This window comes from Nocardia aobensis NBRC 100429 (assembly GCF_000308375.1).
Lineage (GTDB): Bacteria > Actinomycetota > Actinomycetes > Mycobacteriales > Mycobacteriaceae > Nocardia > Nocardia aobensis.
Genome location: NZ_BAFQ01000178.1, coordinates 1 through 57,671, shown reverse-complemented (window position 1 = coordinate 57,671; position 57,671 = coordinate 1). Strand labels below are relative to the sequence as shown.

At 69.7% G+C, this 57,671-nt stretch carries 15 protein-coding genes (1 of these 15 running past the window's edge); 12 read left to right on the top strand and 3 right to left on the bottom strand.

Annotation, left to right across the window (positions count from 1 at the left end; all coding sequences use genetic code 11):
• The 4 genes in view from RJ03_RS23255 to RJ03_RS23240 are tightly spaced (at most 8 nt apart) and all read left to right on the top strand, a layout consistent with a single transcriptional unit that may run on beyond the window.
• Positions 1-255: the final stretch of an acyl-CoA dehydrogenase family protein gene (locus tag RJ03_RS23255; RefSeq protein WP_036505721.1), read on the top strand. The gene continues 906 nt to the left of window position 1, outside the view; 255 of the gene's 1,161 nt are visible here — the last part of the coding sequence; its start codon lies off the left edge, out of view; its stop codon occupies positions 253-255.
• Between the two features lie 8 nt (positions 256-263).
• Positions 264-749 (top strand): MaoC family dehydratase, encoded by a 486-nt coding sequence (locus RJ03_RS23250; RefSeq protein ID WP_036505734.1) that lies wholly within the window; start codon positions 264-266, stop codon positions 747-749.
• 8 nt (positions 750-757) lie between these two features.
• Positions 758-1,576 carry an HpcH/HpaI aldolase/citrate lyase family protein gene (locus RJ03_RS23245; RefSeq protein WP_036505720.1) on the top strand — a complete coding sequence of 273 codons (819 nt, stop codon included), beginning with the start codon at positions 758-760 and terminating at the stop codon, positions 1,574-1,576.
• Between the two features lie 7 nt (positions 1,577-1,583).
• On the top strand, positions 1,584-3,530 hold the full coding sequence (locus RJ03_RS23240; protein WP_036505719.1) for an acetoacetate--CoA ligase: 1,947 nt from the start codon (positions 1,584-1,586) through the stop codon (positions 3,528-3,530).
• Positions 3,531-3,608: 78 nt separating this feature from the next.
• Here RJ03_RS23240 and RJ03_RS23235 read toward each other — a convergent pair whose 3' ends face one another.
• Positions 3,609-4,337 (bottom strand): ABC transporter ATP-binding protein, encoded by a 729-nt coding sequence (locus RJ03_RS23235; protein ID WP_036505718.1) that lies wholly within the window; start codon positions 4,335-4,337, stop codon positions 3,609-3,611.
• 25 nt (positions 4,338-4,362) lie between these two features.
• A complete protein-coding gene (locus tag RJ03_RS23230; protein WP_036505717.1) occupies positions 4,363-5,412 on the bottom strand; it encodes an FtsX-like permease family protein in 1,050 nt (349 codons plus the stop codon).
• 129 nt (positions 5,413-5,541) lie between these two features.
• Here RJ03_RS23230 and RJ03_RS23225 point away from each other — a divergent pair, with 129 nt between their 5' ends.
• From RJ03_RS23225 to RJ03_RS23215, 3 genes are all read left to right on the top strand, one after another.
• Positions 5,542-6,741 (top strand): sensor histidine kinase, encoded by a 1,200-nt coding sequence (locus tag RJ03_RS23225; RefSeq protein ID WP_051025149.1) that lies wholly within the window; start codon positions 5,542-5,544, stop codon positions 6,739-6,741.
• Entirely contained in the window at positions 6,738-7,355 is a 618-nt protein-coding gene (locus tag RJ03_RS23220) for a response regulator (protein WP_036505716.1), read from the top strand. The genes RJ03_RS23225 and RJ03_RS23220 overlap by 4 nt, the downstream gene beginning before the upstream one ends.
• Positions 7,356-7,453: 98 nt before the next feature.
• Positions 7,454-7,879: a PPOX class F420-dependent oxidoreductase gene (locus tag RJ03_RS23215; RefSeq protein ID WP_036505732.1), complete on the top strand. Its 426-nt coding sequence runs from the start codon at positions 7,454-7,456 to the stop codon at positions 7,877-7,879.
• Positions 7,880-7,909: 30 nt separating this feature from the next.
• Here RJ03_RS23215 and RJ03_RS38505 read toward each other — a convergent pair whose 3' ends face one another.
• Positions 7,910-8,584 (bottom strand): cupin domain-containing protein, encoded by a 675-nt coding sequence (locus tag RJ03_RS38505; protein WP_232329502.1) that lies wholly within the window; start codon positions 8,582-8,584, stop codon positions 7,910-7,912.
• 163 nt (positions 8,585-8,747) lie between these two features.
• On the opposite strand from RJ03_RS38505, the gene cobM reads away from it, so the two are divergent.
• From cobM to RJ03_RS23185, 5 genes are all read left to right on the top strand, one after another.
• A complete protein-coding gene (gene cobM, locus RJ03_RS23205) occupies positions 8,748-9,515 on the top strand; it encodes a precorrin-4 C(11)-methyltransferase (protein WP_036505715.1) in 768 nt (255 codons plus the stop codon).
• Between the two features lie 393 nt (positions 9,516-9,908).
• The gene (locus RJ03_RS23200; RefSeq protein ID WP_036505730.1) at positions 9,909-53,957 is read left to right on the top strand and encodes a non-ribosomal peptide synthase/polyketide synthase; all 44,049 of its coding nucleotides are present in this window, start codon (positions 9,909-9,911) and stop codon (positions 53,955-53,957) included.
• A gap of 206 nt (positions 53,958-54,163) precedes the next feature.
• Positions 54,164-54,931 carry an ABC transporter ATP-binding protein gene (locus RJ03_RS23195; RefSeq protein WP_036505714.1) on the top strand — a complete coding sequence of 256 codons (768 nt, stop codon included), beginning with the start codon at positions 54,164-54,166 and terminating at the stop codon, positions 54,929-54,931.
• On the top strand, positions 54,916-56,493 hold the full coding sequence (locus RJ03_RS23190) for a hypothetical protein (protein ID WP_036505713.1): 1,578 nt from the start codon (positions 54,916-54,918) through the stop codon (positions 56,491-56,493). The genes RJ03_RS23195 and RJ03_RS23190 overlap by 16 nt, the downstream gene beginning before the upstream one ends.
• A gap of 129 nt (positions 56,494-56,622) precedes the next feature.
• On the top strand, positions 56,623-57,507 hold the full coding sequence (locus tag RJ03_RS23185) for an alpha/beta fold hydrolase (protein ID WP_245552365.1): 885 nt from the start codon (positions 56,623-56,625) through the stop codon (positions 57,505-57,507).
• Positions 57,508-57,671 lie beyond the last annotated feature (164 nt).

Sequence of the window (57,671 nt, the reverse complement as noted above, 5' to 3'; positions counted from 1 at the left end):
CGCACCGCCTACTACGACGCGGCGGCCTTGATGCTGGCGGGCAAACCGTTCAAGAAGCAGGCCGCGATCGCGAAGCTGGTCGCCAGCGAGGCCGCGATGGACAACGCCCGCGATGCCACCCAGATTTTCGGCGGCTACGGCTTCATGAACGAATATGCTGTGGCCCGGCACTATCGCGATTCCAAGATTCTGGAAATCGGCGAGGGCACGACCGAGGTGCAGTTGATGCTGATCGGACGGGAGCTGGGACTGTGAGCGAGCCGATGGAGCCGGTGCGCCGGGTGGTGCAGCGCGGACTGTGGTTCGAGGAGCTGGAAGTCGGTGTGCTGTACGAACACCGGCCCGGGCGCACCATCACCGAAGCGGACAACGTCGCGTTCACCACGCAGACGATGAATACGCAGGCGCTGCATCTGGACGCGGCCTTCGCCGACGGTCTGCCGCCGTTCAATCAGCGGCTGGTCAATTCCATGCTCACGTTGTCGACGCTGGTCGGCTTGTCGGTGGCGCAGCTGACGCAGGGCACCATCGTGGGCAATCTGGGCTTCTCGGAGGTCGCCTTCCCGAAGCCGATGTTCCACGGCGACACCCTGTACGCCGAAACCCTGGTCACCGCCAAGCGCGAGTCGAAAAGCCGCCCGGGCGAGGGGATCGCGACCTTCGCGCACACCGGACGCAACCAGCACGGCGACGTGGTGGCCACCGCGGTCCGTCAAACCCTGATGCGGATGCGCCCGAACGGCAAGTAGGAGAGCGGATGAACTGGGAAATTCCGGGTCCGGCCTGGCTGTTCTGCCCCGCCGACCGGGGTGAACGCTACGAGAAGGCCGCCGCCGCGGCCGACGTCGTGATCATCGATCTGGAAGACGGCGTCGCGGCCGGAGACAAGGAGGCCGCGCGCGAGGTGCTGATGGCCACGCCACTCGATCCGGAGCGGACGGTGGTCCGGGTCAACGCGGCCGGCACCCACGATTTCGACGCCGACCTGACCGCGCTGGCCTCGACCGCCTACCGTCGCGTCATGCTGCCGAAATGTGAATCGGCGCAACAGGTCTCGTTGCTGTCGGACTACGAGGTGCTCGCGCTGTTCGAATCGCCGCTGGGCGCGTTGCGCACCGAAGAGGTCATGGCCGCGCCGAATGTGATCGCCTCGATGGCCGGGGCGGAGGATCTGGTCGCCGGGCTCGGTGGCAATTCCAGCCGCCGCGCCGACGGCGGTTATCACGATGTGGCACGGCAGCTGCGCTCGACCGCCCTGCTGGCGGCGAAGGCGTACGGCAAGATCGCGCTGGACTCGGTGTATCTCGATATCGCCGACCTCGACGGACTGCGCGCGGAATCCGACGAGGCGGTCGCGGTCGGCTACGACGTCAAGGTCGCCATCCATCCGAAGCAGCTCGCGGTGATCCGGGCCGCCTACGCACCGGCGGACGAGGAAGTGGACTGGGCCCGCCGGGTGCTGGCGGAGGTGCCCGACAATCGCGGCGTGTTCAGTTTCGAGGGACGCATGGTGGACGGCCCGGTGATCCGGCACGCCGAGCGCATTCTGCAGCGCGCCGGGACCCGGCAGAGCTAGGAGAGTCATGACGCAACCACAGTGGGAACCCGATGCCGGGGATGTGGAAACGGCGCGTGTCACCGACTTCGCACGATTCGTCGGGGCCCGCACCGGACGAGAATTCGACGACTACCACTCGCTGTGGGAGTGGTCGATCACCGACCTCGCCGGGTTCTGGGGAGCGCTGTGGGAGTACTTCGAACTCGGCGACGCGCCGGACACGGTGCTGGCGAGTTCCGATATGCCGGGGGCGCAATGGTTTCCGGGGCAGCTGCTGAACTACGTCGATCAGATCGCACGCCATGCCCGCACCGATCGGCCCGCGATCGTCTACGCCGGCGAACAGGGCGGCCTGACCGAGATCTCCTGGGCGGAACTGCTGGGCCGCGCCGCCTCCTTCGCGGCGACGCTGCGCGAACTCGGCGTGGGCCCCGGCGATCGGGTCGTCGGTTACCTGCCCAACATCCCCGAGGCCGTGATCGCCTTCCTCGGTACGGCCGGAATCGGCGCGGTGTGGAGTGCCTGCGGCCAGGACTATTCGGCCAAGGCGGCGCTCGACCGGCTGGGGCAGTTGGAGCCGGCCGTGCTGGTCACCGCCGACGGTTACCACTTCGGCGGGAAGCAGCACGACAAACGTGACGATATCGCCGCCCTGCGGGCCGGACTGCCGACCGTCCGAGCCACCGTCGTGGTGCCGCGTCTGGGCGGTGCGGTGCCCGACGCCCGGGATTGGAATGCGGTCGCCGCGCCCGAGGGTGCCGAATTGTCCACCGAGCCCGTCGGTTTCGCGCATCCGCTCTGGGTTCTGTTCTCCTCCGGAACCACCGGTCTGCCGAAGGGGATCGTGCACGGACACGGTGGCGTGCTGCTCGAACATCTGAAAGCCGCTGCGCTGCAGTCGGATATCGGACGCGGCGACGTCTTCTTCTGGTACACCAGCCCCAGCTGGATGATGTGGAACTTCCAGGTCGCCGGTCTGCTGGTGGGCGCGACGATCGTCTGCTACGACGGCAGTCCCACCTTCCCGCACGCCGATTCGCTGTTCGACCTGGCGGCGCGTACCGGCACCACCGTGCTCGGGACCAGCCCGGGTTATGTGCTCGCCTGCATCAAGGCCGGTGTGGTGCCGCGGCGCGACCACGATCTCTCGGCGCTGCGTACGGTCGGTATCACCGGATCGTCGCTGCCGCCGTCGTCGGCACTGTGGTTGCGCGACAACGTCGGCGAGCGGGTGCAGGTCAACTCCATCAGCGGTGGCACCGATGTGGTGTCCGCCTTCCTCGGCGGTGTGCGCACGGTGCCGGTGTGGCCGGGCGAGCTGTCGGTACCGTTCCTGGGCGCCGCGGTGGATGCCTGGGACGAATCGGGCCGGCCGGTGCGCGGCGAGGTCGGGGAATTGGTGATCACCGCCCCGATGCCCTCCATGCCGGTGTCGTTCTGGAACGATCCCGACGGAAGCCGGTATCGCGCAGCGTATTTCGAGATGTTCCCCGGCGTCTGGCGGCACGGCGACTGGATCACCGTCACCGACCACGGCAGCATCGTCGTGCACGGCCGCTCCGATTCGACGCTGAACCGGCACGGCATCCGGATGGGCTCGGCCGATATCTACCAAGCGGTGGAACAACTTCCGGAGATCGCCGAGGCCCTGGTGATCGGCGCCGAACAGCCCGACGGCGGCTACTGGATGCCGCTGTTCGTCACCCTCGCCCCGGGCGCCGAACTGACCGACGAGCTGAAACAGCGCATCAACGCGACGATCCGCAGCGAGGTCTCGCCGCGTCACGTCCCCGACGACATCATCGCCGCCCCGGGCATTCCGCATACCCGCACCGGCAAGAAACTCGAGGTGCCGATCAAGAAACTGTTCCAGGGCGCGGACCCGGATCGCGTGGTCGAACGCAGCGCGGTCGACAATGCGGATCTGCTCACCTGGTACGCCGAGGTGCCGGCCCGGAAACGGGCGACGTAGGCCGAGCCGCGGAAGCGGTGCGCTGCCGCTCGGTGGCCGCCGAGTACGCGCGGCGCGCCGCATCCGGGCCGCGGGTGATCAGGCGGCGAGCTCTCCGGCCTCGTCCATCGACAACCGGCCGTCGACCATGCGGTAGACCGCGTTCATGCGGTGCAGGTGGGTGCGATCGTGGGTCACCAGCAGGGTGGCGGCGGAGTGGGTATGCACGACCCCGAGGATCAGGTCGATGACGGCGGCCCCGCGTTCCTGGTCGAGGGCGCTGGTCGGCTCGTCGACGACCAACAGCGCGGGGTCGTGCATGAGAGCGCGGGCGATGTCGACGCGCTGTCGTTGACCGCCGGACAGCTGGGCCGGGCGCTTCTTCTCGTGACCGCGCAGCCCGACGGCATCGAGGAGATCCATGGCCTTGTCCCGGGTTCGACGTCGCAGGCGCGGTGAGACGACGGTGTGGCCGCCCAGATGCCGCATCACCTCGAGTTGTTCGACCGCGGTCAGCGCCGGAATGAGATTGGGCTGCTGGAACACGATCCCGATGCGTTCCCGGCGCAGGGTCGCGGCCTCGCGCCGGGACGCTCGGGCGAGGTCGACACCGCCGTCGTCGGTGTCGAGCAGAATCCGGCCCGAATCCGGGCGCACGAGCGTCGACACCGTCGCCAGCAGACTGGATTTGCCCGACCCCGAGGGGCCGGTGATGGCCGCGATCTCGCCGCCGCGCACGGTCAGTGCGACCCGGTCGAGGGCGGTGACGCGGCCGGCGCCGTCGGGGAACGTGAGGGTGAGATCGGAGACGGTCAGGGTGGTGGTCATCGAAAGCTCCTGTGCGGTAATCGAATCAACGAGAGTTGTTGAGCGCGGTGAGCGGATCGGTGGTGACGAGGAAGCGCAGGGCGAACACCGCACCGAGCAGCCCGAGCCCGATCAGGGCCAGCGCGGGCACCACGGTCGTGGCGGCGCTGAGCACGAACGGCACCGCCCCGCCGAGGAACGCCCCGGCCAGTGCGGTCACTCCGACCCCGACGCCGACACCGAGTAGGAGCACGATCAGGGCCTGCCCCAGTGCGTCGCGAACCAGTGCGGTCGTGGTGGCGCCCAGCGCTTTCAGCGTCGCGATATCCGGCGTGCGCTGGATGGTCCAGACGGTGAAGAACGCACCGATCACCAGAGCGGAGATCACGAACAGCATCACGGTCATCAGCGTGAGCGAACCGTTCTCGGCCCGATAGGACCCGATCGCCTGCAGTGCGCCGTCGACGCTCGTCGTGCGGGTGTGCGCGGCGCTGTTCACCGCACCGGTATCGGTCACCCCGGAGGCGACCAGAATCGTGGCCGCCCCGCCACGCGGATCGAGTTGCTGCCAGTCGGACAGCGTCGTCCAGACCACCGGGGTGTGCGCATACCAGTCGTCGCCGCCGATCCCCGCGACCGTGAAGGTCCGGTCGCCGATCGACACGCGCTCACCGGCGGTGGCCGAGAGATCCTCGGCGGCGGCTTTACTCAGCACAACGGTGCCGGGGCGGGTAACCACCTCATTGCCGAACGCCGTGCCGTCGACGCCGAATATCGCCACCTGGGTCGGCGCGGACCCGTCCCGGACGGCCTGGCTACGGCTGATGCCCACCGGATCGACGGTTCCCCCGGCTCGCTGCCAGCGCTGCACCTGTTCGCCGGTCAACGCCGAGGAATCGAACGACGGGTCGGCGCCGGTATCGGCGAAGACGACGCTGCCGCCGGACAGCCGCTCGAGGGCGGAAATATTCTGATGGGCGAGTCCGGCCGTGAGTCCACTCAGAAAGCTCACCAGCAGGGCCACCATGGTGACGACCAGGGTGATGAGGAGGAATCGGCCGCGGGCGGCCCGCAGATCTCGCAGTGCGACGAACATATCTCCACCCTCGCGGTGAATCCGCCGGTCGGCATCGCCTTCGCGGACACTTCGCGACCGCCCGACGGTGGGGTGCCGATTCCACCTTTCGATGGATGCCGCCCCGATAACCGCGCATAAGCTGGCAGCGTGCACCGCTCTCCACTCACCCCCGTTTTCGCCGCACTGCAGGTAGGACTGCATGTGTTGATGACGGCGCTGGTGGTCGTGGTGATGGTGCGGGCGGCCGTTCCCGGTGACGACGGCACCCGGCCCACCGCCGCGGTGATCGTGCTCGCGGCGCTGTTCCTGGTCGTCTACTTCGCGGGCGGGCTGCTGCGCGGGCGTCCGGTCGCGGCCCGGGTGTGGCTGGGCGGGCTCACGGTGCTGTGGCTGGCGCTGATCGTGCTGGTTCCGGAGGCCGTCTACCTGGTGTTCGGACTGTTCTTCCTCTATCTGCATCTGCTGCCGCGACTGTGGGGACTGGCCGCGGTCGTCGCCGCCACGATCGTCTCGGTGGTCGGGTGGGGATTACACGAGGGGTGGACGGTTCCCGGGATCGCCGGGCCGGTCCTGGGCGCGATCGTCGCCATCGCGATCGGCCTGGGTTATCGGGCGCTGTTCCGCGAGGCGGCCGACCGCCAGCAGCTGATCGACGAATTGCTCTCCACCCGCGCCACTCTCGCCGAACGCGAACGCACCGCCGGCAAACTCGCCGAACGGGAACGACTGGCCCAGGAGATCCACGACACCGTCGCCCAGGGACTGTCCAGCATCCAGATGCTGCTGCATGCCGCCGAGCGCGACGCGCCGGATCATCCCGCGCTGCAACAGATCCGGCTCGCCCGTGAGACCGCCGCGGACAACCTGGTAGAGACCCGGCAGTTGATCGGCGACCTGACCCCGGCGGTGCTCGAGGGGCAATCGCTGAGTGATGCGCTCGAACGGATCGCCCGGCGTGCCGAGGGCCCCGGGCTGAGCGCCCGCACGGTGGTCGAGGGGACCCCGATGCGGTTGCCGATGCCCGTCGAGGCCGCGCTGGTGCGGGTGGCGCAGGGCGCGGTGTCGAACGTGGTGCGGCACGCCCGCGCCGCCCGGATGCGGATCACGCTCACCTACGGTGACGACGCCGTCCATCTCGACGTGGTCGACGACGGTGTCGGTATCGATCCCGCGGTCTTCGGGGGCGGCACCTTCGGCCTCAACGCCATGCGCAGCCGCGTCGAACAGCAGGGCGGTGTCATGGACGTCGAATCCGAACCGGGACATACCGCCGTCACCGTCTCGTTTCCGCTGCACGACTCGGAAACCGCAGGCGCCGAGCTCATCTCGCGGGAGGACCTGCCGTGATACGTCTCCTGCTGGCCGACGACCACGCCATCGTCCGCGCCGGGCTACGGGCCCTGCTGGATTCCGGCGAGGACATCACGGTGGTCGGGGAGGCCGCCACCGCCGAGGAGGCCGTAGCCTTCTGCACCACCACACACCTCGATCTGGTGCTGATGGACCTGCGCTTCGGCCCCGGCAAATCCGGCGTGGACGCGACCCTGGCCCTGCGCGCCCTGCCCGATCCGCCGAACGTCCTGGTGGTGACCAACTACGACACCGACGCCGATATCCTCGGCGCCATCGAGGCGGGTGCCTGTGGTTACATCCTCAAGGACACGCCGCCACCGGAACTCCTCGCCGCCGTGCGCGCGGCGGCGGCGGGGGAAAGCGTGCTGTCGCCCTCGGTCGCCTCCAAACTGATGACCCGCGTCCGCAAACCGGACACCACCCTGAGTGCCCGCGAGATCGAGGTGCTGCGCCTGGTCGCCGACGGCCATTCCAACCGCGATATCGGCAAACACCTGTTCCTCAGCGAGACGACGGTGAAATCCCATCTGGTGCATATCTATTCGAAGCTGGGCGTGAGATCGAGGACCTCGGCGGTGGCGCGGGCGCGCGAGCGCGGGGCCATCTGAACGGCGGCCGGCGCATCCGGCGCCGACGTCGAGCGCGGCCGGGGCCGTCGGCGCGTGTCGGGGCCCGCCCACCGGCCGCCGCTTCCTAGGGTGTGCTCATGCCTTCCATCACCGATCCCGAAGTGCGGGAATTCCTCGCCGGCGGCACCCGTACCGGCAAATTGGCTCTGGTCGCCTCCGACGGCCGCCCGATCGTCAATCCGGTGTGGTTCATCCTCGACGGTGACGACCTGGTCTTCAACACCGGCAAGACCACCGCTAAGGGCAAGGCGCTGGCGCGCGACCCCCGCGTCGCCCTCTGCGTGGACCTCGACGAACCGCCGTACGCCTATTTCCAGGTGCAAGGCGTCGCCACCCTCTCCGAGGACCCCGCCGAACTCCTGCGCACCGCCACCGCCATCGCCGCGCGGTACATGGGTCCGGACCGCGCCGAGGAATTCGGCCGCCGCAACGCCGTCCCCGGCGAACTGGTCGTGCGGGTGCGCCCGGACAAGATCCTCGGTGGGCTGAATATGACCGGATAGCCGGAAGAACACCGGGTAGCCGGAGGAAACTCAGCGGCGCCGGGCGTACTCGCCGGCCGCGGCCCAGTCGATCATCACGCAGGCTTGTTCGCCTACGGTCCAGGCATCGTGGCCGGGCGGGCACTGCATGAAATCTCCGGGGCCGACCTCACATTCGGTGCCGTCGTCCATCCGGATGTGCAGCCGCCCCGACACGCAGTACCCGATATGCGCGGCCTGGCAGCTGTCGGTTCCCGCGATCGGCTTGACGTGGGTGGACCAGCGCCAGCCCGGCTCGAAGACGGCCCGGCCGACCGCGCCGGAGGGCGCCTGCACGACCTCGAGGCGCCCGCTGCCGGATTCGAATTCCCGCGTCTCGTCGGCGGCATCGAAATTCCGCACCAGCAACGACGTCGCCGCCGCCCCGTCCATATCGTCCTCACGCACCAGGTCGAGATTGCGGAAGACCGCCGGCTCGTCGCACAGGGCGGCGAGGGTTTCGGCGAAGCCGGTCGTCTCGGGCAGCGCGGAATTCGCCATGGCCTGCTCGTAGGAGGGAAATTCCACGATCTGCAGATAGGTGTCCGGGTGGTCGCGGTCCCTGGTTTCCATGCTGTGCGTCGCCGAACGCGATCCCTCGGTGGCGGTCAGCCACCGATCCAGCGTGCGATTGAACTCGTCGAGCTGCGAGGTCTTGAACTCGATGGTCTGAACGAATTTCGTCATCGTGGTCACCTTCGAAGTTGTGGATGACCCCGGGCATGATTTTACGCCGCGCGGCCCCGGGTGAAGCTGCGCTGCAACGAGATCGCCACCCTGCCCGCTCGGCATCGAGCGCGGGCGGCCGGGCTGAACTTTTCGGGATCGGCCGGGCACCTAGAATCCGGGCATGACCGTGCATTTCATCGGAGCGGGGCCCGGGGCGGCCGATCTGCTGACGCTGCGGGCGGTGGCGTTGCTGCGGGAATCTCCGGTGTGCCTGTATGCGGGGACGTATCTGGATCCCGAGGTGCTGGCGCATTGCGCGCCGGAGGCGGAACTGATCGATACCCAGGGACTGGACCTGGACGAGATCGTCGCGCACTGTGCGCGGGCCGATGCCGCGGGCAAGGATGTGGCTCGGCTGTGTTCGGGGGATCCGTCGATCTATTCGGCGCTGACCGAACAGACGCGGCGGCTCGACGCACTGGGCATCTCCTGGGATGTGACGCCGGGGGTGCCGGCGTACGCGGCGGCGGCCGCGGTCCTGGGCAGTGAGCTGACCGTGCCGGAGGTGGTGCAGTCGGTGGTGCTGACGCGGACGCAGGCACGCTCGACCGCGATGCCCGGGTCGGAGGCGCTGGGGAACTTCGCGCGGACACGGGCCAGTCTGGTGCTGCATCTGGCGATCACGCGGATCCGGGAACTGGCCGCGGAACTGGCGGACGAGTACGGCGCGGACTGTCCGGCCGTGGTGGTCTACCGGGCCAGCCAGCCCCAGCAGCGAATTCTGCGCGGGACACTCGCCGATATCGCCGGCCGGGTGGAGGCGGCGGGGTTGCGGCAGGCCGCGGTGATACTGGTCGGGCAAGCGCTCACCCCCGCGCTCGACTGTGCGCAGTCGCATCTCTACGACCCCGGGCGGGAGCGGCACCCCGTGTCCGGGCCCGGCGCGTGACCCACCGCGCGGACCGCGATTTCCGTCACTCGGAACCGATGATTCCCAGCGGGTTCCCAGTGCCGGACCGAACCGCGAGGTGGCCGGGACAACGTAGTCCAGTGCTGATGTCGGAGCGCTATCGCCCTTCTTGGCTCATTGTCGGTACCTGGCGGTAGATTGGTTCGGTGTTCATCAGCGAATCTCGAAACGAGGCCGATCCGTGGCCGGTGGGTGTGGTCGGGCCCATGTAACAAGATCGGCCCGACGGACGGATAGGTCCTATGAACATTTTTGTCTGATTGCAATCGAAGTGAGCCCCGAATGCCGGACGCCACGCTCGGATGAGGTGAGCGTCGGCATCGGTGTGCCATCGGGGAGCGCTGCGTGGCGTTCCGGAAGCGAGGTTACGGGTTGGACCGGCTGGATTTCGGCGGAAACGGCGAAGCTGGCGGCGAGGTAACGCCCGCGGCAGTATCGGGGGATCAACTGTTCCCGCTGTCGCCGGCGCAGCTCGGAATCTGGTACGCCCAGCACCTGGATCCGCAGGTGCCGATCACCATCGCCCAGTACGTCGACCTGCGCGGCGACATCGACGTCGAGGTGCTCTCGCGCGCGAGTCTGGACGCCTCGCACGAGCTGGGTTCCGGCTTCGTGCGCATCGTCGAACGTGACGGTCAGCCACTGCAGTACGTCGACCACACCCTCGCCGACAGCGACGGCGTCGACCACGTCGATCTGCGTGACGCCGAGGATCCGGAGGCCGCCGCGCACGAGTGGATGCGCGCCGACATCGCCCACCCGTTGAATATGGTCACCGACCGCCTGGTGCGTTCGGTGGCATTGCAGCTCGCCGACGACCATTGGTTCTGGTACTCCCGCGCCCACCACATCGCACTCGACGGTTTCGGCGCGGTGAACCAGGTGAACCGGATCGCCGAGCGCTACACGGCCTACCGCAACGGGGTCGAACCGAAGCCGCTCAAGGCCTCCGACCTGCGCGATCTCGTCGAATCCGAGCTGGCCTACCGCGACAGCACCCGCTTTCAGACCGATAAGGAACACTGGGCGCAGCGGGTCGCCGGACTCGAGGAGGGCACCAGCCTCGCCGGCCGCAATGCCCCGCCCGCACCGCTGAACACCGTGGTCGGCGCGGCACTGTCGAACGAGCGCAACGATCTGCTCGCCGCGGCCGTGCGAGCTCACGACTCCACCCCGTCCGTCCTGCTGATCGCCGGTTTCGCCGCCTACCTGGCGCAGTGGACCGATGCCGAGGACGTGATCCTCAGCCTGCCGGTCACCGCGCGCACCACCGCGGTGATGCGGCGTTCGGGCGGCGCCACCTCGAATATCGTTCCGCTGCGCTTGCACGTCGGCCACGACACCACGGTCGCCGAACTGCTCAGGTCCGTGCAGACGGAGGTTTCCGGCGCGCTGCGGCACCAGCGGTACCGGCACGAGGACATCCGCCGCGACGCGGCCGCCGCGAGCCGCGAAGCGGGCGTCGGCGACGGTGTGGTGACGACGGAGTTCTTCGGCCCCTGGGTCAACATCATGTTGTTCCAGGACGAGCTGAAACTCGGCAACACGCCGGGCCGCTTGCATGTGCTCTCCACCGGTTCCATCGAGGATCTCGGCGTCAACTTCTATCAGACCGAGGGCGGTGCGCGGTCCCGGATCGACTTCGAGACCAACCCGAATCTCTACACCGAAGACGAAGCACGCCACCATCATTCGCGCTTCCTCGAGTTCTTCGACCGGTTCCTGCAGGCGGGTGAACAGGACCGGCTGTGGGGTCTGCCGATCACCACGGCCGTCGAGCGGGACGCCACCGTCACCGGCTGGAACCGCTCCGCTCACGACGTGCCGACCACCACGCTCTCGGCCCTGCTGGACGCCGCGATCGCGCGCACGCCCGACCGGATCGCGATCGACTTCCAGGGCAGCACGCTGACCTACGCCGAATTCGGCGCCCGGGTCAACCGCCTGGCGCGGATCCTCATCGCCGACGGTGTGGGCCCGGAATCGCTGGTGGCACTGGGGATGCGGCGGTCGCTGGATCTGGTCGTCGGCATGCACGCCGTGCTGAAGGCCGGTGGCGCCTATGTGCCGATCGACCCGGATCACCCGGCCGAACGCACCGCCTACATCCTCGACAGCGCCGGGCCCGTCTGTGTGCTCACCAGTTCCGCCGACGAGGTCGACCTGCCGGATTCGGTGCGGCAGATGCAGATCGACACGCTCGACACCACAGGTGTGTCCGATGCGCCGATCACCGATGCCGACCGGCTCGCCCCGCTGCGCCCGGACAACACCGCCTACGTCATCTACACCTCCGGTTCGACCGGGCGGCCCAAGGGCGTCGCGGTCACCCACCACGCGATCGTCAACCAGCAGCTGTGGATGCTGCACGAATACGGCCTGACCGAGGCCGACGTCTATCTGCAGAAGACCGCCACCACCTTCGACGTCTCGCTGTGGGGCTACTTCCTGCCGCTGATGGTCGGCGCGAAACTGGTGGTCGCCGATCCGGACGGCCATCGCGACCCGGTCTACGTCGCGCAGATGATCGAGCGGCACGCGGTGACCGTCACCGACTTCGTGCCGTCGATGCTGACGGTTTTCGCCTCGCACGCCACCGCGGGCCAATGTGATTCGCTGCGTGCGGTTTTCGTCATCGGTGAGGCACTGCCGCCGGAGACCGCCGCGATGTTCCGGGCGATCAACCCGGATGCCGGTCTGCACAACCTGTACGGCCCCACCGAGGCCGCGGTCTCGGTGACCTACTGGGAGGCCACCGCCGCCGACACCACGACGGTTCCGATCGGTATTCCGGAGTGGAATGTCGATGTCTACGTGCTGGACTCGCGGTTGCGTCCGGCCGCGATCGGCGCCCCGGGTGAGCTGTATCTGGGTGGGCGGCAGCTGGCGCGCGGTTACCGCGGCCGGCCCGATCTGACCTCGGACCGGTTCGTCGCCAACCCCTTCGGGACCACCGGCGAACGGATGTACCGCACCGGTGACCTGGTGCGCTGGGGCCGCCGCAGTGTGGAAGGCGACCTCCGCGGGCCCTCCGTGGTTACGCAGGCTGCCGCCTCCGGGCCTGACGCTGCGGTCGCGGACGGAACCGGCGTCCTGGAGTACATCGGCCGCACCGACTTCCAGGTCAAGTTCCGTGGCCAGCGCATCGAGCTCGGCGAGATCGAAACCGATCTGCTCGCCCATCCGGCGGTCAGCCAGGCCGTCGTGCTGGTGGTCGACACCGCGACCGGTCAGCAGCTGGTCGCGTATGTCGTTCCGGCGCCGGGATATTCGATCGACGGGTCGGATCTCACCCGGTTCGTGGCCGAGAAGCTGCCCAGCTACATGGTGCCCGCCGCGATCATGGTGCTGGACGCGTTCCCGCTCAACACCTCCGGCAAGCTGGATCGCAAAGCGCTGCCCGAACCGGTGTTCAGCGCCGACGCGACCGGATATCGCGCCCCGCGCACCCAGGCCGAGGAGATCGTCGCCGGCGTCTTCGCCGACGTGCTGAGCCAGCCTCGGGTCGGTGTGGACGACAACTTCTTCGACCTCGGCGGTAACTCGCTGGTCGCGACCCAGGTCGTCGCGCGCATCTCCGCCGCGTTCGGCGTGCAGCTGGGTGTGCGGGCGCTGTTCGAGACGCCCACCGTGGCCGGTATCGCGGCCCGGGCCGACGCCGCGGCCGAACACGGCGGCGACGGCGACTTCGCTGCGCGCCCGCCGCTGGTCGCGCAGCATCGCCCGGACCGGGTGCCGCTGTCGCTGGCGCAGCAGCGGATGTGGTTCATCAACCAGTTCGACCCCGCCGCGCCCACCTACAACCTGCCGTTCGTGGTGCGGCTGCGCGGCACCGTCGACATCGACGCGCTGCGCAAGGCGCTGCTGGACGTGATGCAGCGCCAGGAATCGCTGCACACCGTGTTCCCGGAATCCGGTGACGGCGGCTACCAGCTGGTGGTGCCGATCGACGAGGTCGACTTCGTCATTCCGGTCGCGCCCATCGCCAGCGGCGAATTGCCCGGCGTGCTGGCCGAATTCGCCTCCACGGGTTTCGACGTCTCGCGCGAACTGCCGATCCGGGTGCGCATCTACCGCGTGACCGACACCGACGGCGTGGACGACGACTACGCGGTGGCGTTCGTGGTGCACCACATCGCGGCGGACGGCTTCTCCTTCGGCCCGCTGGCCCGCGATGTCGCCGCCGCCTATCTGGCGCGCGCGCAGGGCGACGCTCCGCAGTGGGCGCCGCTGCCGGTGCAGTACATCGACTACACGCTGTGGCAGCGTCAGGTGCTCGGCGCCGAGGACGATCCGGAATCGGTCGCCGCTCGCGAAATCGCCTACTGGCGTGAGGCTTTGGCGGGACTGCCGGATCAGCTCGAGTTGCCGGCCGACCGGCCGCGCCCGCCGCTGCAGAGCTTCCACGGCAGCCGCGTCACCTTCGACATCGATCCCGACCTGCACGCCCGGCTGTCGGATCTGGCTCGGGCGCAGGGTGTTTCGCTGTTCATGGTGCTGCACGGCGCCCTGGCGACGTTGCTCGCCCGGCTGTCCGGTACCAGGGACATCGCGATCGGCACGCCGGTCGCCGGCCGCGGTGAACAGGCCCTCGACGATCTGATCGGCATGTTCGTCAACACGCTGGTGTTGCGGTCGGAGGTCGACGGCGCCGAGCGCTTCAGCGAATTCCTCACCCGCACGCGGGAATCCGATCTGTCGGCCTTCGCCCACGCCGACGTGCCGTTCGAGCGACTGGTCGAGGTGCTGAACCCGGCCCGTTCGCAGGCCCGGCATCCGCTGTTCCAGGTGATGCTGTCGTTCCAGGAGATGTCGCACGCCGCCCTGGAACTGCCCGGGCTCTCGGTCACCGCCGACGAACTCGATGTCGACATCGCCAAATTCGATCTGCTGTGGACGCTGACCGAACAGCGCGGCGGCCGCGGCGAACCCGCCGGAATCGCGGCGGCGCTGTCGTATGCCACCGACCTGTTCGACGCCGCGACCGTCGCCGAATTCAATCGGCGCTATCTGCGGGTACTGGAAGCCGTGGTGGCCCGGCCGGACACGCTGGTCCGCGATATCGAGGTCTTCGATCCGGCCGAGCGCGACCGCGTGCTGGTGGACTGGAACGACACCGCCCACGAGGTGCCCGCGCTCGCCACGGTGCTGGATCTGTTCTACGAACAGGTGCGCATCCGGCCGCACGCGACCGCGCTGCTGTTCGACCCGGGCGAGCGCTCGATCGGGGCGGTCGAACCGGCCGGGGAGATCACCTACGGTGAGTTCGCCGAGCGGGTGAACCGCTTGGCGCGCAAGCTGATCGAGTCCGGCGTCGGCCCGGACGAACTCGTCGCCGTCGGCATCCGCCGCTCGATCGACATGTTCGTGGCGATCTACGCCGTGCTCGCCGCCGGCGGCGGGTATGTGCCGATCGATCCCGACCACCCGGCCGAGCGCACCGAATACGTCCTCGCCAATTCGCGCCCGGTGGTGCTGCTGACCACCTCCCGCGACGAGGTGTCGACCACCGAATGCCCGGTGCTCGAGATCGACACCGTCGATCTCGCGGGCTTCGAGGCCGGCCCGGGCGCCGCCGCCGAGCGTCGTGCGGCGCTGCGGCCCGGCAACCTCGCGTACGTGCTGTACACCTCCGGCTCCACCGGCCGGCCCAAGGGTGTGGCGGTCGACCACGCCGCGATGGTCAACCAGATCTCCTGGAAGATCAGCGAGAGCGGCATCAGCGACGTCGACGTCGTGCTGCACAAGACGCCGTTCACCTTCGACGCCTCGCTGTGGGAACTGTTCGCGACGCTGGCCGTCGGCGCCAAGGTGATCGTCGCCGCGCCGGACGGGCATCGCGATCCGCTGTACCAGTCCGAGGTCATCTGGCGGCATCAGGTCACCATGACCTCGTTCGTGCCGTCGCTGCTGGCCGTGTTCGCGGCCACCGCGCCCGCATCCGAATGCACCTCGCTGCGAGCCATTTTCGTGGGTGGTGAGGCGCTCGCGCCGGCCACGGTGGCGCTGTTCCGGCGCTTCAGCGGCGCGGCGGTCTACAACCTGTACGGCCCCACCGAATTCACCGTCAACGCCACGGCGTGGCCGGTCGGCGCGGTGAACGGTGGTGCGGTGCCGATCGGCCGCCCGGTGTGGAACGCCCGGGCCTACGTGCTGGACGAGGGGCTGCAGCCGGTACCGGCCGGAGTGGCCGGTGAGCTGTATCTGGGTGGCGCGCAGATCGCGCGCGGCTACCGCCACCGTCCGGATCTGACCGCGGAGCGGTTCGTCGCCGATCCGTTCGGGGAGCCCGGAGCACGCCTGTACCGCACCGGTGACCTGGTGCGCTGGAAGGAACGTCCCGGCGGCGAGCCCGGCGTTCTCGAATACATCGGCCGCACCGACTTCCAAGTCAAATTCCGCGGCCAGCGCATCGAACTCGGTGAGATCGAATCGGCGCTGACCGAACTGCCGGACGTGAACCAGGCCGCCGTGCTGGTGATCGACACCGTCACCGGTGACCAGCTGGTCGCCTATGTGGTGGCCGCCGACGAGTCGGTCGAGACCGCCGACATCCAGGCCGCACTGCGCGAGCGCCTGCCGAGCTACATGGTGCCCTCGGCGGTCGTGGCGCTGGACGAGTTCCCGCTCAACGCCTCCGGGAAGCTGGATCGCAAGGCGCTGCCCGCCCCGGTGTTCGAGGTGCGCGAATTCCGTACGCCCGCAACGCCGATCGAGGAGATTGTCGCCCAGATCTTCGGCGAGGTGCTGGGGCTGGCGCGCGTCGGCGCCGACGACGACTTCTTCGATCTGGGCGGCAACTCGCTGATCGCCACCCAGGTCGCCTCGCGGCTCGGCAGCGCACTCGACACCCGGGTGCCGGTGCGCATGCTGTTCGAGGCCAGTACCGTCACCGCGCTGGCCGCCCGGGTGGAATCGCATGCCGGTGACGGCGCGCGCAAATCCCTGGTCGCGCGCGAGCGGCCCGAGCAGGTGCCGCTCTCGCTCGCCCAGCAGCGGATGTGGTTCCTCAACCGCTACGACACCTCCTCGGCGGTCAACAACATCCCGGTCGCCATGCGGCTCTCGGGTGAATTGGACGTGGCCGCCCTGCAGGTCGCCGTCATCGACGTGATCGACCGCCACGAGTCGCTGCGCACGGTGTTCCCGGAGACCGGCAGTGCGCCGGTGCAGGTCGTGCTCGACGCCGCGCAGATCGTGCCGGACCTGACCCCGGTGCCGGTGACCGAGCACAATCTGATCGACCACCTCGTCGAACTGGCCTCCATGTCGTTCGACGTGACCAACGAAGTGCCGTTGCACGCCCGGCTTTTCGAGATCAGCGAAACCGAGTACGTGCTCGGTATGGTGGTGCACCACATCTCCGCCGACGGCTGGTCGATGCATCCGCTGGCCCGCGACGTGATGGTCGCCTACGCCGCGCGCACCAACTGGGAGCAGCCGGCCTGGACCGAACTGCCGGTGCAGTACGCCGACTACGCGCTGTGGCAGCGCGAGGTACTGGGTTCGGAGGACGATCCGAACTCGTTGATCTCCAACCAGATTCGGTACTGGACCCGCGAACTCGCCGACCTGCCCGACGAACTGGTGCTGCCGGCCGACCGGCCGCGCCCGGCGGTGGCGTCGTATCGCGGTGGCACCTATTCGTTCGTCATCTCGCCGGAAACCCAGCGGCGCCTGGCCGACCTCGGCCGCACCCACAACGCCTCGCCGTTCATGGTGGTGCACGGCGCGCTGGCGATCCTGCTGGCGCGGCTGTCGGGTACCTCCGATATCGCGATCGGCACGCCGGTCGCCGGTCGTGGTGAGGCCGCGCTCGACGATCTGATCGGCATGTTCGTCAACACGCTGGTGTTGCGCACGAACGTCGACGGCGGCATGACCTTCGCCGAACTGCTGGCCCAGGCCCGCAACACCGATCTGCAGGCCTTCGCACACGCCGACGTGCCGTTCGAGCGGCTGGTCGAGGTGCTCAACCCGGCCCGTTCGCAGGCGCGGCATCCGCTGTTCCAGGTGATGCTGGCCTTCCAGAACATCCGCCACGCCAGCCTGGAGCTGCCGGGCCTGTCGGTCAACGGAATCGACTACGACGCCCGGCTGGCGAAGTTCGATCTCCAGCTGACCCTGCAGGAGGCACCGGACGCCGAGGGTGTGGCGGCGGGTATGTCCGCCGAATTCTCTTATGCGCTCGACCTTTTCGACGAGCCGACGATCGCCGGATTCGCCAAGCGCCTGGACCGGGTGCTGGCCGCGGTGGTGGCCGATCCGGACCGCCCCATCGGCGACATCGCGCTGATCGATGCGCTCGAGGCCGATCGGGAACTGCGTGAGTGGAACTACACCTCGCGCGAGATCGGTTCCGCGACACTGCTTCCCGAGCTGTTCGCCGAGGCCGCCCGCACCCACGCGGAGGCGGTCGCGGTGGTGGATCGCGAGGCCGGCGAGAGCCTGACCTACGCCGAATTCGGCGCCCGCGTGCGCCGGTTGGCGCGGCGGCTGGTCGAGGCGGGCGTGGGTCCCGAGGCGCGGGTGGCGCTGGCACTGCGGCGCTCGACGGACCTGGTGGTCGCCATGTACGCGGTGCTCGAGGCCGGCGGCGGCTATGTGCCGCTGGACCTGGACCAGCCCGCCGACCGCATCGGCTACGTACTCGACACCGCCGAACCGGTCTGCGTGCTGACCACCGCGGCGAACGCGGGTGACCTGGAGGCCGGTGACCGCCCGGTTCTGCGCCTGGACGAGCTGGATCTCGCGGACTACTCCGACGAGCCGCTGACCGACGCGGATCGCCTCGCCCCGCTGCGCCCGTCGAATCCGGCGTACACGATCTTCACCTCCGGTTCGACCGGCCGCCCGAAGGGCGTGTCCGTCCCGCATTCCGCGGTGGTGAACCAGATTCGCTGGATCACCGGCGAATACGGCATCGGCGCCGACGATGTGGTGTTGTTCAAGACGCCCGCCACCTTCGACGTCTCGGTATGGGAGTTGTTCGCGCCGCTGTCGGTCGGTGGCCGGATGGTCGTGGCCACCCCCGACGGGCACCGCGATCCGCGCTATCTCGCCTATGTGATCGCCGCCGAGCAGGTCACCATGACCTCGTTCGTGCCCTCGATGCTGACCGTCTTCTCCGGCGCCGTCGACAGTTCCGCGCTCAACTCGCTGCGCGCGCTGTTCGTCGCCGGCGAGGCCTTCACCTCCGATGCGGTCGAGGCGTTCCGCCGGGTCGGCACGGCAGGGCTGTACAACCTGTACGGTCCCACCGAATTCACCGTGCACGCCACCCATGCCGCGGTGGCCGACGATGTGCGCGGTGCGGTCCCGATCGGTCTGCCGGTGTGGAACGCGCAGGCCTATGTGCTGGACGCGCGGCTGCATCCGGTGCCGCCGGGTGTCGCGGGTGAGCTGTATCTCGCGGGCGATCAGCTGGCCCGCGGCTATCTGGGCCGGGCCGATCTGACCGCGGACCGCTTCGTCGCGAATCCGTTCGCCGACTACGGCTCCCGGATGTACCGCACCGGTGACCTGGTGCGCCGCGGCGCCGACGGTGCGATCGTGTACCTGGGCCGCACCGACTTCCAGGTGAAGGTGCGCGGTCTGCGCATCGAGCTCGGGGAGATCGAATCCGCCCTCACCGCACACGAATCCGTGGCCCAGGCGGTCGCGGTGGTGCGTTCGGACGCGCGTCTGGGCGATCAGCTCGTCGCCTACGTGGTGCCGGCCGGCGGCGTGGTGGACCTGGAGGTGCTGCGCGCACATCTGTCGCAGCTGCTGCCGTCGTACATGGTTCCGGCCGCGATCGTCACGCTGGACGCGATGCCGCTGAATCCCAACGGCAAACTGGACCGGCGCGCGCTGCCGGAGCCGGTGTTCGCGGCCCGCGAATTCCGGGCGCCGTCGACGCCGGTCGAGGAGATCGTCGCGGCGACCTTCGCCGACGTACTCGGCCTCGATACCGGTGAGCGGCCGGTCGGTGTGGACGACGACTTCTTCGATCTGGGCGGCAACTCGCTGATCGCCACCCAGGTGGTGGCGCGGCTGAGTGCGGCGCTGGACGCCGAGGTCGGCGTGCGCACCGTCTTCGAGGCGCCGACCGTGGCCGGTTTGGCCGCGCGCGTCGAATCCCAGGTGGGATCCGGTGTGCGCCAGGCCCTTACGCCGCGCACTCGCCCGGAATTCCCGCCGCTGTCGCTGGCGCAGCAGCGGATGTGGTTCCTCAACCGCTTCGACACCGATTCGGCGACCAACAACATTCCGGCCGCGGTGCGGCTGACCGGTGAACTCGATGTCGACGCGCTGCGTACCGCGATCGCGGACGTGGTGGCCCGGCACGAATCGCTGCGCACGATCTACCCCTCGCACGAGGGCCTGGCCTACCAGCAGATCCTGCCCGCGACCCGGGCCGTACCCGAGCTGGACGTGGTCGATACCACCGAGGCGGACCTGCCGGCCGCGCTGACCGAATTCGTCGGCCGCGGTTTCGATGTCACCGCCGTGCCGCCGACCCGGTTGCGGCTGTACCGCCTCGGCGACGCCGACCATGTGCTGGTCGTGGTGGTCCACCACATCGCCACCGACGGTTTCTCGATGACCCCGCTGGTGCGCGATCTGATCACCGCCTACCTGGCCCGCACCGCGGGATCGGAGCCCGGCTGGGCGCCGCTGCCCGTGCAGTACGCGGATTACGCACTGTGGCAACGGGAATCGCTGGGTTCGGAGGACGATCCGCGGTCGGTCATCTCCGAACAACTCGGGTACTGGCACAACGCGCTCAACGGCCTGCCCGACGAACTGCGGCTGTCGACCCGTCCGCGGCCGGCCGTCGCCAGCTACGAGGCCGGGACCTACCGGTTCCGGGTGCCGGGTGAACTGGTCGACGGGCTGAACCGGGTCGCGCAGGGGCAGCAGAGCACGCTGTTCATGGTGGTGCACGGCGCCTTCGCCGCGCTGCTGGCGCGGTTGAGCGGCACCGACGACATCGCCGTGGGTATTCCGGTCGCCGGTCGCGGTGAGCGAGCCCTCGACGATCTGGTCGGCATGTTCGTCAACACCCTGGTGCTGCGCGCGCAGGTCGACCCGGGTGCGCGGTTCACCGAACTGCTGGCCCAGGTCCGCGAGCGCGACCTGTCGGCCTTCGCCCACGCCGACGTGCCGTTCGAGCGGCTGGTCGAGGTGCTCAACCCGGCGCGTTCGCAGGCGCGGCATCCGCTGTTCCAGGTGATGCTGTCCTTCCAGAACCTCGGCCGTACCGCCCTGGAGCTGCCCGGACTGACCGTCGCGGAACTCGGAATCGATTCGCAGACGGCGAAATTCGATCTGCAGCTGACGCTGAGCGAGGGTCCGGTCGGCACCGGCGCGGACGCCGCCGCCGGCGCGGAGATGGCCGCCGAACTGGTCTTCGCGACCGATCTGTTCGACCAGGTGTTCGCCGAATCGTTCGCCCGTCGCTTCCTGCGCGTGCTGCAGGCCGTGGCCGCGGATCCGTCGGTCGGCGTGGGCGCCCTGCCGGTCCTCGACGCCACCGAGAACGCTCTGGTGCTGCGGCATTGGAACGACACCGAATTCCCGATCGATGCCGCGCTGCCGACGGTGTCCGACGACGCCGCCGCGACGCTGGTCTCGCTGTTCGAGGCTCAGGTCGCGCGCACGCCGGACGCGACCGCGGTGATCTTCGAGGGGACGAGTCTGTCCTACGCCGAGTTCGCCGCTCGCGTGCGCCGGCTCGCCCGCTGGCTCGTCGACCAGGGTGTCGGACCCGAGTCGCTGGTCGCTCTGGGGATGCGGCGGTCGATCGATCTGGTGGTCGGCATGTACGCCGTGGCCGCCGCCGGTGGCGCCTATGTGCCGCTGGATCCGGATCATCCGGCCGAGCGCACCGACTACATCCTCGACACCGCCCGTCCGGTCTGTGTGCTGACCTCGGGCGAGGCGCTGCGCGAAAATGCTTCCACCGCAAGCGATATCGCGCCCGAGGTGCGTATCGATCGGCTCGAGCTGTCCGGATATTCGGACGCGCCGCTGACCGACGCGGACCGGACCGCGCCGCTGCGACCGGGCAATACCGCCTACGTGATCTTCACCTCCGGCTCCACCGGCCGCCCGAAGGGCGTGGCCGTTCCGCACACCGCGATCGTGAACCGCCTGGTGTGGATGCATGCCCAGTACGGCCTGGCCGCCGACGATGTGGTGCTGCAGAAGACCCCGGCCACCTTCGACGTGTCGGTGTGGGAGTTCTTCTGGCCCTTGCAGGTCGGTGCGCGCCTGGTGGTGGCGCGACCGGACGGACATCGCGACCCGGCCTATCTGGCCGAGGTCATCGTGCGCGAGGGCGTGACGGTCATTCACTTCGTGCCGTCCATGCTCGCGGTCTTCGTCGGCGAGCCGGCCGCGGCCGAATGCACCGGTCTGCGCAACGTCTTCGCCTCGGGTGAGGCGCTGCCCGGCACCACCGCACAGCAGTTGCGCCGCCTGACCGGCGCGCGCCTGCACAACCTCTACGGCCCGACCGAGGCCGCGGTCGACGTCACCTATCACGAGGTCGTCGACGCGGATGCGGCGTCGGTGCCGATCGGTGCGCCGGTGTTCAACACCCAGGTCTACGTGCTGGACGCGCGGCTGCAGCCGGTTCCGGTGGGTGTCGCGGGTGAGCTGTATCTGGCGGGCGCACAGCTGGCCCGCGGATATGTGGCGCGGCCGGATCTTTCCGCGGACCGCTTCGTGGCCAATCCGTTCGGGGCCGGTGAGCGGATGTACCGCACCGGTGACCTGGTGGTCTGGACCGAATCCGGTGAGCTCGAATACCTCGGCCGCACCGACTTCCAGGTGAAGGTGCGCGGCCTGCGCATCGAACTCGGGGAGATCGAATCCGCGCTGACCGCCGTCGCATCGGTGGGGCAGGCCGTGGTGGTGGTGCGCTCCGACGATCGCACCGGCGATCAGCTGGTCGCCTACCTGATCGCCGCCCCGGGCGCCGAGATCGCGGTCGACGCGGTGAAATCCGCGCTGGCCGAACAACTTCCGGCGTACATGGTGCCGGCGGCCTTCGTGGTGCTCGACAGCTTCCCGCTCAACGCCTCCGGCAAATTGGACCGCAAGGCGCTACCGGCGCCGACCTTCGCGGCCAAGGTGTTCCGCGCGCCCAGCACCTCGGTGGAACAGTCCGTCGCCGACGTGATCGCCGAAATCCTCGGCCTGGACCGCGTGGGCCTGGACGACGACTTCTTCGAACTGGGCGGCAACTCGCTGCTCGCCACCCAGGTCGCGGCCCGGCTGGGCGCGGCGCTCGACACCGAGGTCGGGGTCCGCACCCTGTTCGAGGCCTCCACGGTCGCGGCGCTGGCCGCGCGACTGGAAACCCAAGCGGGACAGGGCGGCCGGCTCGCGCTGACCGCGCAGCCGCGGCCCGAGCCCGTCGCGCTCCCGGACGGCGAGACCGCGCAACTGGTCCCGCTCTCGCCCGCTCAGCAGCGGATGTGGTTCCTCAACCGGTTCGACAACCGCACCGCGGTCAACAACATCCCGGTCGCGATCCGGCTGACCGGCGCGCTGGACCGCGAGGCCTTCGCCGCGGCCGTGCGCGACGTGGTCGCGCGGCACGAATCGCTGCGCACCGTGTACCCGGAGATCGCCGGTGACGGCTACCAGCGGGTGCTGTCCGCGCAGGCCGCCGGTGTCGAACTCGCCACCGAGACGGTGGACGCCGGCGATGTGCCCGCGCGCGTGGCGGAATTGGTCAATGTCTTCTTCGACGTGACCGCCGAGGTCCCGTTCCGGGCCACCCTGCTCGAGGTCGGCCCGCACGAGCACGTGGTCGTGCTGGTCATGCACCACATCGCCGGGGACGGCTTCTCGCTGCGCCCGCTGCTGCGTGATGTGGTCGCCGCCTACTCCGAGCGCTCGCGCGGCGAGTCCCCGCAGTGGGCGCCGCTGCCGGTGCAGTACGCGGATTACGCGCTGTGGCAGCGCGAGGTGCTCGGCGCCGAGGGCGATCCGGAATCGGTCGCGGCTCGCCAGATCGCCTACTGGACCGAGCAATTGCGCGATCTGCCCGAGCAGATCGAGTTGCCGGCCGATCGCCCGCGCCCGGAGATCGCCACCAATGCCGGTGCGACACACGAGTTCTCGATCGACGCCGACCTGCACGCACGGCTCACCGAGTACGCGCGCGCCCACGGCGTGACGCTGTTCATGCTGATGCACGCGGCGCTGGCCACCTGGGCGGCGCGGCTGTCGGGCAGCACCGACGTCGCCATCGGCACGCCGATCGCGGGTCGCGGTGAACGCGCACTCGACGACCTCATCGGCATGTTCGTCAACACGCTCGTGCTGCGCACTCCGGTGCGCCCGGATGCCACGTTCGCGGAGTTGCTCGGCGAGGTGCGCCGGACCGACCTGGCCGCCTTCGCCAACGCCGACGTGCCGTTCGAGCGGCTGGTGGACGTGCTCAGCCCGGTGCGTTCCCAGGCGCATCATCCGCTGTTCCAGGTCGCGTTGACCTTCGAGGCCACCGGACAGCGCGACGCCACCACGGCCGCCCTGCCCGGCCTGGATCTCGCGGTCGTCGACGCCGATCCGGGAATGGCGAAATTCGATATCCAGCTGACCGTCGGCGATGCCGCCGACGGCGCGGGGCTGGCCCTGTCGTGGACCTACGCCACCGATCTGTTCGATCCGGAGACCGTCGCCGCCTTCTCCGACCGCCTGCTGCGGATCCTGCGCAGTGTCACCGAGGGCAGTGTCGCCGAAGACGCCACCGCGGTGGTGGGCGATATCGATCTGCTCGGCGAGGGCGAACGCCTGGACGTCTCGCAGCGCTGGGTCTCGGCCGGCGAGGACGGCGGCGCCGGGCGGTTCGCCGACCGGGCCGTGACGCTGTCGGATCTGTTCGACGCCGCGGTCGCCGAGCACGGCGACCGGGTGGCGGCGAAGTTCGGCGCCGATCAGCTCACCTACGCGGAACTGGATCGGCGCGCGAACCAGTTGGCGCGCAGGCTGATCGCCGACGGCGCCGGACCCGAGACGCTGGTCGCGGTGGTGCTGCCGCGCTCGCTGGATCTGGTCGTCGCCCTGCTGGCGGTCGTCAAGTCCGGCGCGGGATACGTGCCGATCGATCCGAGCTATCCGGCCGAACGCATCGCCTACGTGCTCGCGGATTCGCGTCCGGCCGGGGTGATCGTGGACGGCGGCACCGAGGTGGAGCTGCCGACCGGCCTGCCGACCGTGCTGATGGACGGATTCGGCGCGGAGACACCGGAATTGGTGGACGCGGGTGAGGGCCCGATCACCGATGCCGATCGCAACGCGCCGCTGTCGGCGAGCAATATCGCCTACGTCATCTACACCTCCGGCTCGACCGGCCGCCCCAAGGGTGTGGCGGTCGCGCACCGGAACGTGGTGCGGCTGTTCGGCAACACCGATCGCGAGTTCGGTTTCGGCGCCGACGACGTGTGGACGATGTTCCACTCCTTCGCCTTCGACTTCTCGGTGTGGGAGATCTGGGGTCCGCTGCTGTTCGGCGGCACGCTGGTCGTGGTCGACTACTACACCTCGCGCTCGCCCGAGCAGTTCCTGGAACTGCTGCGCCGCGAACGGGTGACGGTGCTCAACCAGACCCCCTCGGCGTTCTATCAGCTGGCCGAGGCCGATCGCCTGGCCGGTGGCCGGCCGCTGGCCCTGCGCTATGTGGTCTTCGGCGGTGAGGCGCTCGAGCTGCGCCGGCTCGCGGACTGGGTGGCCCGCCACGGCGACACGGCGCCGCGACTGGTCAACATGTACGGCATCACCGAGACCACGGTGCACGTCTCGCATCGGGTGCTCGATGCCGAAACCATCGCCGCGGCAACGGGTTCGGTGGTCGGCCGGGCCATCGCCGGACTGCGGGTGTACGTACTCGACGACCGGCTGCATCCGGTTCCGGTCGGCGTCGCCGGCGAGATGTATGTCGCCGGTCCGCAGTTGGCGCGCGGCTATCTGGGCCGCCCGGATCTGACCGCGGCCCGCTTCGTCGCCGATCCGCTGGGTGAGCCCGGGACGCTGCTGTACCGCTCCGGTGACGTGGCGCGCTGGAACCGCTTCGGGGAACTCGAATATCTGGGCCGCGCCGATGATCAGGTCAAGGTGCGCGGTTTCCGCATCGAACTCGGCGAGATCGAGGCCGCGGTGCTGGCCCAGCCGGGGATCGCGCAGGCCGCGGTCGTCGTGCGCGAGGACCAGCCGGGCGACCAGCGCATCGTCGCCTATGTGGTGCCCCCGGCCGGACAGACCGAACCGGCGCTGGACGTCGTGCGCGACGGTGCGGCCGAACGACTGCCCGCGTACATGGTGCCCTCGGCGTTCGTGGTGCTGGACCGCATTCCGCTGACCGTCAACGGCAAACTGGACCGTCGCGCCCTGCCCGCCCCCGCGGTGCAGTCGCGCGCCTTCCGGGCCGCCGAGACTCCGGTCCAGGAGATCGTGGCCGCGGTCTTCGCCGAGGTGCTCGACGTGGAACGGGTCGGGCTCGACGACGACTTCTTCGATCTGGGCGGCAACTCGCTCATCGCCACCCGCGTCGTCTCCCGTATCGGGGCCGCGCTGGGCACGACGGTCGGTGTGCGCGCGCTGTTCGAGGCCTCGACCGTGGAGTCGCTGGCCGCGCGGCTGGAAACGCACACCGGCGGCGAGGCGCGCCCGCGCCTGATCGCCCGCGCGCGCGCCGCCGCGGAACCGGTGCCGCTGTCGTTCGCACAGCAGCGCATGTGGTTCCTGAACCAGTACGACACCTCCTCGGCGGCCTACAACCTGCCGCTGGTGGTCCGGCTCTCCGGTGAACTCGACACGGCCGCATTGGAATTGGCCGTCTTCGACGTGGTGCGCCGGCACGAGTCGCTGCGCACCCGCTACCCGGAGCACGGCGGCACGCCGATGCAGTTGGTGGTGCCGGCCGAGCAGATCGTGCTGGATCTGCGCGCCTACCCGGTCTCGGATGCCGATCTGACCACCGCGGTGACCGATTTCGCGTCCGCGGGATTCGATGTCGCCGAACAGGTTCCGCTGCGCGCCCGGCTGTTCCAGGTGCACAGCGACGAACACGTGCTGGTCGTGGTCGTGCACCACATCGCCGCCGACGGGTTCTCGATGACCCCGCTTGCCCGCGACGTGATGACCGCCTACACCGCCCGCACCCAGGGCAGTGCCCCCGGCTGGGCGCCGCTCGAGGTGCAGTACGCCGATTTCGCGATCTGGCAGCGCGAGGTGCTGGGCTCGGAGGACGATCCGCAGTCGCTGCTGGCCGGCCAGGTCGACTACTGGCAGCGCTCGCTGTCCGGAATTCCGGAAGAGCTCACCCTGCCCGCCGACCGCCCGCGCCCGGCGATCGCCTCGCTGCGCGGTGCAGAACTGCATCGCACTCTGACGCCCGAGCTGATCGGCGCACTGGAAGGCGTTGCGCGCGAACAGGGTTCGTCGCTGTTCATGGTGATGCACGCGGCCCTGGCCGTCCTGCTGGGACATCTGTCGGGTACCGAGGACATCGCCGTCGGCACCCCGATCGCCGGCCGCGGTGAAGCCGCGCTCGACGATCTGGTCGGCATGTTCGTCAACACCCTGGTGCTGCGGACCGGCATCGACCCCGACGAGTCGTTCACCGGACTGCTGGAGCGGGTCCGCCACACCGACCTCGAGGCCTTCGGCAATGCCGACGTGCCGTTCGAGCGGCTGGTGGAACTGCTGGCGCCGGAGCGCTCGCAGGCCCGCAACCCGCTGTTCCAGGTGATGCTGGCCTTCCAGAACCTCGACCGCGCGAGCCTCGAGCTGCCGGGCCTGACCGTGTCCACGGTCGAGCGCGAGGAGAACATCGCCCGCTTCGACCTGCAGTTCACGCTGTCGGAACGGGTCGGCGACGCCGACGGTGCGGCCGCCAACGGCATGGCGCTGAACCTCGTCTACGCCACCGATCTGTTCGACGAGCAGACCGCCTCGGAAATCGCCGATCGCTGGATCCGGGTGCTGCGGGCGGTGGCCACCGATCCGCGCATCGCCGTCGGCGCGGTCGACATCCTCGAGGCGTCCGAACGCGCGGACCTGCTCGCGCGCACGGGCGGCCCGGCGATCGCGGCGGCGACCCTGCCGCAGCTGCTGGCCGAGGCCGCGGGCCGCGACCCGCAGGCTCCCGCGGTGATCGCCGACGGGCGCACCCTCACCTACCGGGAACTCGACGAGCGGTCGAACCGCTTGGCGCGCTTGCTGATCGAACGCGGGATCGGCACCGAGGACCTGGTCGCGGTGGCCGTGCCGCGCTCGGCCGAGAGCTATCTGGCCGAATGGGCGGTGACCAAGTCGGGTGCGGCGTTCGTGCCGATCGACCCCGCGTACCCGGCCGACCGCATCGACCACATGGTCACCGATTCGGGTTCGCCCGTCGGCCTGACCGTGGCCTCGGTGCGCGACGATCTGCCGGAGTCGGTGGACTGGCTGGTTCTCGACGAGCTCGACATCGACGGTTACGACGCCGCCGCGATCACCGACGCCGACCGGGTGCGCCCGCTGCGTGTCGAGCATCCGGCCTACGTCATCTACACCTCCGGTTCCACCGGTGTGCCCAAGGGCGTGGTGGTCACCCACGCCGGCCTGGCGAACTTCCGCGCCGAACAGAACGAGCGCTACCGGCTCGATGCCGATTCGCGCGCACTGCATTTCGCCTCGCCCAGCTTCGACGCCTCGATTCTGGAGTTCCTGCTCGCCGTCGGTGCGGGCGGTGCGCTGGTCGTGGTGCCGCCGGGCACCTACGGCGGCAGCGAACTCGGTGAGCTGATCGCCCGTGAGGGCGTCACCCACGCCCTGATCACCCCGTCCGTGCTGGCCACCCTCGATCCCGCCGATCTGGCCGGGATGCGGGTCGTCATCGCCGGTGGTGAGGCGGTTACCGCCGAGCAGGTCGCCAAGTGGTCGGTGACCCCGGACGGGTCGCCGCGCCGGTTCCACAACGCCTACGGCCCGACCGAGGCGACCATCGCCACCAACATCAGCGATCCGCTGGCCGCGGGCGATCCGGTCACCATCGGCGGCCCGATCCGCGGTATGCAGTCGCTCGTCCTCGACGCCCGGTTGCGGCCGGTTCCGGTGGGTGTCGCGGGTGAGCTGTATCTGTCCGGTGTGCAGCTGGCCCGCGGCTATCACGCGCGGGCGAGCCTGACCGCCGAACGCTTCGTGGCCAACCCCTACGCACCCGGACAGCGGATGTACCGCACCGGTGACGTGGTGCGGTGGAACCACACCGGCGAGGTCGAATACGTCGGCCGTTCCGACTTCCAGGTCAAGGTGCGCGGTTTCCGCATCGAACTGGGTGAGATCGACGCCGCGCTCACCGCTCACGATTCCGTCGATTTCGCGGTGACGGTGGGTCACACCCGCGGCGCGGGCGCCACCTCGCTGGTGTCGTACGTCGTCGCGGTCCCGGGCGCGTCGATCGACGTCGCGGATGTGACGGCGCATCTGGAACAGCGCCTGCCCGGCTACATGGTGCCGTCCTCGATCATGGTCATCGACCGGGTGCCGCTGACCCCGGCCGGCAAGCTCGATCGCAAGGCGCTGCCGGAACCGGAGTTCGCCACCGATACCACCTTCCGCGCACCGCGCACGCCGGTGGAGCAGGCCATCGCCGAGGTGTTCGCCGAGGTGCTGGGCATCGAACGCGTCGGCGTCGACGATTCCTTCTTCGCGCTGGGCGGCGATTCGATCGTCTCCATCCAGCTGGTGTCGCGGGCCAAGGCGCGCGGCGTGGTGTTCAGCCCGCGCGACGTCTTCGAACAGCGCACCGTGTCCGGACTGGCGATGGTCGCCGAATCCGCTGCGGGACAGGGTGATTCGGTGCCGGTGCTGGCCGAGCTGCCCGGCGGCGGCGTCGGCACCATGCCGCTGACTCCGGTGGCCCGGTTCATGGTGGAGCGGTCGGGTTCGTTCGGCCGGTTCCATCAGGCGCTGGCCCTGGAACTGCCGATCGGCATCGACCGGGCCGGGGTGCTGGCCACCGTCGCCGCCGTCGTGGATCGCCACGACATGCTGCGGGCGCGGCTGCGCCGGCACGCGGGTGCGGAATGGATCGTGGAGACCGCCGCACCGGGCAGCGTCGATGTCGAGTCACTGCTCGATCACACCGAATTCGACGCCGCCGCAACCGATTCGGAACTGTTCGAGATCGCGACCACGGCCCTGGACGCGAGCCTGGACCGGCTCGATCCGGAGGCCGGTGTGGTCGTGCGCTTCGCCTGGCTGGAGCCCTCGGCCGCCGACCGGGCCGGACGCCTGATCGTGGCCGCCCACCACCTCGTCATCGACGGTGTGTCGTGGCGCATCCTGGTGCCCGACTTCGTCACCGCCTGGGGACAGCTCTCGGCAGGGCAGACCCCCGAGCTGGCCGCGCCGCCGACCAGCATGCGCACCTGGTCGCATGCGCTCGAGCGCGCCGCCGCCGACCGCGATGCCGAACTCGACTGGTGGCGTGCGGTCGTCGACGGCCCGGACCCGCTGCTCACCGAGCGGCCGTTCGATCCCGCCGTCGATGTGGCCGGGGTCGCCGGCAAGGTCGAGGTCGAGGTCTCGCCGGAGGTCACCAAGTCCCTGCTGACCGCGGTGCCGGCGCTCTACCACGGCGGAATCAACGACGGCCTGCTGGCCGCGCTGGTGCTGGCCGTCGCGAAATGGCGTGCCGCGCACGCCGGTTCGGACGACCGGGCCGACAGTGCGCTGGTGCGCCTCGAGGGTCACGGCCGCGAAGAGGACGTCGTGCCGGGCGCGGATCTGTCCCGCACGGTCGGCTGGTTCACCGCGATCTTCCCGGTCCGCTTCGACCTGTCGGGTCTCGACATCGACGCGGCGCTGACCGGCGGCCCGGCGATGGGCCGGGTCGTGAAGGCGGTCAAGGAACAGCTGCTGGCCGTGCCCGACAAGGGCCTGGGCTACGGCATGCTGCGCTACCTGAACCCGCGCACGGCCAACCAGCTGCCCGAGCAGATGCCGGGCCAGGTCAGCTTCAACTACCTGGGCCGGGTCTCCGACAACGCGGTGCCCGAGGCGCTGCGCGGTTTCGGCTGGATTCCCGCCCCGGAACTCGGCGAACTGGCCGGCGACTACGACGCCGACATGCCGGCGATGGCGCCGCTGGACATCAACGCCATCGTCGTCGGCGACCGGCTGACCGCGCGGATCGGCTATCCGACCACGCTGCTCGACGCCGACGCCGTGCGCGAATTCGGCGAACTGTGGACGCGGGCGCTGGAAGCTGTTGCGCGACACGCGGAATCGGCCGGTGCGGGCGGGCACACCCCGTCGGACTTCCCGCTGGTGCGCGTCGGCCAGAGCGATATCGAGGGCTGGGAGCGGCGCTTCGGTGAGATCTCGCAGGTGTGGCCGCTGTCCTCGCTGCAGGCCGGTCTGCTGTTCCACGCCGAACTGGCCGCCGCCTCCGTCGACGTCTACACCGGTCAGGCCGTTCTCGACCTCACCGGCCGCGTCGATCCGGCCCGGTTGCGCAGTGCCGCACAGGCTCTGATCGATCGGTACGAGACGCTGCGCACGGCCTTCGTCACCGACGCGCAAGGGCATCCGGTGCAGGTCGTGCTGGACGGCGTGCGGGCGACGTGGGCCGAACACGACCGCCGCGAGACCGGCGAGGCCGCGGATCTGATCGAGGCCGACCGGACCCGCCGCTTCGACCTGGCCGCGCCGCCGCTGATCCGGTTCACCCTGATCCGGGTGGCCGAGCAGCGCTGGTCGCTGGTCGTCTCGAACCACCACATCCTGCTCGACGGCTGGTCGATGCCGCTGCTCATGCGGGATCTGCTGGTGCTCTACGCCACGCACGCCGACTCCGGCGCGCTGCCCGCGGTGCGCTCCTACCGGCATTTCCTGGAATGGGTTGCCCAGCAGGATCATTCGGCCTCGCTGGCGGCGTGGACCGATGCCCTCGCCGGCATCTCCGAGCCGACCCTGCTGGCGCGTCCCGATGCCGGTCGCGAGATCACCGCGCTGTCGGACGAGTACGTCTTCGAACTCGACACCGCGCAGACCGCCCGGCTGACCGAATTCGCCGCGCGACTGGGCGTCACCGCCAACACCGTGCTGCAGACGGCCTGGGGCATCGTCCTGGGCCGCATGACCGGCCGTGACGACGTGGTGTTCGGCACCACCGTCTCGGGCCGCCCGCCGGAGCTGGCGGGTGTCGAGTCCATGGTCGGCTTGTTCATCAACACCGTGCCGGTGCGGGTGCGCCTGGATGCCGCCGAATCCGCGGAGCAGCTGCTCACGCGGGTCCAGGGTGAGCAGGCGGATCTGCTCGACCACCACTACCTCGGCCTGGCCGATATCCAGGACGCGATCGGCGTCGGCGGACTGTTCGACACCCTGGTGGTGTTCGAGTCCTATCCGGTGGATGCCGAGGGCATTCAGCGCCAGGCCGCCGACATCGACGGTATGGCGGTGGCCGGACTCGAGGCCACCGACGCCACCCACTACCCGCTGAGCCTGATCGCCTCGCTGGGCTCCACCCTGCGGGTCCGGGCCGGCTATCTGCGCGACCTGTTCGACGAGAACGCGGTGCGCCGCATCGCCGACCGGCTGCTGCGGGTGCTCACCACCATCGTGGGCGAACCCGCGGTCTGCGCCGGCGATATCGAACTGCTCGAGCCCGCCGAACGTGAACTCGTGGTGTCGCAATGGAATGCGACCGACCACGAGGTCGACGGCTCGGCCACCCTGGTCTCGCTGTTCGAGGCGCAGGTCGAACGCACCCCCGACGCCACCGCGGTGAGCTTCGAGGGGACAGGTCTGTCCTACGCCGACTTCGCGGCCCGGGTGCATGCGCTGGCCCGCTGGCTGATCGAGCGCGGCGTCGGCCCGGACACCTTCGTGGCCCTCGGTATGCGGCGTTCGATCGATCTGGTGGTCGGCATGTACGCCGTGACCGCCGCCGGTGGCGCCTATGTGCCGCTGGATCCGGATCATCCGGCCGAGCGCACCGAATACATTCTGGCCACGGCGGATCCGGTCTGCGTGCTGACCTCCGGTGTCGACATCGACATCGACACCGCGCAGGTGCGCATCGACCTGCTGGACCTGTCGGGCTACGCGATCGAGCCGATCACCGACGCGGAGCGCCGCGGCCCGCTGCGCCCGGCCAACACCGCGTACGTGATCTTCACCTCCGGTTCCACCGGCCGCCCCAAGGGCGTCGCGGTGTCGCATGCGGCGATCGTCAACCGGCTGGTGTGGATGCAGGCCGAATACGGCCTCACCCCCGCCGATGTGGTGCTGCAGAAGACGCCCGCGACCTTCGACGTGTCGGTGTGGGAGTTCTTCTGGCCCTTGCAGATCGGCGCGCGGCTGGTGGTGGCGCGCCCCGACGGCCATCGCGATCCGGCCTATCTGGCCGAGGTGATCGTCGGCGAGGGCGTCACCGTGACGCACTTCGTGCCGTCGATGCTTGCGGTCTTCGTCGCCGAGGCGGCGGCCGCGCAATGCACGACGCTGCGCCTGGTCTTCGCCTCCGGTGAGGCGCTGGCGCCCAAGTCGGCGCAGCGCCTGCGCGAGCTCACCGGCGCCGCGCTGCACAACCTGTACGGCCCCACCGAGGCCGCGGTCGACGTCACTTATCACGAGGTGACCGATGCCGATGTCGATTCCGTGCCGATCGGCCGCCCCGTCTTCAACACCCGTGTCTACGTGCTGGATTCGCGTCTGCGGCCGGTTCCGGTGGGTGTCGCGGGTGAGCTGTATCTGGCGGGCGCCCAGCTCGCGCACGGCTATGTGACGCGTCCGGACCTGAGCTCGGACCGGTTCGTGGCCAACCCCTTCGCTGGGTCGGACGGGGGCAGTCCCGAGGGCCCTGCGTGGTCACGCTCCGCTACCGGCTCCGGGCCCACCGGTCCTGCCCCGGCCGGCGAGCGGATGTACCGCACCGGCGACCTGGTGGCCTGGAACGAACAGGGTGAACTGGATTACCTGGGGCGCACCGACTTCCAGGTGAAGTTGCGCGGTCTGCGCATCGAACTCGGCGAGATCGAGACGGCGCTGACCGGACTCGACGAGATCGACCGGGCCGTCGTGGTGGTCCGCGGCGACCAGCACACCGGCGATCAGCTGGTGGCGTATGTCGTTGCCACACCGGGCCTTCCGGTCGACGCCGAAGCGGTGCGCGAGGAACTGGGCCGGCAGCTGCCCGGTTACATGGTGCCCGCGCTGGTGATGGTGCTCGACGAATTCCCGCTCAACGCCTCCGGCAAGCTGGACCGCAAGGCGCTGCCCGCCCCGGTGTTCGAGGCGGCGGTGTTCCGCGCGCCGGTCACCCCGGTGGAGCAGATCGTCGCGGGCACCTTCGCCGAGGTGCTCGGCGTGGACCGGGTCGGCCTGGACGACGATTTCTTCGCCCTCGGCGGCAACTCGCTGATCGCCACCCAGGTGGCCGCGCGGTTGTCCTCGGCCCTGGATACCCAGCTGGGTGTGCGCGAGATCTTCGAGGCCTCCACCGTCGCCGGTCTGGCGGCGCGGGCCGAGACCCGTTCCGGTGCGGGCGGTCGCGCGGCGCTGGTGCCGCAGCATCGGCCCGAGCTGGTGCCGCTGTCGCTGGCGCAGCAGCGGATGTGGTTCCTCAACCGCTTCGATCCCGAATCCGCGGTGGACAACATCCCGGCCGCGGTGCGGCTGTCGGGTCTGCTGGACCGGCAGGCACTGCAGATCGCGGTCGCCGATGTGCTGGCGCGCCACGAATCACTGCGCACCCGCTACCCCGAGGTGGACGGGACCGCCTACCAGGAGATCGTGCCGACCTCGAAGGTCATCCCCGATCTCACGCCGATCGACGTCACCGAAACCGAACTGCCGCAGCGGATTTCGGAGCTGGTCGGCACCGGCTTCGACGTCACCGTCGAGGTGCCGTTCCGGGCCCGGCTGTTCGAGGTGAGCCCGACCGAACACGTGCTGGCCCTGGTGGTGCACCACATCTCCGCCGACGGCTTCTCGATGGGCCCGCTGACCCGCGACGTGATGACCGCCTACGGTGCGCGCGTCGAGGGTGGCGAACCGGCCTGGGCGCCGCTGCCGGTGCAGTACGCCGACTTCGCGCTCTGGCAGCGCGAGGTGCTCGGCCGCGAGGACGATCCGGAATCGGTGATCGCCGACCAGATCGAATACTGGCGCGACGCACTGCGCGGAGTTCCCGAACAGCTCGATCTGCCCGCCGACCGGCCGCGTCCGGCCGTCGCCTCCGGCCGCGGCGCGACGCACACCTTCCACATCGACGCCGACGTGCACGCTCGGCTCGCCGAACTGGCCCGCACTCGCGGCGCGACCATGTTCATGGTCACGCACGCGGCGCTGGCGCTGGTGCTGTCGCGGCTGAGCGGGGAGGCCGATATCGCCATCGGCACGCCGGTGGCCGGCCGCGGTGAGCGCGCGCTCGACGATCTGATCGGCATGTTCGTCAACACCCTGGTGTTGCGGACCGAGATCGACGGCGGCGCGAGCTTCACCGATCTGCTGCAGTCGGTGCGCAGCACCGATATCGCCGCCTTCGGGCATGCGGATCTCCCGTTCGAGCGGCTGGTGGAGATTCTGAACCCGGCCCGTTCGCAGGCGCGGCATCCGTTGTTCCAGGTGATGCTGTCGTTCCAGAACACCGGCCAGAACGCCCTGGAACTGCCGGGGCTGACGGTGAGCGGTGTGGAACTGCCGATCGACACCGCGAAATTCGATCTGCAGCTGGTGCTCACCGAGGAGACCGCCGAGACGGCCGACGGCGCCGTGGCGGCCGGTATCACCGCCGAATTCGTCTACGCCACCGACCTTTTCGACGGCGCGACGATCGCCGGCTTCGCCGATCGGCTGGTGCGGGTGCTGTCCGCCGTGGTCGCCGAACCGGCGGCCCGGGTGGGCGACATCGATCTGCTCGCTCCCGCCGAGGCGGCGCGGGAACTGCGCGGCTGGAACAACACCGCACGCCATCTGCCGGTGCGCCGCGAGGGTGTCACCACCCTGCTGGCCGATTTCCACGCCCAGGTCGAGCAGACCCCGGACGCGGTCGCGGTCGTCGATCCGGAGGCCGGCGTCACGCTGACCTACGCCGAATTCGCGGCGCGGGCACAGCGACTCGCGCGGTATCTGGTCGAGGCGGGGGTGGGCCCGGACGCGCGCGTGGCACTGGCCGTGCGGCGTTCGCTCGACCTCGTCGTGGCCGCCTACGCGGTGCTGGAGGCCGGTGGCGCGTACGTGCCGCTGGATCTGGAACAGCCGGGTGAACGCATCCGCTACGTGGTCGACACCGCCGCCCCGATCGCCGTGCTCACCACCGCACGCGACGGCGCGGACATCGATCGCGCGCTCGAGGGTGCCGCGACCGCCGTGCGCATCGACGAGCTGGACCTGTCCGGCTACCCGGACGGCGAACTCGACGACACCGAACGGCGTGCCCCGCTGCGGCCGGAGCACCTCGCCTACGTGATCTTCACCTCCGGCTCCACCGGACGGCCGAAGGGCGTGGCGGTCTCGCAGGCCGCGGTGGTGAACCAGATCCGCTGGATCACCGCCGAATACGGCATCGGCGCGAATGACGTGGTGCTGTTCAAGACGCCGCCGACCTTCGACGTGTCGGTGTGGGAGTTGTTCGGTGCGACCGCCACCGGCGCGCGCCTGGTGATCGCGGCGCCGGACGGCCACCGTGATCCCGGCTACCTCGCCGAGGTGATCGCGGCCCAGCAGGTCACGATGACCTCGTTCGTGCCGTCGATGCTGTCGGTGTTCTCCGACAGCGTGCACGCGGGTACGGCCGCGGAGGTGTCGTCGCTGCGCACCCTGCTGATCGCGGGTGAGGCGTTCACCGCCGACGCCGCGCAGGCCTACCGCCGCATCGGCACCGCCGAACTGCACAACCTGTACGGCCCCACCGAATTCACCGTGCACGCCACCGCGATGCCGGTCGCGGCGGATATCGCCGGCGCGGTGCCGATCGGCCTGCCGGTGTGGAACGCGCAGGCCTACATCCTGGACGCGCGGCTGCATCCGGTTCCGGCCGGTGTCGCGGGTGAGCTGTATCTGGCCGGCGCGCAGCTGGCGCGCGGCTACTTCGGCCGCACCGACCTGACCGCGGACCGCTTCGTCGCGAATCCGTTCGGCGGCAGTGGTTCCCGCATGTACCGCACCGGTGACCTGGTGCGCCGCGGCGCCGACGGCGCCATCGAATACATGGGCCGCACCGACTTCCAGGTGAAGTTGCGCGGTCTGCGCATCGAGCTCGGCGAGATCGAATCCGCGCTCACCGCACAGGATTCGGTCGCACAGGCGGTGGCCGTGGTGCGTTCCGACGAGCGGATCGGCGAACAGCTGGTCGGCTATGTCGTGCCCGCCGCCGGCGCCGGTGAGATCGATGTCGACGCGGTTCGCGCGCAGCTCGCGGCGCGGCTGCCCTCCTATATGGTTCCGGCCGCGATCGTCGTGCTCGACGCCCTGCCGCTCAGCGCGAACGGCAAGCTGGACCGGCGCGCGCTGCCCGCACCGGAATTCGAGGCACGGGAGTTCCGCGCCCCGACCACGCCGGTCGAGGAGATCGTCGCCGCCACCGTCGCCGAGGTGCTGGGCATCGACACCGACACGCGGCCGGTCGGACTCGACGACGACTTCTTCGAACTGGGTGGCAACTCGCTGATCGCCACCCAGGTGGTCGCCCGCCTGGGCCAGGCGCTGAACACCCGCATCCCGGTGCGGACCCTGTTCGAGGCGCCGACCGTGGCGGCGCTGGCCGCCCGGCTGGAGACACACGCCGGTTCCGGTGGCCGCCGCGCCCTGGTGGCGGGGCCGCGACCGGAGGAGATTCCGCTCTCGCTGGCACAGCAGCGGATGTGGTTCCTCAACCGCTTCGACACCGCCAGCGCGGTCAACAACATCCCGATGGCGGTCCGGCTCACCGGAGCGCTCGACGTCGACGCCCTGCGCGAGGCCGTCGCGGATGTGATCGAACGCCACGAGGTGCTGCGCACGGTCTACCCGGAGACCTCCGAAGGCCAGGGCGTGCAGGTGATCCTGCCGGCCGACCGCGACGCGGTGGAACTGGATGCCGAACCGGTGACCGAGGCGCAACTGCCCCAGCGCGTGCGCGAGCTGGTCCTCACCGGCTTCGACGTCACCGCCGCGGTTCCGGTGCGCGCCAAACTGTTCCGCGTCGAGCACGCGAGCGGCAACGGCGCGGGCGAGCCGGCGCCGGACTACGTGCTGGTCTTCGTCGTCCACCACATCTCCGGTGACGGCTGGTCGGTGCGGCCGCTGGCCCGCGATGTGATGCTCGCCTACGCGGCGCGCTCGCAGGGCGCCGCGCCGGGGTGGGCGCCGCTGCCGGTGCAGTACGCCGATTACGCCCTGTGGCAACGGGAAACGCTCGGTTCCGAGGACGATCCGGAATCGCTGATCGCCCAGCAGGTGTCGTACTGGTCGCAGCATCTGGCGGGTCTGCCCGAGCAGCTGGATCTGCCCGCCGACCGGCCGCGTCCCGCGGTCGCCTCGTATCGCGGTGGCGTGCACGAGTTCTCGCTCGACGCCGAGCTGGTGCGCCGGCTCAACGCGCTGGCCCGCACCCACGGCGCCAGCCTGTTCATGGTGACGCACGCGGCCTTCGCGGCGCTGCTGGCGCGGTTGTCCGGCAGTGACGATCTGGCCATCGGCACCGCCGTCGCCGGCCGTGGTGAGGCCGCGCTGGACGACGCCATCGGCATGTTCGTCAACACGCTGGTGCTGCGCAGCAGTGTCGATCCGGCGATGTCGTTCACCGAATTGCTCGCGCGCACCAAGGAATCCGATCTCGCCGCCTTCGGGCATGCGGATCTGCCGTTCGAACGGCTGGTGGAGATTCTGAATCCGGCGCGTTCGCAGGCGCGGCATCCGCTGTTCCAGGTGATGCTGTCGTTCCAGAACACCGGTGAGGCGTCGTTCGCACTGCCGGATCTCGAGGTCGGCGGCCTGCCGCTGGATGTGCTGACCGCGAAATTCGATCTGCACCTGAACCTCACCGAGCGCTTCGCCGCCGACGGTTCCGCTGCGTCCGATGCGGCGCCCGGCCCCTCCGTGGGTATGTCGGCCGAATTGGCGTACGCCACAGACATGTTCGATGCCCGGACCGTCGCGGCCTTCGCCGATCGCCTGGTCCGGATGCTGGACGCGGTGACCGCGGATCCGGCCGCCGCGCTCGGCGATATCGACCTGCTCGACGCCGTCGAACGCCGCACCATCGTCGACAACTGGAACGCCACCGCCTACGACGTCGACCGCGTCGTGCTCGGCCGGGCGGCCGGCACCGTCGCGCTGACACTGGCCTCGATGTTCGACAGGCAGGTCGAACGCGATCCCGACGAACCGGCGCTCACGTTCGAGGGGACAACTCTGTCCTACGGCGAGCTGGCGGCGCGGGTGAACCGGCTCGCTCGCCACCTGATCGAGCAGGGCGTGGGCCCGGATTCGCTGGTGGCGCTGCATATGCGGCGTTCGCTGGAACTGGTCATCGGCATGTACGCGGTGACCGTCGCCGGTGGTGGCTATGTGCCGCTGGACCCCGACCACCCGGCCGAGCGCACCGAATACGTACTGGCGACCGCGAATCCGGTCTGCGTGCTGACCACCGCGGACAGCCCGCTCGCGGCGCGGCCGGACGTGCCGGTCCTGGCGATCGACGGCCTGGAGCTGTCGGAGTACGCGGACGACCCGGTGGCCGATGCCGACCGCATCGCGCCGCTGCGGCCCGCGCACACCGCCTACGTGATCTTCACCTCCGGTTCCACCGGGCGGCCGAAGGGTGTGGCCGTCAGCCATGCCGCGATCGTGAACCGCCTGGCCTGGATGCAGGACGAGTACGACCTCTACCTCGACGACGTCGTGCTGCAGAAGACGCCCGCCACCTTCGACGTGTCGGTGTGGGAATTCTTCTGGCCGCTGCAGGTCGGTGCGCGCCTGGTCGTCGCCAAGCCCGACGGCCACCGCGATCCGGCCTATCTGGCGGAGCTGATCGACGCCGAGCGCATCACCACCGTGCACTTCGTGCCGTCGATGCTGTCGGTCTTCGTCGCCGCGCTGGACGCCTCCGGCGCCGACTGCACGACGCTGCGCCGGGTGTTCGCCTCCGGTGAGGCGCTGCCCGCGGTCACCGCCCAGCGCCTGATCGAACTGACCGGCGCCCGGCTGCACAACCTCTACGGCCCGACCGAGGCCGCGGTCGACGTCACCTATCACGAGGTGACCGAGGTCGACACCGTCGCGGTGCCGATCGGCCGCCCGGTGTGGAACACCCGTGTCTACGTGCTGGATTCGCGGTTGCACCCGGTCGCCACCGGCGTCGCGGGTGAGCTGTATCTGGCCGGTGATCAGCTGGCGCGCGGATATGTCGCGCGTGCCGATCTGACCTCGGATCGGTTCGTGGCCAACCCCTTCGGTGACGGCGAGCGGATGTACCGCACGGGTGACCTGGTGCGCTGGAACTCTTCCGGCGAACTGGAATACCTGGGCCGCACCGACTTCCAGGTGAAGTTGCGCGGTCTGCGCATCGAACTGGGTGAGATCGAATCGGCGCTGGTGGCGGTCGACGCGGTCGCGCAGGCCGTGGTGGTCGTGCGCTCCGACGACCGGCTCGGCGATCAGCTGGTCGCCTATGTGGTGCCCACGATCGGCGCCACGGTCGACGCCGACGCGGTGCGCACCGAACTCGGCGAGGCGCTGCCCGGCTACATGGTGCCCTCGGCGTTCGTGGTGCTGGACGCGTTCCCGCTCAACGCCTCCGGCAAGCTGGACCGCAAGGCGCTGCCGGCGCCGGTGTTCGAGGCCCGGCAGTTCCGCGCCCCGGCCACCCCGATCGAGGAGATCGTGGCCGGCACGTTCAGCGATGTGCTCGGCGTGACCCGCGTCGGTCTCGACGACGACTTCTTCGAACTGGGCGGCAACTCGCTGATCGCCACCCAGGTGACCGCACGTCTGGGCGCCGCGCTCGACACCCAGCTGGCGGTGCGCGATCTGTTCGAGGCGTCGACCGTCGCCGCCCTGGCCGCGCGCCTGGAGCAGGGCGCCGGAACCGGCCGGACCCGGCCGAAGCTGGTGGCCGGGCAACGGCCGCAACGGATTCCGCTCTCACCGGCGCAGCAGCGCTACTGGTTCCTCAACCAGTTCGACACCACCACCTCCGCGGTGGACAACATTCCGCTCGCGGTGCGGCTGTCGGGTGCCCTCGACGTCGCGGCCATGGAACGCGCGCTCGGTGACGTGCTGGCCCGCCACGAGGTGCTGCGCACCACCTACCCGCGTTCGGCGGACGGCCCGCACCAGGTGATCCTGCCCGCGACCGAAACCGCGCCCCCGCTGGAGCCGGTGGCGGTCGACGAGTCCGAATTGCTGGACCGCATCATCGAATTCGCGATGACCACCTTCGATGTCACCGCCGAGGTGCCGCTGAAGGTCGCGCTGTTCCGGATCACCGGCGGGGACCAGGCGGCCGAGGAACACGTCCTCGCGTTCACCGTCCACCACGTCGCCGCCGACGGTTCCTCGATGGGACCGCTGGCCCGTGATCTGATGGCGGCCTACGCCGCACGCGTCCAGGGTGAGGCGCCGCAGTGGACGCCGCTGCCGGTGCAGTACGCCGATTACGCGCTGTGGCAGCGCGAGGTGCTCGGCTCCGAGGAGGACCCGGAATCGCTGGCCGCCCAGCAGGTGGCCTACTGGACCACGGCTCTCGACGGGCTGCCGGATCAGCTGGAACTGCCGACCGACCGTCCGCGTCCGCCGGCCCAGTCGTTCCAGGGCAAGGCGATTCGCTTCGAGATCGACCCGCAGCGCCACGCCCGCCTGCACGAGCTGGCGCGCGCGAACAACGCCTCGCTGTTCATGGTCGTGCACGCGGCGCTGGCCGTCCTGCTCTCGCGGCTCTCGGGGACCGGCGATATCGCCGTGGGCACCCCGATCGCCGGACGTGGTGAGCGCGAACTCGACGATCTGATCGGCATGTTCGTCAACACGCTGGTGTTCCGCACCCGCATCGACGGCAACGCGAGCTTCGCCGAGCTGCTCGCCGATGTGCGCGAGCGCGACCTCGAGGCCTTCACCAACGCCGACGTGCCGTTCGAGCGGCTGGTCGAGGTGCTCAACCCGGTGCGGTCCACGGCGCGCAACCCGCTGTTCCAGGTGGGTCTGTCGTTCCAGAACCTGGCCGAGACCGCCCTGGAACTGCCGGGTCTCTCGGTGAGCGCGGTGAATTTCGATTCCCAGCTGGCCAAGACCGATCTGCACGTGACGCTCTACGACCGCTACGCCGAGGACGGTTCACCGGCCGAGATCATCACCGAATTCGGTTATGCCATCGACCTTTTCGACGAGTCGACGGTGCAGGGCTTCGCGGACCGGTTCGTCCGGGTGCTCGATGCGGTGATCGCGGACGTGTCCGGCCCGGTCGGTGATATCGACCTGCTGGATCCGGCCGAGAACGAGCGGATCCTGTGGCAGTGGAACGAGACCGCCCACCCGATCGACACCGAGGCGACGCTGGTGTCGCTGCTCGATGACACGGTCGCCGCCGATCCGACCGCGGTCGCGCTGGTGGTCGACACCGAGGCCACCGGAACGGCGCAGCAGGTGCTGACCTACGGCGACCTCGACGCGCGAGTGAACCGCTTGGCGCGCTACCTCGTCGAATGCGGGATCGGCACCGAGGATCGGGTGGCGCTGGCACTGGGCCGCTCGGTGGAGCTGATCGTCGCGATGTACGCGGTGGCCAAGACCGGTGCGGCCTACGTGCCGATCGATCCGGGCCAGCCCGCCGAACGCATCGACTACATCCTCGAGACGGCCGCCCCCGCCTGTGTGCTGACCACCTCGGCCGTCGTCGCGGCCACCGCCGGCGACGACGACGAGAGCGCGCTGCGCTGGACCCCGCAGCGTCCGGTGATCGAACTCGACGGGCTCGAGCTCTCGGGGTACTCGGCGGCGCCGATCACCACGGGGGAGCGGTTGCGTGAACTCACCGCCGGCAATGCCGCGTACGTGATCTTCACCTCCGGTTCGACGGGCCGCCCCAAGGGCGTGGTGGTGTCGCACGGCGCCATCGTCAACCAGTTGCGCTGGGAGATCGCCGAATTCGGCCTCGGCGCCGGGGATTCGGTGCTGCTCAAGACCGCGGCCACCTTCGACCTGTCGGTGTGGGAGTTCTGGACCGCCGCCGCCTGCGGTGGCCGCCTGGTGGTGGCCGCGCCCGAGGGGCATCGCGATCCGGCCTACCTCAACGATCTGATGCTCGGCACCGCCGTCACCACGCTGCACGTGGTGCCGTCGATGCTGGACGCTCTGCTCACCGAGAGCGAAGGCATGCTCAGCTCGTCGCTGAAGCGGGTGCTCGCCATCGGTGAGGCGCTGCCGGCCGCGACCGCGCAGCGCTTCCTGCAGACCGCCGGGGCCGCGCTGTTCAACCTGTACGGCCCGACCGAGGCCGCGGTCTCGATCACCAGCCATCGCGTCACCACCGCCGACCGGCAGTCGGTGTCGATCGGTGCGCCGGAGTGGAACAGCCGGGTGTACGTGCTGGATTCGCGGCTGCGGCCCGTTCCGGTGGGTGTGCCGGGTGAGCTGTACCTGGCCGGTGCGCAGCTCGCGCGCGGCTACTTCGGTCGCGCGGATCTGACCGCGGACCGGTTCGTCGCCGATCCGTTCGGGGCGCCGGGCACGCGGATGTACCGCACCGGTGACCTGGTGGCCTGGACCGAGCGGGGCGAACTGGACTATCGGGGCCGCACCGACTTCCAGGTGAAGATCCGCGGCTTCCGCATCGAACTCGGCGAGATCGAGGCGGTGCTGCTGCGGCAGCCGGTCGTCACCGCGACCGCCGTTGTCGCGCACGCGGATCCGAATCTGGGCGATCGCCTGGTCGCCTACGTGGTCGGCACCGCCGAGCTGGACAAGCAGGCATTGCAGGCCGCGCTGGCCGAACAGCTGCCGTCCTACATGGTGCCGTCGGTGTTCATGCAGCTGGACGCGCTGCCGCTGAACGCCAACGGCAAACTGGACCGCGCCGCCCTGCCCGAACCGGTCTTCGAGAAGGCCGTCTTCCGCGCGCCGGTGACCCCGATCGAGCAGATCGTGGCCAACACCTTCGCCGATGTGCTGCGCAAGGAATCCGGCACGATGGGCCGCGACGACGACTTCTTCGCGTGGGGCGGTAACTCGCTGCTCGCCACGCAGGTCGCCGCGCGCCTGGGCGAGGCTCTGAACACCCGGGTGCCGGTGCGCCTGCTGTTCGAGGCCTCCACGGTCGCCGCGCTCGCCACCCGGGTCGAGCATCACGCCGATGCCGGCGGTCGCCGCGCGCTGACCGCCGCACCGCGCCCGCCGCGGATCCCGCTGTCGCTGGCGCAGCAGCGGATGTGGTTCCTCAACCGCTTCGACACCGCCTCGGCCGCCTACAACGTGCCGATCGCGGTGCGGTTGAGCGGTGCGCTGGACGTGTCGGCGCTGCGGGCCGCGATGGCGGATCTGGTGGCGCGCCACGAGATCCTGCGGACCGTCTACCCGCAGACCGACCAGGGCCCGGTGCAGGTGATCCTGCCCGCGGCCCAGGCGATTCCGGAACTCGAACTGCGCGTGGTCGATGCCGCCGCGGTGGAGTCCGAGGTGGTCGCGCTGATCAACACCAGCTTCGACGTCACCACCGAGGTGCCGGTGCGGGTCGCGCTGTTCGAGGTCCGTTCCGGTAGCGATACCGAAACCGCGAGCGGCACAGGCGAATACGTGCTCGCGATGGTCGTGCACCACATCTCCGGCGACGGTTCGTCGGTGGGCCCGCTGACTCGCGATCTGATGACCGCCTACGCGGCCCGCGCGGCCGGGCTGGCGCCGAACTGGGCGCCGCTGGCGGTCCAGTACGCCGACTACAGCATCTGGCAGCGCGAACTGCTGGGCAGCGAGGACGATCCGGATTCGCTGGCCTCCAAGCAGGTCGCGTACTGGAAGCAGGCGCTGGCCGAGCTGCCCGATCAGCTCGATCTGCCGGCGGATCGCCCGCGTCCGGCCGTGCAGAGTTTCGCCGGCGGCAAGGTCGAGATGCGCATCGATGCCGAACTGCATCGCGCGCTGATCGACCTGGCCCGCACCGAGGGCGCGACGCTGTTCATGGTCGTGCACACCGCGCTGGCCGTCCTGCTGTCGCGGCTGTCGGGTTCCGACGACATCGCCATCGGCACGCCGATGGCCGGTCGCGGTGAGGCCGTACTCGACGACCTGATCGGTATGTTCGTCAACACGCTGGTGTTCCGCACCCAGGTCGACGCCGGGGCCGGCTTCACCGAACTGCTGGGGCGTCAGCGCGATATCGACATCCAGGCCTTCGCCAACGCCGATGTGCCGTTCGAGCGGCTGGTCGAGGTGCTCAACCCGGTGCGCTCCACCGCGCGGCATCCGCTGTTCCAGGTGGGCCTGTCGTTCCAGAACCTGGCCCAGGCCACCCTGGAACTGCCGGGCCTGCGGGTGAGCGGATTGGACTTCGACACCCAGCTCTCGCAGTTCGACCTGCACCTGATCGCCACCGACCGCTACAGCGACACCGGTGCGCCCGAAGGCATCACCGGATTCTTCACCTACGCGACCGACCTGTTCGACCACGAGACGGTGGCGGGCTTCGTGGATCGCTTCGTGCGGATGCTGGGCGCGATCGTGGCCGAACCGCGCACCGCGGTCGGCGATATCGATCTGCTCGACGCCGCCGAACGCGATGCGCTGGTCTCCGCCCGCAATGCCACCGATCACCCGGTGGACCGGTCGGCGACGCTGGCCTCGCTGCTGGACGCGACGGTCGACACCCACTCCGAGCGGGACGCACTGGTCGGGGCCGATGGCACCCGGATGACCTACGCGGAACTCGACCGCCGGGTGAATCTGCTGGCCCGTCATCTGATTTCGCTCGGTGTCGGACCGGAGTCGCGGGTCGCGCTGGCGATGCGCCGCTCGGTCGACCTGGTGGTCGCCATGTACGCGGTGACCGTGGCCGGCGGCGCCTATGTGCCGGTGGATCCGGATCAGCCGGCCGAACGCACCGGCTACATCCTCGACACCGCCGATGTGGTGTGTGTGCTCACCGATGCCGACGCCGCATTCGAGACCGAGGTCGCACCGGTGGTCCGCGTCGACGACCTCGACACCACCGGTGACGATTCGCCGATCGAGGACGCCGAACGGGTCGCGCCGCTGCTCCCGCAGCACACCGCCTACGTCATCTTCACCTCCGGTTCCACCGGGCGGCCGAAGGGTGTGGCGGTCCCGCACGCCGCGGTGGTCAACCAGTTGCTGTGGAAGATCGCCGAATTCGGCCTGGGCGCCGAGGATTCGGTGCTGCTGAAGACCGCGGCCACCTTCGACCTGTCGGTCTGGGAGTTCTGGTCGGCGGCCGTCTCCGGCGGGCGCCTGGTGATCGCGGCGCCGGACGGCCACCGCGATCCGGCCTACCTCAACGAGCTGATGGCCCGCGAGGCGGTCACCACGCTGCACGTGGTTCCCTCGATGCTGGACGCGCTGCTCACCGAATCCGATGGGACACTGACGAATTCGCTGCGTCGCGTGCTGGCGATCGGTGAGGCGCTGCCGGGTGCGACCGCGCAGCGGTTCCGCCGCGACAACGCCGGTGAACTGTTCAACCTGTACGGCCCGACCGAGGCCGCGGTCTCGATCACCAGCCACCGCGTCGCCGCGGACGAACAGCAGTCGGTCTCGATCGGTGTGCCGGAGTGGAACAGCCGGGTCTACGTGCTGGATTCGCGTCTGCACCCGGTTCCGGACGGCGTCGCCGGTGAGTTGTATCTGGCCGGTGCGCAGCTGGCCCGCGGTTACTTCGCGCGGCCGGATCTGACCGCGGACCGGTTCGTGGCCAACCCCTTCGAGCCCGGCACCCGGATGTACCGCACCGGTGACCTGGTGAGCTGGAATGCACAGGGCGAGCTGGACTATCAGGGCCGCACCGACTTCCAGGTCAAGATCCGCGGCTTCCGCATCGAACTCGGCGAGATCGAGTCGGCGCTGTTCGGCCTGGACGAGGTCGCGCAGGTCGCGGTGCTCGCGAAGTCGGATCCGCGCATCGGCGACCGGCTGGTCGCCTATCTGGTGCCGGCCGGCGAGAGCCTCGACATCGACGGGGTGAAGTCGGCACTGAACGCGGCGTTGCCGTCGTACATGGTGCCCTCGGCGTTCGTCGAACTGGACGCGTTGCCGCTGAACATCAACGGCAAACTGGACCGGCGCGCGCTGCCCGAACCGGAATTCGAGACCACCGCCTTCCGGGCGCCCTCGACACCGATCGAAGAGGCGGTCGCCTCCGTCTACACCGACGTGCTGTCGGTCGAGCGGGTCGGCGCCGACGACGACTTCTTCGCCCTCGGCGGTAACTCGCTGCTGGCCACGCAGGTCGCCGCGCGCCTCGGTGCGTTGCTCGACACCCGGGTGCCGGTGCGGGCGCTGTTCGAAGCCTCGACGGTGGCCGGGCTGGCCGCCAAGGTCGAACAGCAGGCCGGTGCCGGTGGTCGCCCGCCGCTGACCGCGGGACCGCGCCCCGAGCACATCCCGCTGTCGCTGGCGCAGAACCGCATGTGGTTCCTCAACCAGTTCGACACCACCTCGTCGGTGGACAACATCCCGGTGGCGATCCGGCTCTCCGGCGCGCTCGATGTGTCCGCGCTGCGTGCGGCGGTCGCCGATCTCATCGCACGTCACGAGATCCTGCGCACGGTCTACCCCGAGACCGATGCCGGTCCGGTGCAGCGGGTGCTGTCGCCGGCGGAGGTGGCGATCGATCTCGAGCCGGTACGGATCGACGAATCCGGCGTGGTCGAGGCCGTCGCCGCCGCGGTGACGACCGGTTTCGACGTGACCGCGCAGATTCCGTTCCACATCCGCCTGTTCCAGGTCACCGACACCGACTTCGTGCTGGTCTTCGTCGCGCACCACATCGCGGCCGACGGCTGGTCGATGGGCCCGCTGACCCGGGATCTGATGGTGGCCTACGCCTCGCGCGCCGAGGGCGCGGCACCGGCGTGGGCGCCGATGCCGGTGCAGTACGCCGACTTCAGCATCTGGCAGCGCGATCTGCTCGGCTCCGAGGACGATCCGGAGAGCCTGCTCAGCGCCCAGGCCGACTACTGGCGGCAGGCACTGGCCGGGATTCCGGACGAGCTGAACCTGCCCGCGGATCGCCCGCGGCCGACCGTGCAGTCGTTCCAGGGCGGCCGGGTACTGTTCCCGATCGGCAACGAGCTGTACGACGGGTTGCAGCGCACCGCCCGCGAACAGAACGCGACGCTGTTCATGGTCGTGCACACCGCGCTCGCGCTGTTCCTGGCGCGGATGTCGGGTACCGACGACATCGCGATCGGCACCCCGATCGCGGGCCGCGGCGAGGCCGAACTCGACGATCTGATCGGCATGTTCGTCAACACGCTGGTGCTGCGGACCCATGTGCGCGGCGAGCTGACCTTCGGTGAGCTGCTGAGTCACGCCAAGGATGCGGACCTGCAGGCCTTCGCGCACGCCGACATTCCGTTCGAGCGGCTGGTCGAACTGCTCAATCCGGAACGCTCCACCGCGCGGCATCCGCTGTTCCAGGTGGCGCTGTCGTTCGAGAACCTGCCCGAGAGCACGTTCGAACTGCCCGGATTGCACGTCTCGGCACTCGATTTCGACGTCGACACCGCGAAATTCGACCTGTCGCTGACGGTTCGGGAATCCGGCGACGGCCGCAACGGCATGTACGCCGAATTCTCCTATGCGCGTGACCTTTTCGACGAGGCCACGGTGGAGGTGTTCGCGCAGCGGTTCACCCGTCTGCTCGAGGCGATCGTCGCGCAGCCGCAGACCGCGGTCGGCGATCTGTCGCTGCTGGCCGCCGACGAGTACGAGCTGCTCACCCACGTCCACGGCGACGAGGTGATGGCGACCGGTCTGCTGCCGGATCTGATGAGCCACGGCGTCCGGCTGGGCCGGGATCGAATCGCGGTGCGCTACAACGGTGAATCGATCACCTACGGCGAACTCGACGACCGGTCCTCGCGCCTGGCACGGGTGCTGATCGAACGCGGTGTCGGACCCGAGCAACTGGTCGCGGTCTCGTTCCCGCGGTCCTACGAGATGGTGCTGGCCGTGCTGGCCGTCACCAAGGCCGGTGGCGCGCACGTGCCGGTGGATCCGAACTACCCCGAGGATCGGGTGCGCCACATGCTCACCGATTCCGGTGCGCTGCTGGGTATCACCGGTTCGGCGTATGTCGGCGACCTGCCCGGCGACGTGGACTGGCTGGTCCTCGACGATCCGGCGACCGACGAGTTGTGCTCCGCGCAGTCGGCGGCACCGGTGACCGATGCCGACCGGCGCGCCCCGCTGCAGATGGCGCACCCCGCGTACGTCATCTACACCTCGGGTTCGACAGGTAAGCCCAAGGGCGTCACGGTGACCCATGCCGGCCTCGGTGGCCTGGCCGATGTGGCGACGAGCCTGTACGGCCTGGAGCCGCAGCATCGGTTCCTGCACATCTGCTCGCCCAGCTTCGACCCGTCGGTGCTGGAATGGGTGTGCGCGTTCTACATCGGCGCCACCCTGGTGATCACGCCGTCGCAGATCATCGGTGGTCCGGAACTGGCGGAGCTGCTGCGCACCGAGCAGGTCACCCACACCATCATCACGCCCGCGGTGCTGGGCACGATGGATCCGGCCGACCAGGAGCAGTTGCTGGTGACGTCGGTGGGTGGCGATGTGACCACGCCGGAACTGCTGGCCAAGTGGCAGCCGGGACGCAAGTACTTCAACGCCTACGGTCCGACCGAGACGACGATCATCTCCTCGTACGCGCGGTTGTTCCCGGGTGACCACATCACCATCGGCACCCCGGTGCACGGTATGTCGGCGCTGGTGCTCGACTCCCGGATGAACCCGGTGCCGCCGGGCGTGGCCGGTGAGCTGTTCCTGTCCGGCGGCGCGGTGGCCCGCGGCTACCAGCATCGGCCGGGGCTGACCGCGGAGCGGTTCGTCGCCAACCCGTGGGGTGCGCCCGGAACCCGCATGTACCGCACCGGTGACGTGGTGCGGTGGTACGCCGAACCGGATGTGCGCGGTGGCAACATCGCCCGCCCGGAGGTGCCGTGGGAGCTCGATTACGTCGGCCGCACCGACTTCCAGGTGAAGATCCGCGGCTTCCGCATCGAACTCGGTGAGATCGACGCGGTGCTCGGCCGGCATCCGGATGTCGAATTCGCGATCACCATCGGACGCGAAACCGCCGCCGGTGCGACGATTCTGGTGTCCTACGTGCTCGGCGTGCCGGGGCGCGCGGTCGATCCCGCGGCGGTCACCGACCATGTGGCCGCGGTGCTGCCGCCGCATATGGTGCCCTCGGCGATCGTGGTCCTGGACGAGATTCCGCTGACCCCGGTCGGCAAGCTCGACCGCAAGGCGCTGCCGGAACCCCAGCTGGCGCCGCGCGAGTTCCGGGCGCCGACCAGTGCGCTCGAGGCGACCATCGCCGAGGTGTTCGCCGAGGTGCTGGGCGTCGATCAGGTCGGGCTCGACGATTCGTTCTTCGCGCTCGGCGGTGACTCGATCCTGTCGATCCAGCTGGTCTCGCGGGCCAAGGCGCGCGGTGCGCTGTTCACGCCGCGGCAGGTCTTCGAGCGGCGCAGCGTGGCCGCGCTGGCGGAGATCGCCACCCGCGCGGGTGAGGCCGAGCAGCAGGTGCTGGCCGAACTGCCCGGTGGCGGTGTCGGCGAGATCCCGATGACGCCGATCATGGCCTCGATCCTCGGCACCGGCTCGTCGTATCAGCGGTTCTCGCAGGCCATGGCGCTGCGACTGCCCGACGACACCGACCGGGAGACCCTGGTCGCGACCGTCGCCGCGGTCGTCGATCACCACGATGTGCTGCGGACCAGGTTGCGGCGCGACGAATCCGCCCCCGTGGACGCCACGGACGGATGGACGTTCGAGGCGCTGGAGCAGGGCGCGATCGATGTCGACGCCCTGGTGCGTCGGGTCGAGTTGCCCGGCGACATCTCCGAGGCGGAACTGTCGCGCCGGGCGAGCGCCGAATACGACGCCGCGCTGGGTCGCCTCGATCCGGCGAACGCGGTGATGACGCAGTTCCTGTGGTTCGCCTTCACCGGTGCGCAGGACGACGCCGCGCCGCGCCGCCGGGACGTGCTCGTGATCGTCGCCCACCACTTCGTGGTCGACGGTGTGTCGTGGCGCATCCTGATCCCGGATCTCGCGGTGGCCTGGTCGCAGCTGAAGTCGGATCAGGCCGTGACGCTGCCGGCGAACGGCACCTCCATGCGCCGCTGGGCGCACGCCCTGGTCGACGCCGCGGCCACGCGGACCGCGGAACTGCCGTTCTGGCAGCGGATTTCGGCGGCCGAGGATCCGGTGCTGGGCGAGCGGGCGTTCGACCCGGCGGTCGACACCTTCGCCACCGTCGACCGGGTCGAGGTGCTGCTCCCGGCCGAGGTGACCGATGCGGTGCTGACCGGCGTGCCGGACAAGTACCGGGCCGGCGTCAACGACGGCCTGCTGTCGGCGCTCGCGCTGGCGGTGAGCACGTGGCGCGGTGAATCCGCGGGCGGTGCCGCGCTGGTGAAGCTCGAAGGTCACGGCCGTGAGGAGAGCGTGGTTCCGGGCGCCGATCTGTCCCGCACGGTCGGCTGGTTCACCAGTGCCTATCCGGTGCGGCTGGATCTGGGCCACGCCGATGTGGCGACCGCCCTGCGCGGTGGAAAAGCGCTGGGCGACATCGTGAAATCGGTGAAGGAGCAGCTGCTCGCGGTGCCGGACAAGGGCATCGGATACGGCCTGCTGCGCTATCTGAATGCCGCGACCGGAACCGAACTGGCGACCGGCACCGCACCCCAGATCAGCTTCAACTATCTGGGCCGCGCGGATACCGGTGCCGGCGCCGAGACGGCCGAAACCGCCTCGGGCCCGGTCGGTTTCGACTGGGCGCCGGTGGCGGACCTGGGACAGCTGGATGCCGACATGGATCCGGATATGCCCGCCAACGCCGCGATCGACATCAACGCGATCGTCACCGACGGCCCCGAGGGCGCGCAGCTGTCCGCCTCCTTCGCGTTCCCGACCGGGCTGTTCGGCAAGCAGCGCGTGCAGGAGTTCGCGGATCTGTGGGTGGCGGCGCTGACCGCGCTCGCCGAGCACGTCCGGCAGCCGGAAGCGGGCGGTCTGACGCCGTCCGATCTGCCGCTGGTGGAGGTCGCGCAGTCCGAGATCGACGAGTGGGAGCAGCAGGATCCGGGTCTGTCGGATGTCTGGCCGCTCTCGCCGCTGCAGTCGGGTCTGCTGTTCCACGCGATGATGACCCAGCAGACCGTGGACGTCTACACCATGCAGGCCGTGGTGGATCTGGGCGGCGTGGTCGACGAGGACCGGCTGCGGGCGGCCGGTCAGGCCATCCTGGACCGCTACCCGAACCTGCGCGCCTCCTTCGTCACCGATGCCGGTGGCCGGGCGGTACAGCTGATCTCGGATCGGGTCGAGGTGCCGTGGCGGACCGTCGATCTGACGGATCTGGATCGGCCGCAGCGGATTCCGGAGTTGAGGCGCCTGCTCGAAGAGGATCGGGCGACGCACTTCGACATGTCGCGGGGGCCGCTGCTGCGGTTCACGCTGTATCGGACCGACGCCGAGACGTTCCATCTGGCCATCACGACCCACCACATCCTGGTGGACGGCTGGTCGATGCCGCTGCTGATGCGGGATCTGCTGGTGCTCTACGCGGTGCGCGGTGATACCGCCGCGCTGCCGCGGGTGTCCTCGTACCGGAACTTCCTGAGCTGGCTGGCCGGGCGCGACCGCGAGGAATCGCTGCGCACCTGGTCGCGGGCACTGGCCGGTGCGGACGAGCCGACCCAGCTCGCACCGCCCGCGCGTGGACCCGAGCACTACGAGATCGAGAAGTTCGTCGCCGAGGTCGACGAGGACCGCACGCGCCGGATCACCAAGTACGCCGCCGAGGTCGGGGTCACGGTGAACACGCTGGTGCAGGCCGCGTGGGGCATTCTGCTCGGCCGGCTCACCGGCCGCGACGACGTGGTGTTCGGCGCGACGGTCTCCGGCCGGCCGCCGGAGCTGACCGGGGTGGAATCGATGGTCGGCCTGTTCATCAACACGCTGCCCGTGCGGGTCGGTGTGGACGACCGCCTGTCGGTCGGTGAGCTGCTGCAGCGCCTGCAGCGCGATCAGACCGATCTGCTCGACCACCACTACGTCGGCCTCACCGATATCCAGCGGATCGCCGGTGCCGGAGCACAATTCGACACGCTGCTGGTGTTCGAGTCGTATCCGATGGATACCGACGCGATCGCCGCGGCGAGCTCGATCGACGGCATGTCGGTGACCGGTGTCGGCACCAACGACGCGACCCACTACCCGCTGACGCTGCTGGTGACCGCCGAATCGACGATCGAGGTGACCTGGAAGTACCTCACCAGCCGGTTCACCGCCGAGGAGGTGCACACGCTCGCCGAGCGACTGGGCCGGGTGCTGGACGCGCTGATCGGCGATCCGACGGCCGCGGTCGGTGATATCGACATCCTCGACGCCGAGGAGCGGGCGCGCATCCTGGCCGGGGCCGCGGTGACCGCCGAACCGGTCGCCGAGCCAGGCCGGGTCGGCAGCCGTACGGTGGCCAAGGCCCTCGGCGATGTGGTCGAGGAGGATCCGCAGGCTCCCGCGCTGCTGTCCGGCGACGCCGAAATCGCCTATCACGAGGTGGATTCGCGGTCGTCGAAGCTGGCCCGGGTGCTGATCGGGCGTGGTGTCGGACCGGGTGACATCGTCGCGGTGGCGCTGCCGCATTCGGTCGATGCCGTGGTGGCGCTGTGGGCGATCCAGAAGGCCGGCGCCGCGGCGCTGTTCGCCGACGGCCTGTCCTTCGGCGACATCGTCGCCGCGGGCGCCGGCTGGGGTATCGCGCTGGAACCGGCGGCCAAATCGGTGCGCTGGCTGGTCCCGACCGATCCGAAGGTGCGGGCGGAAATCGATGCGGCGCAGGCACATCCGGTGTCCTACGCCGACCGGGTCCGGGTCCTGCAGGACGACCATCCGGCCTTCGTGGTCCGGGCGGCCGACGGCACCCTGCGCACGCTGACCCAGGAACAGGCCCTCGAGCATGCCGATGCCCTACGCGCCGAGCACGAGATCGACTACGAGTCGACCACGTACACCACGGCGGCGGCGGGCCCGGCAGCGCTGGCGGAATTCCTGACCTCCGCGACCGCGGGCGCCCTCTCCGTCCTGCCCAGCGGCGATATCGCCGGCGATCTGGCCGAGGGCGAGGTCAGCCACTGGTTCACCGTGCCGGGCGAGGCGACCGATGCCGCCGACGGCGAGGTGCGGGTGATCGAGGCGGAGTGAACGAGGCCGGTGCACGGGGTGCGGATGCGCTCCGGCACCGGCTTTTTCGCATCAGCAACCGATGAACCCGCGTTCCATCCGCCTTGCCGCCGGTAACAGGAAGGAACGTGAGCGCCGACGTAGAGTCGAGACAGTTCGCAGCACAGACCGGGCGGGGCGGCTTCCATCGCGGAGGCATGGAGAGGCGGCTCTGCAGAGGAGGGGATATGCAAGCCGATGCCACGCCCGCGCTGCAATTGAGCGGGCTGTACAAGCGATTCGGTGGGCCGTGGGTGGTCGACGGGGTGAGTGTGGTGGTGCCGCCCGGGTCGTTCTTCGGGCTGGTGGGGCCCAACGGCGCCGGTAAGACCACCACGTTGTCGATGGCGGTCGGGTTGTTGCGGCCGGATGCGGGGCAGGCGCAGATCTTCGGCGCCGATGTGTGGGCGGATCCGGTGCGGGCCAAGACGATCGTCGGCGTGCTGCCGGACGGTCCGGCCGTGCCGGAGCGGCTCACCGGACGCGAATTGCTCACCTACACCGGACTTTTGCGCGGGCTGCCGCCGGGCACGGTGGCCGAGCGCGCGCAGGAATTGCTCTCGGTGCTGGAGCTGATCGAGGCGGAACACACTCTGGTCGTGGACTATTCGGCCGGGATGCGCAAGAAGATCGGACTCGCCACCGCACTGTTGCACGGGCCCAAGCTGCTGGTGCTCGACGAACCGTTCGAGGCGGTGGATCCGGTGTCGGCCAGTACTATTCGCACGATTCTGCAGCGGTTCGTCACCGCCGGCGGATCGGTGGTGCTGTCCAGTCATGTCATGGCGCTGGTGGAGAATCTGTGCGATCACCTCGCGGTCATCGACAAGGGACGGGTGGTCGCCGCCGGATCGGTCGCCGAGGTGCGAGGCGAGGGCAGTCTCGAGGAGGCGTTCGTCCGCCTGGTCGGCGGTCGCATCGGCGGAGACGAGGGGCTGTCGTGGTTGGCGTCCTGATCCGGATGCGCTGGCGGCTGACCGTCCGCGCGATGACCAGCGGCCGGGCCGCGGTCGGCTTCTGGATCGGACTGTTCTTCGGCCTCGTAGCGGCCGTCGGCACGGCCGTGCTGATGGCCACCGCCGGGCACGGCTGGGAGCCGCGGGCCGCGATCAATGTGGCCGCCACCCTGTACGCGGTGTGGACGCTCGGCTGGCTGGCGGGCCCCATCCTCACCGGCAGCAGCGACGAAACCCTGCAGCCCGAACATTTCCGGCTGCTGCCGCTGAGCTATCGCCAGCTGTCGGTAGGGCTGGCGGCGGTGGCCTTCACCGGCCCGGCCGGTGCGGTGAATCTGATCGCCTTCGCCGGTCTGGTTGCCATCGGTATCCAATTGGGCGTCGTACCAACGGTTTTCGCCGTGCTCGGCATGTGTCTGCAGCTCGTCTTCGTGGTGCTGTTGTCCCGCGCATTGCTCGCCTGGATCGGTGCCGCGATGCGGTCGCGACGCGGTCGCGATCTGGGGGTGGTCCTCGCCGCTCTGACCGGACTCGCCTATTACCCGCTGCAACTACTGATGTCCTATCTGGGTCCGCGCCTCGAGCATGTGTCGCCTGCCCTGGGCGCGACCTTGCGGATCCTGCCCTCGGGGTGGGCGCCCTATGCGGTGCAGGCCGCCGACGAGGGCCACTGGTGGTTCGGTGTAGCGGCACTGGCCGGACTCGCCGCGATGTCGGCGCTGCTGTGGCAGGCGTGGGCGGTGCTGCTGCGCCGGCGCCTCACCACGACCGCGGCTGCGGCCGGACCCGTTCGCGCACAGGCTGGTTCGGGCCGGCTGGAGCGGATGATCCGCCCGACTCCCGTCGGCGCGGTCGTCCTCAAGGAGTTGCGCACCTGGTGGCGCGACGGCCGCCGGCGAGCGGCGCTGTTGCCGCTGATGCTCATCGGTGTGGTGCTGCCGATCTTCCTCGGCCTGCAGAACGGCGGTGCCAGTGTGCCGTTCGCGGGGGTGTTCGTGGTGTGGCTGGCCGCGATGGCCAGCGCGAACATGTACGCCTTCGACGGCACGGCACTGTGGCACACCCTGGTGATTCCGGGTGCGGTGCGTGCCGATGTCCGGGGCCGCATCATCGCCTGGCTGGTGCTGGTCGCTCCGTTGGCGGTGGTACTCACCCTCGTGCTGCCCGGCGCGGTCGGCGCGGCGCGGTGGTATCCGTGGGTGGTGTCGATGCTGCCGGTGGTCCTCGGTGTCGGCGTCGCGGCCGCGATGCTGTTGTCGGTCTATGCTGCGTATCCGCTTCCGCAGCAACGCGGTAATCCGTTCGCCGGCAACGGCGGAAATCCCGGCTGTGCGCGCGCACTCGTACAACTCGCGGTCGCCTTCGGCCAGTTGATCGTCGGTCTGCCGGTGCTGGGCCTTCTCGTCCTCGGCACCTACCTCGGCAACGCGCTCGTCGAATGGGGTGCGCTTCCGGTGGGCCTGGCACTGGGGCTCGCCGCGGCCGTCTTGGGTGCGCACCTCGCCACCCGGCGCATCGAGTCCCATGGACCGGAACTGCTCGCCGAGGTGAAGCCGCGGTGATCCCGGCGTGATCTGACGATATCGGCCGCGTCCCTGACCCTTCCGGCCGTCGGTATCGATCGTGCCCGATTCCCGGCGTTCCATTCAGCAGGCCGCGATCGCGACCGGATGCTCGCGCTGGAAGGAACGATGATGACCGAGTACGTGACACTCGAACACGGACGGCTCGCCTGCGATGTGGTCGGGGGCGGACCGCTGGTGGTGCTCTCGCACGGCATGGGCACTGTGCGCCAGGACTTCCGTTTTCTGGTCGGGCCGCTGGCCGCGGCGGGATACCGGGTGGTCAACGTGGATATGCGGGGGCACGGCGAATCCGGTGCGGATTGGCCGTCGGTGACCGGGAAGGCCGCCATCAGCCGCGCCGATGTGGCGGAGGACCTGCTGGGTGTGATCCGGCACTTCGGCGGCCCGGCGGTGATCGTCGGGCACTCGCTGTCGGGCGGGTCGGCCACCATCGCCGCGGCCCGGGCACCGGAACTGGTGAGCGGGATCGTCGAGATCGGCCCCTTCACCCGTACCCAGCGGCTGCACGTCGGCGCTCTGCTGGTCAGCCGCCGATACCGTCGGGGCATGGTTCGCCTCGCCCTCACCACGATGCTGAAGTCGATGCCGTGGTGGCGACGTTATCTGGACGTCGCGTATCCGACCAGGCCCGCCGACTACGACCACTACCTCGCCGACCTGGAGAGTCTGCTGCGGCGGCCCGGCCGGTGGGCGGAATTCACGAAGACCGGACGCACCACTCCCGCCGACGCGCATGCCCGTTTGGCGGACGTCCGCTGTCCCGCCCTGGTGATCATGGGTTCGGCCGATCCGGATTTCGCCGATCCCGAGGCCGAGGCGCATGCGATCGTGGCCGCGCTGCCGGATGGGGTGGGCCGCGTCGAGATGATCGAGAACGGCGGACACTACCCGCACGCGCAATTGCCGGATGATGTTGCGGCAGCGATTATTCCGTTTCTCGGTCGGTGTGCGGTGCGGGGCCGGAGTGCCGAGGTACGGCGCGCCGGGTGATGTGCGTACCCCGGTGCGAGATCGCCCGATGCGCGGGGGAGTCGGGCGAGCCCCGCCACGGTTGGCCGTCGGCCGTGGCGGCCGCTCGTCCCGGCTGCGATGATGGCGAAATGCCCGCCTCGCGCACCATCGTCTTCGTCGCCTACGAGGGCATGCAACTGGTC

Bases quoted from the DNA above. Each gene is read 5' to 3' on its own strand.
- RJ03_RS23250 (WP_036505734.1), top strand. From the start codon at position 264: ATGGAGCCGGTGCGCCGGGTGGTGCAGCGCGGACTGTGGTTCGAGGAG.
- RJ03_RS23230 (WP_036505717.1), bottom strand. From the start codon at position 5,412: ATGTTCGTCGCACTGCGAGATCTGCGGGCCGCCCGCGGCCGATTCCTC.
- RJ03_RS23240 (WP_036505719.1), top strand. From the start codon at position 1,584: ATGACGCAACCACAGTGGGAACCCGATGCCGGGGATGTGGAAACGGCG.
- RJ03_RS23245 (WP_036505720.1), top strand. From the start codon at position 758: ATGAACTGGGAAATTCCGGGTCCGGCCTGGCTGTTCTGCCCCGCCGAC.
- cobM (WP_036505715.1), top strand. From the start codon at position 8,748: ATGACCGTGCATTTCATCGGAGCGGGGCCCGGGGCGGCCGATCTGCTG.
- RJ03_RS23215 (WP_036505732.1), top strand. From the start codon at position 7,454: ATGCCTTCCATCACCGATCCCGAAGTGCGGGAATTCCTCGCCGGCGGC.
- RJ03_RS23185 (WP_245552365.1), top strand. From the start codon at position 56,623: ATGATGACCGAGTACGTGACACTCGAACACGGACGGCTCGCCTGCGAT.
- RJ03_RS38505 (WP_232329502.1), bottom strand. From the start codon at position 8,584: ATGACGAAATTCGTTCAGACCATCGAGTTCAAGACCTCGCAGCTCGAC.
- RJ03_RS23235 (WP_036505718.1), bottom strand. From the start codon at position 4,337: ATGACCACCACCCTGACCGTCTCCGATCTCACCCTCACGTTCCCCGAC.
- RJ03_RS23195 (WP_036505714.1), top strand. From the start codon at position 54,164: ATGCAAGCCGATGCCACGCCCGCGCTGCAATTGAGCGGGCTGTACAAG.